Genomic DNA, 57,671 nt, shown 5'->3' on the forward strand with positions numbered 1-57,671 from the left:
TGCCAGCAGCTCTTCACGCGTGGTGTTTCCTGCCCAGTAGCTTTCTTGTGCTTTTTTTAGCTCGCGACGCAGGCCAACGCGAGGGAAACCGAGAGTGTGATTGCGGATTGTCATGTCATGCCCCTTGTGAAATTCGTTATTTAGACGTCCAGATGTTTACACATCTATAATTGGCAGGTACTGTATATTCCTCAAGCGCAAAATGTTCATGGCGAAGTGAAGGACTTTCATGATCGAGATAAAACACCTGAAAACGCTACAAGCGTTGCGAAACTGCGGTTCTCTCGCGGCGGCGGCGGCCTCACTGCACCAGACTCAGTCCGCCCTTTCTCACCAGTTCAGCGATCTGGAACAACGTCTCGGCTTTCGTCTTTTTGTGCGTAAGAGCCAGCCGCTGCGCTTTACCCCCCAGGGCGAGATCCTCCTGCAGCTGGCAAATCAGGTGCTGCCGCAAATTGCCAGCGCGCTTCAGTCCTGCAATGAGCCGCAGCAAACTAAATTGCGTATCGCCATTGAGTGCCACAGCTGTATTCAGTGGCTGACCCCCGCGCTTGAGAACTTCCGCCAGAAGTGGCCGCAGGTAGAAATGGACTTTACCTCCGGCGTGACGTTTGACCCGCAGCCGTCACTCCAGCAGGGCGAGCTGGATCTGGTGATGACGTCAGACATTCTGCCGCGTAGCGGCCTGCATTATTCGCCAATGTTCGATTATGAGGTGCGTCTGGTGCTGGCACCGGATCATCCGCTGGCCAGCAAGACGCGTATTACCCCGGAAGACCTGGCGACTGAAACGCTGCTGATATACCCGGTGCAGCGCAGTCGCCTGGATATCTGGCGCCATTTCCTGCAGCCGGCGGGCATCAGCCCACAGCTGAAAAGCGTGGATAATACGTTGCTGTTGATTCAGATGGTTGCCGCCAGAATGGGCATCGCGGCGCTGCCGCACTGGGTGGTAGAGAGTTTTGAACGCCAGGGCCTGGTGGTCACCAAAACCCTGGGAGAAGGACTGTGGAGCCGGCTGTACGCCGCCGTGCGCGATGGCGAGCAGCGTCAGCCGATCACGGAAGCGTTTATTCGCTCAACGCGGAACCACGCGTGCGACCATCTTCCGTTTGTGCGGAGCGCGGAGCGACCCAACGGCGATGTACCCACAGCGAAGCCAGGATCACCGCTCCCCCAATAAGGAAACTCGGCCAGTGGGGCTGTTGCTGCCAGATAGCAAGGTTTACCAGTAGCCCCGCGGGCACGTGCACGTTGTTCATGATACCCAGCGTACCGGCGTCTACCTGAGTTGCGCCGTAGTTCCACATGAAGTACCCCAGCCCCGAGGCCACCACGCCCAGCCAGACCAGAATGCCCCACTGCACGGTGGTGGTAGGTAATTTTTGCGGGTTACCCAGAATAAACCAGGCCGCGACCGCGACCACCGCCGCCCCCATATAGAACCAGGCAAACGCGTTGTGCTGCGGCATCGGGCGGGTTTCCATCAGGCGCTTGTAGCCCACCATACCAATAGCGAAGCTGATGTTTGCTAACTGCACGAACATCAGGCCGGTCCAGAAGTGATCGCTCACTTTATCGTAGCGAATAATCGCCGCGCCAATCACCGCCAGCGCTGCGCTCAACAGATAGCCCCAACGCAGACGACGCCTGCTGAGCAGGTCGTAAATCAGCGTGATATAGAGCGGCGTCAGCACCGTAAAGAGCAGGAACTCCGAGACGGACAAGTAGATATACGCCCGAAAGCTAAACAGATACATGATGCCGAGCTGCATCGCCCCCACCAGCATATACAGCAAAACGGTTTGCAGGGATTGTCCGCGCGTACGCAAAAAGGGCAGGAACACCAGTGCCGCCAGCCCCACGCGCATCAGCACCGAGAAATAGCTGTCGACCGATCCGGCAAGGTATTCGCCAATCAGACTAAAGGAGAAGGCCCACAGGATAGTGGTGATAATGAGTAGCGCCACAATGCTTGTCTCTCAGAAAGAAGGAGAGGCATTGTAGCGAACTCTTTAGTTGACAACTGAGCAATAAACAACCAAATGAAGATTATTCAAGGAACAGCTTGCGCAGATATTTTGGTACCGCATTGTCTGCGTTGGTGCCGATCACTTCCAGCTCCGGGTGCAGGTCTTTCAGGCGCTGGTGCGCGTTCTGCATGATGCAGCCTTTACCCGCCATCGAGAGCATCTCAGCATCGTTCATGCCATCACCAAAGGCGATACAGTCTTTCAGCTCAAAGCCCATGCGTTTGGCCACCGCTTCCAGAGCGTGCCCCTTGGAAACGCCACCCGCCATCACTTCCAGGCAGGTCAGCGTGGAGAAACTTACGTTGACGCGATCGCCCCAGCGGGCGTTGATCGCCTGCTCCAGCGGCAGCAGTTCTTCGTGACTTTCGCAGGTAAAGAAGACTTTGCTGATCCCTTCCGGCTCGAGCAGACCTGGCTCATACAGGGAGTAGTTAAACACCGCTTCTTTGAAGAAGCGCATCTCTTCCGGACGGTGGCGGTTCATGAACCAGTCATCGTCGCGGTAAACGTTCGTGACGATAGCCGGATTATTGTGCACCACACCGAACAGATCGGCGGCAATATCGCGATCCAGGTTGTGGGTAAAGATCAGATTGCCATCGGTGTCGTGAACGCGCGCACCGTTGGAGGTGATCATGTACGATTTAATCTCAAGATTATCGCGGATCTGCCCCACATCCACGTGGTGGCGCCCGGTGGCAAACACAAAGTGCACGCCACGGGCAGTCAGCAGCTTTAAGGTCTCTTTCGCGTACGGCGACAGGGTGTGGTCGGGGGAAAGCAGCGTGCCATCTAAATCAGATGCAACAACCTGGTACATAGGAAAATTTAACCTCAATAGAAAATCAGTTATGCCGGTCGAAAAACTCGACGATGGCGTTAAGCGCGACTGAGCGCATAGCGTCCTTTTCAAAAAGGATCTCATGGTACGCGCCGTTGATGACCAGCGGTTTACCCCCTTCACAAGGGTGACCGGCGGCAGCGCGCAGTTCACAAAAACGGTCATGCATGCGGTTATCCACCACACGCTCTTCTTCAGCCTGAATCAGGAGTGTCGGCGTGTCATCATCACTAACACCCGCCAGAACCTGCTCCCCTGCATGTATCCCCTCCCGCACCCAGTGCCAGGTGGGGCCGCCAACGCGCAAGCGAGGCTCATCGGCATAGAAGCGCAGGTTGCGGCGATAACGCTGACGGCTATGGGTTAAGACGTTGAGGGCAAACGGCAAAGCCCGCCAGCGCCCTGTTCCGATGGCGTAGCCTTCACGAATGCGCTGATGGCCCTCAGCCCAGTCGAGAAGATGGCGCACCATCCAGTCCGGAAAACGTATCACAATGCCATACATCGGCGCGGTCAGCGCAATGGCATCGCACTGGTGATCGTAGCGCTGCAAAAAGAGCGTAGAGATCGCGCCGCCCATGGAGTGCGCAAGAATATAGCGCTTACGCCACGGGCCGGGCTGCACTTCCTGCTGCCAGAAGGCGGCAAGATCGTCGACATAATCACTGAAGTTATCTACATGGCCGCGATGGGTATCTGGCAACATTCGACCAGAAAGCCCCTGCCCGCGATGGTCGATAATTAACACGTCAAAACCCAGATGGAACAGGTCGTACGCCAGCTCGGCATATTTTATGTAGCTTTCGATACGCCCGGGGCAGACCACAATCACCCGGTCATTTTTTTCATCACGGAAACGAACAAAGCGCACCGGGATATTCCCGACGCCCGTAAACTCATCTTCCTCACGCTGACGCCAGAAATCGGTCAGCGGCCCCATGGAGAAAGCAGCAAATGCGTTTTCTCGTGTTTCCCAGTCCTTTTTCTGCTGCAACATCGGGTTTCCACCCCCCGTCATTCAGGGAATATCGTTTTTTTCGTAACTGGTCACAAAATGACTCAACAATAGCGTATTGTGGCATAAAAACAGACGATTCGGGAGTTTCAAATGACCTTCGAGTGGTGGTTCGCTTACCTGCTGACATCCATCATCCTCAGCCTGTCACCGGGTTCGGGGGCAATTAATACCATGACAACCTCCATTAACCACGGTTATCGCGGGGCGGCAGCATCCATTGCCGGTTTGTAAACCGGACTGGGGATTCACATTGTGCTGGTGGGCGTGGGTTTAGGGACGCTCTTCTCCCGCTCGGTGCTGGCATTTGAAGTGCTGAAATGGGCCGGTGCGGCATATCTGATTTGGCTCGGCATTCAGCAATGGCGCGCAGCAGGCTCAATTGACCTCAACACTCTTGCCCGGACGCAAACGCGCGGTCGCCTGTTTAAGCGGGCGGTGTTTGTGAATCTGACCAACCCAAAAAGCATCGTTTTTCTGGCTGCCCTGTTCCCGCAGTTTATCGTCCCGCATCAGCCGCAGGTCATGCAGTACGTAGTCCTGGGCGTGACCACCATTGTTGTCGATATTATTGTGATGATTGGCTACGCGACGCTGGCGCAGCGGATTGCAGCATGGATTAAAGGGCCTAAGCAAATGAAGGCCCTGAACAAAGTGTTTGGTTCGCTGTTTATGCTGGTTGGCGCGCTGCTTGCGTCAGCGCGTCATGCTTAGCGAGAGATAATAAGATGGATACCAAAGCCGGCGAACAGCGCGCCGGCGAAGCCGTCAATCCATTTCGCGATGCGCTGATAGCCACGGCGCATCGCCGGTAAGGCAAACAGGCTGGCAACAACGGTGAACCACGCAAACGTCTCAACCACGATCAGCAGGAAGATACCCCAGCGTGCACCCGCCCCCACGCTGTCGCCCACGAACAGGGAGAAGACGGAACCGAAATAGATAATCGCTTTCGGGTTCGCCAGGTTGGTCAGCAGCCCTTTCACAAAGCTACGGCCGCCCGTTGCCAGCTCAACTTTTGGCTCTTGCGGTTTTTTCTCTTCTTTCTTCAGCGCCCCGCGCAGCATCTGGTAGCCCATCCAGCACAGGTACAGACCGCCACCAACCATGATGATGTTATGCAGCCACGCCATCTTCGCCAGGATCAGGTTCAGGCCAAGCAGCGCCACGGCCGCCCAGACCATAACCCCCATAGTAATACCCAACACCCCCATCATGGCTTCTTTGCGGGAGCGGCTGACGGCGGTTTGTGACACGAAGAAAAAGTCAGGGCCCGGGCTCATCAGCGCAACAATGTGCACCAACGCCACGGTAAGAAATAGCATTAACATAATTCGCTCGCGGGGAAATAATTCAGTGAGTCATCATCCTGGCACTTTTTTGCGCGGCTGACTACTCCTCATCATCACCATCGACATGTGAACGGATGAGCGCCATGAATTCTTTACCAAAGCGCTCCAGCTTGCGCGTGCCCACGCCGTTGACGCTGAGCATTTCGCTGGCGCTGAGCGGCATCTGCTCGGCCATCTCGATCAGCGTCGCGTCGTTGAAGACCACATATGGCGGAATGTTCTCTTCATCGGCAATCGCTTTACGCAGCTTGCGCAGTTTGGCAAACAGCTTGCGGTCGTAGTTGCCGCCGTAGGATTTCTGCATCACCCGCGGTTTCAGGGCAACTACGCGCGGCACGGCGAGCTTGAGTTCAACATCCCCACGCAGCACCGGGCGCGCGGCTTCGGTGAGCTGAAGCGCGGAGTGCTGGGCAATGTTCTGTGTGGCAAAACCGAGGTGAATCAACTGACGAATAATGCTGACCCAATGCTCGTGGCTCTGGTCTTTGCCAATACCGTAGACAGGCAGCTTATCGTGGCCCATGTCGCGGATACGCTGGTTATTGGCGCCGCGCAGCACTTCCACCACGTAGCCCATCCCGAAGCGCTGATTAACACGGTAAATGGTCGAAAGCGCCTTACGCGCGTCCATCAGGCCATCGTACTGCTTTGGCGGGTCGAGACAGATATCGCAGTTGCCGCACGGCTCCTGACGCCCTTCACCAAAGTAGTTGAGCAGCACCAGACGGCGGCAGGTCTGCGCTTCCGCAAACGCGCCCATGGCGTTGAGTTTGTGACGCTCGATATCCTGCAGCTGTCCCTGAGGTTTCTCTTCAAGGCAGCGGCGCAGCCACGCCATATCGGCCGGATCGTAAAACAGCATCGCTTCCGCAGGCAGACCATCACGGCCGGCGCGGCCGGTTTCCTGGTAGTAGGATTCGATATTTCGCGGAATGTCGAAGTGCACCACAAAGCGGACGTTGGGCTTGTTAATGCCCATGCCGAATGCCACCGTCGCCACCACAATCTGCAGGTCATCACGCTGGAATTTTTCCTGCACGTCGGCGCGGATGTGGTTTTCTAACCCGGCATGATAGGCCGCCGCGCTAAAGCCGCGGTTTTGCAGACGCGCAGCGGTGTCTTCCACCTTTGCGCGGCTGTTGCAGTAGATGATGCCTGACTTGCCGCGCTGCTCCTGCACATAGCGCAGAAGCTGATCCAGCGGCTTAAATTTTTCCATCAGCATATAGCGGATGTTCGGGCGGTCGAAGCTGCTGACCTGGATCAGCGGGTCGTTCAGCCCCAGCAGGCGGACGATATCCAGCCGCGTGGTGTCATCTGCCGTGGCGGTCAGCGCCATAAACGGCAGTTCCGGGAAGCGCTGACGCAGCTGACCAAGTGCCGCATATTCCGGGCGGAAATCGTGGCCCCACTGCGAGATACAGTGCGCTTCATCAACGGCCAGCAGAACGGGATTCCAGTGCGCCAGATGGTCGAGGAAGTTATCCAGCATCAGACGTTCTGGTGCGATATACAGCAAGCGAACCTGTCCGGTACGGCAACCGGCCATCACCTCTTGCTGCTGCTCGCGGGTTTGCGTGGAGTTAAGACAGGCCGCCGCCACGCCGTTGGCGAGCAGCTGGTCAACCTGGTCTTTCATCAGAGAAATCAGCGGCGATACCACGACCGTCAGGCCATTAAGTACCAGCGCGGGCACCTGATAGCAGAGCGATTTACCGCCACCGGTCGGCATTACCACCAGGCAATCACGGCCTTCCAGCACGGTTTCAATGATGGTTTCCTGGCCAGGACGGAATTGCTGGTAGCCAAAGGTTTCATGCAAAACCTGTTTAGCCAGCGACTCCTGATTCAATACTTCCGCCTGCGCCACGTTAACCCCATATGCCAGAAATGAAACAGGCGCTATTTTCAGCGCCTGAGAGAGAAACTTCAACGTTTAACGCAAAAACATTCGAGCGTCTTAGAAAATATCGTTCAGCATCACGCCGACACCCACGCGGGTCTGATTGAAGTTGTAATCGATGAGCGACTCGCCGTAACCGCTGTAGACCTGCGTATAGATACGCACGTGTTTGGTCATCGGGTAGCTTAAGCCCACTTCTGCGCCGCCGTAACCGGTGTTCCAGTTGTACTGGCCCCTGGCACTCAGCACCGCATCACCCAGCTGATAGCCAATCCTGAGCTGATAGTAGCCCATATATTTGGTGATATCCGGGTTGTCATCGGTGCTGCCCACCACGTACCACGGCTTCACTTCCACCATCATATTACCGTTTTGCGCCATCAGGCGCGTATAGGCGCGGTTCCAGCTACGTGAGGTTGGATCGGAACGGCCGTTGGAGTCATGGTTGAAGCCCACTTCAACGTCACGCAATGTCCAGCCTGCAAACTCATAATCCGTGGCGAACCCCAGGAACAGCTGGGGCTCATAGTTGGTTTCACGGAACGGTGAAGATTCACCGCTGTTGGAAAGCTGCCACCAGGATTTCTGGGTATAAGATGCACCGAGAACCGAATTCGGCCCCAGAATGCCGCGCCAGAACGGAAACGCGAGGCTGAGCTGATATTTCACCTCATCTTTGCGCGCATTCTCAGCCCAGTCATAAGAGCGAATCGCCTCTTTGTTGAGATCGCTGGTCCAGGTATAGAGCACATAGTTGGTGTCGTACGGGTAGAGCGTGAAGGGATTATCATGCTCCTGCAGCAGGTTAGCGATAATGCTACCGCGAACTGCTGGCGTATCATGCACCTCTTTGACTGTCGCTTCCTGCGCATAGGCTGTGAGGGGCAGCGCAACCGCTGCCAGTAACCCTGCCAGATACGTCCGCATCGGTGGTGTTCTCCTGCAAAATGTTAAATGATCTGAATCGTTATATGGCGCACATTCTACAGACTTCTGCAGCAACTGCTGCATCCTCGTTTCTGAAAGTGGCATTCTTGCCTGTCCGGGCATAAAATCAACATTTTATTAACATTAAGGATGTGATGTCTCATGTCAGCCATGCTAACCGCCGAAGAAGCGTTAAAACTCGTGGGCGAGATTTTTGTTTACCATATGCCGTTTAACCGTGCGCTGGGACTGGAGCTGGAGCGTTACGAAAAAGACTTTGCACAGCTCAGTTTTAACAACCAGCCGATGATGGTAGGCAACTGGGCACAGAGCATTTTACATGGCGGGGTGATTGCCTCCGCGCTGGACGTGGCTGCAGGGCTGGTATGTGTTGGCAGCACCCTGACCCGCCATGACACCATCAACGAAGACGAGCTGCGTCAGCGCTTATCCCGCATGGGTACCATCGATTTACGCGTCGATTATCTGCGTCCCGGGCGCGGAAACCGCTTCACCTGCAGCAGCAGCCTGCTCCGTGCGGGTAATAAGGTTGCCGTGGCGCGTGTTGAACTGCATAACGAAGAACAACTTTATATCGCCAGCGCAACCGCCACTTATATGGTGGGTTGAAGTTGAAAAATCGGGTAAAGTTAATTCACTTTTTTGTCACGGATTTTCCCGATGGATGCTAAACAGACGCGGCAGGGCGTGTTACTCGCCCTTGCCGCTTATTTTATTTGGGGTGTCGCACCCGCCTACTTTAAATTTATCGCTTACGTACCGGCTGATGAGATCCTCACTCACCGCGTCATCTGGTCCTTCTTCTTCATGATCGCGCTGATGAGCGTTAGTCGTCAGTGGTCTGGCGTCAAAACGCTGCTACAAACCCCGAAGAAGATCTTCCTGCTGGCACTCTCGGCAGTACTGATTGGCGGAAACTGGCTGCTGTTTATCTGGGCGGTGAATAACCATCACATGCTCGAAGCGAGTCTGGGCTACTTTATTAACCCGCTGGTGAATATTGTGCTGGGGATGATTTTCCTCGGCGAGCGCTTCCGCCGGATGCAGTGGCTGGCGGTGATCCTCGCCTTCTGCGGCGTGCTGGTTCAGCTGTGGACCTTCGGTTCACTGCCTGTTATTGCGCTGGGGCTGGCGTTCAGCTTTGCGTTCTACGGGCTGGTGCGTAAGAAGATTGCCGTGGAAGCGCAAACCGGCATGCTGTTTGAAACCCTGTGGCTGTTGCCGGTGGCCGCTATCTATCTGTTCGGCATTGCCGACAGCCCGACCAGCCACATGGGCAGCAACCCGTGGTCCCTGAATGTAATGCTGATGGCCGCAGGCGTGGTGACGACCATCCCACTGCTCTGCTTTACCGGTGCGGCAACGCGCCTGCGTCTGTCCACGCTGGGCTTTTTCCAGTACATCGGCCCGACGCTGATGTTCCTGCTGGCGGTGGTGTTCTACGGCGAAGTGCCGGGTGCGGATAAGATGGTGACGTTCGCGTTTATCTGGGTGGCACTGGCGATTTTTGTCGCTGACGCGATTTATACCCAGCGCCGGGTGCGTAAAGGGCTGTGATTTTCCCCTCTCCCGGTGGGAGAGGGAGTTCGATCGTAGGGCGGGTAAGCACAGCGCCACCCGCCAGATTTTTACAGCCAGTTGCGACGCTTGAAATAGAGATACGGCGCCAGCCCGGCGAGGATCATAAAGATAATCGCCCCCGGATAGCCGAAACTCCACTTCAGCTCTGGCATAAACTCAAAGTTCATCCCATAGCTGGATGCCACCAGCGTCGGCGGCAGGAACACCACGGATACCACCGAGAAGATCTTGATAATGCGGTTCTGCTCGATGTTGATAAAGCCCATCGCCGCCTGCATCAGGAAGTTGACCTTCTGGAACAGTGATTCGTTGTGCGGCAGCAGGGATTCGATATCGCGCAGGATCTCACGCGCCTGTTCCAGTTGGCCGCCCGGCAGACGCGCCTTGCGCACCAGGAAGTTCAGCGCGCGTTGGGTATCCATCAGACACAGACGCACCTTCCAGCCGATATCTTCCAGCTCCGCCAGCGTGGAGAGCGCTTCGTCGTATTCATCGCCCTGATGGCCTTCCATGATGACGCGGCTCAGTTTTTCCAGATCGCTGTAGATGTTTTCAATCTCATCCGCCAGTTGCTCAATTTTGGTTTCGAACAGATCGAGCAGCAATTCGTAAGCATTGCCGTCCACCATCGCCTGGCTGCGGGCGCGCATACGATAGAGACGAAACGCCGGCAGTTCGCGCTCGCGCAGGGTAAACAGGCGACCGTCGCGAATGGTAAATGCCACGGTGGAGTTTCCCGCGTGGTCTTCGGCATCTTCAAAGAAGAAGAAGGAGTGAATGTGCAGGCCGTCTTCGTCTTCAAAAAAACGTGCGGATGCTTCGATGTCTTCCAGTTCCGGGCGAGTTGCCAGACTCTGCCCCAGCTCAGATTGTACGCGCAGGCGTTCATCGTCGTCCGGCTCGACCAGATCCACCCATACGGCATCAATGAGGGGCTGTGACTCTTCGGCTTCAAGCCGAGTCAGTCGGTTATTTTCGAGTTGAAATGCGCTCAACATGACCGGGACTCCCAATGCAAAAAATATCGGACAGTTCGGTGGGCACACAGAAACAAATTGGGTTTCAGACCATTAAACAGCCTGACTCAGCGCGACGGGAATAATGCAGGTCGCTGACAACCACTAAGGCCATCAGCAAGAGGAGATAGCCTTAGGAGTTGTTCCTGGATGACAGGGAATTGAGCCAGTATCTACTGGGTGTGTCCAAGGCGAATGTCCTCTTAGCGTAATCGTGCGCGCATGTTACGCCAGCAGCAACTGTGGCGTCAACACGCAACGAAACGCTGAAGGGCATTAATTGACCTTCAACGTATAAGGCTAGCAGATTATTACAAAATAATGATATTTTTCTGAAAGTTACACTGCTTCCAGCTTGGCATACGCGGCCACCAGCCATTTGATCCCCTGCCCCTGGAACGCCACCTGCAGGCGGCTGTGCTCGCCGCTGCCTTCCAGATTGACGATGGTGCCTTCACCAAACTTCGAATGACGCACGCGCTGGCCCAGCTTATAGCCGGTGTCGGTTTCCGCAATCGGCGAGCCCATCCGCTGATGGCTGACCGGGCAGCTGATACTGGCACGCAGACGAACCTCTTCGACACACTCTTCCGGCAATTCGCCGATAAAGCGCGACGGACGGTGATAGACCTCTTTGCCGTACAAACGGCGGGTTTCAGCGTAGGTCAGCGTCAGCTTCTGCATCGCTCGCGTCACGCCTACGTAAGCCAGACGGCGTTCCTCTTCCAGACGCCCGCCTTCATCCAGCGACATCTGGCTCGGGAACATGCCCTCTTCCATGCCGACGATAAACACCTGCGGGAATTCGAGGCCTTTGGCAGAGTGCAGGGTCATCAGTTGAACCGCATCCTGCCAGGTATCCGCCTGCCCTTCGCCCGCTTCCAGCGCGGCGTGAGAAAGGAACGCCTGCAGCGGCATCAGGTCTTCGTCTTCTTCGTTGTAGCTGAACTGGCGCGTTGCCGTCACCAGTTCCTCTAAGTTCTCAATACGAGTCTGGCCCTTCTCGCCTTTCTCCTGCTCGTACATGGTGCGCAGGCCGGAGTCTTTGATCACCCGGTCAGTCTGCACGTGTAGCGGCATGTCGGCGGTTTCCTGCGCCAGCGCGTCAATTAATTCCAGGAAGCGCTGCAGCGCGCTGGCGGCGCGTCCGGCGAGGGCTTTTTCCTGCAACAGCTCGCGGCACGCCTGCCAGAGCGTAAGCTGACGATCGCGCGAGGCCTGACGCACCACGTCCAGCGTTCGGTCACCAATGCCGCGGGTTGGCGTATTCACCACACGTTCAAACGCCGCATCGTCGTTTCGGTTAGCGATCAGGCGCAGATAAGAGAGCGCGTCTTTGATCTCCTGACGTTCGAAGAAGCGCATGCCGCCGTAGATACGGTACGGCATGCTCACCTGCAGCAGCGCCTCTTCCAGCACGCGCGACTGGGCGTTGCTGCGGTAGAGAATGGCACACTGTTCCAGCGCGCCACCGTTGTCCTGCCAGGTTTTGATGCGGTTCACCACGAAACGTGCTTCGTCGAGCTCGTTGAAGGCGCAGTAAATGGAAATCGGCTCACCGTCGACCCCGTCGGTCCATAACTTTTTACCCAGGCGCCCGTTGTTGTTTTCAATCAGGGCGTTGGCCGCGCTGAGGATATTGCTGGTCGAGCGGTAGTTCTGCTCCAGACGGATGGTTTCGGCGCCGGGGAAGTCGTTGAGGAAGCGCTGAATGTTTTCCACCTGCGCGCCACGCCAGCCGTAGATGGACTGGTCGTCATCGCCTACGATCATCACCTTGCCGGTATCCCCGGCCAGCAGGCGGATCCAGGCGTACTGGATGTTGTTGGTATCCTGGAATTCGTCCACCAGGATATTGGTGAAGCGTTCACGGTAATGCTGCAGGATATGCGGTTTGTTCAGCCACAGCTCGTGGGCGCGCAGCAACAGTTCGGCAAAGTCCACCAGCCCGGCGCGGTCACACGCTTCCTGGTAGGCCTTGTAAACGTTCTGCCAGGTCTGCTCCACCGGGTTGCCAAAGCTCTGAATATGATGTGGGCGCAACCCTTCGTCTTTCTGGCCGTTGATGTACCACATCGCCTGACGCGGCGGCCACTGTTTCTCGTCGAGATTCATCGCTTTAATCAGGCGTTTCAGCAGACGGAGCTGGTCTTCACTGTCGAGGATCTGGAAATCCTGCGGCAGATTGGCGTCCATATGGTGCGCACGCAGCAGACGGTGCGCCAGACCGTGGAAGGTGCCGACCCACATGCCGCCCTGGCTGGTGCCCATCAGTTGGGCAATACGGTGGCGCATCTCCGCCGCCGCCTTGTTGGTGAACGTGACCGCCATGATGGAGTACGGAGAGCAGTTTTCCACGCTCTGCAGCCAGGCGATACGGTGAACCAGCACGCGCGTCTTACCACTGCCCGCCCCAGCCAGCACCAGCAGGTTGGTACGCGAGGCGGCAACCGCATCACGCTGTTTGTCATTAAGACTGTCGAGCAGGTAAGAAACGTCCATTGGCACCGTCACATAGTATTCAGGAACACAGCAAAGCGCCCGGTGGCGCTTTGCTTACCGGGCCTACAACTGCAAAAACCCTGGTAATTTATACAATATTACTGGTGATTATATCAGCGTCGTGAGGGATGCCAACCGTGAAATTTCCAGGTGCGGCAGAAGACGGCTGTCCGGGGCGATCATCAGGTCCGTCTTTTCTGGCTTGATCCAGCAGGCCTGCATACCGCAGCGGATGGCACCCGCTACGTCTGTGGTCAGGTCATCACCCACATGCAACATTTCGCCGAGCGGCAGGTTCAGCTTCTCCGCCGCCAGATGATACATATCGTTAAACGGCTTCGAGCGCCCGTGCGGACCCGCCCGCAGCACAAATTCGAAGTAATCCCCCAGACCAAACAGCTCCGGCTGCGCATTGCCATTGGTGATTGCGACCAGCGGCCATTTTTCTGCCAGTTTTGCCAGCGTGTCGTGCGTTTCCTGCGGCACGTCGATACGGCTGCGCCATTTGGCGAAGTTTTCCATTGCGGCTTCAGCCCCGACGGCCGCATCCTGTGCGCTCAGCCCAGCGTTGAGCATCGCCTGCTCCACCGCACGGCGACGCCATTCGGTTACATCGTGATAAATATCCGGCTCGGTCTCACGCAGGGACTGGCGCAGCAGCTGAAAGTCCTTGTTCTGCATCGTCTTCAGCGCCGGATGGTAGTTCTGAACAAACGCCAGTGACTCCTGCTCAGTTCGCAGGATCACTTCACGGTTGTCATAAAGGGTGTCATCAAGATCAAAAGTCAGGGCTGAGATGTGACCCAGTGGGCGGTAAAAACGCATTATTTCCCCCGTTTGGCGCGTGGATGCGCCGCGTCATACACCGACGCAAGGTGTTGAAAGTCTAAGTGGGTATAGATTTGGGTGGTGGAGAGATTCGCGTGGCCGAGCAGTTCCTGCACGCCACGCAGATCGCCACTCGATTCCAGCATATGGGTAGCAAAGGAGTGGCGCAGCTTATGTGGATGGACGTGGCTGTTGAGCCCCTGCTTAATGCCCCACTCTGCAAAGCGTTTCTGCACGTTACGCGCCGAGATCCGCTTGCCGAGTTTCGACAGGAACAGCGCATCCTCCTCGGCGCCAAACAGCCCGCGCAGATCCAGCCAGTGCTCAATCCACGAGACGGCATTACGGCCAATTGGCAGGCGGCGCTCTTTGCTGCCCTTACCCATCACCCACACTTCACCGGACTCCAGATCGAGATGTTTTAAATCGAGATTAACCAGTTCGGAAAGACGCAGACCCGCACCGTACATGACCTCCAGCATCGCGCGATCGCGCACGGCCAGCGGGTCGTTGAGGTCAATATCCAGCAGGCGGTTTACATCGTCGACGTCGATATTTTTCGGCAGGTGACGCGGGGCTTTCGGCGTGGCGATGCCTTTCGCCGGGTTGGCTTTTAAGCCGCCCTGGCTCACCAGCCAGTCGAAGAAACTGCGCAGCGCAGAAAGCCTGAGCGCCAGACTCGCCGGGCTTAGGTTTTTTTTACGGCTACGCACAACAAACCCACGGACGGTTGCAGCGTCACATTGTTGCCAGCTTTTCAGGCCGATCTCATCGGCAATCTGCATGATGGCATCAAGCTGACGCTGATAGTTCAGCAGCGTAATGGGGCTTAGCTGACGTTCAACGCCCAGGTAGCGCAGAAAGCGCGAGACGTCAGTCGCGAGCAGGGCGTCCGTCATACACGTTCAATCCAGCGCTCCAGCAGCTCAGGCAGCATCAGGGCGATCTCCTGCAGCAGCTGCGTGCCTTGTCCCTGCTCGTAATGATGCGCGTCGCGGCTGGTAAATAACATCACCCCCAGATCGCCATCACGCCCCATCATCGACATCGCCACCGAGCCTATCGCTTTCGCCTCCGGCAGTACCACCAGCAGTTCCGGCCCGTTAAGCGGCCCAAGATAGTGATGTTCGTGGCCCAGACGCTGAATACGCAGGGGTTCAAACGCCTGGCGACTCAACGCCAGATGGGTAAAACCGGACGGCGCGCCAATGCGCCAGCGGTCAGGGAAAAGACGAATCGTTGCCCCAGCCAGCCCCAGTTCACGCGCCCAGCGGTGGAAGCGGCTGAGAAATTCTTCAAGGCTGTGCGCCGAGGCCAGACGCGCCTGCAGATGCAGAAGACGATAGAACAGGCTTTCGTTCGTGTTGGCCTGCTCCATCAGCAGCGTCATGTTCTCTTCAAGCTGATTGATGTGGTTGCGCGAGCGTGCCATGTGCCATTCGACCAGCGACACGGTCCCGCGAACCGGATGCGGCACACGCATCGCTTCGACGACGCGTGCATTGCGAATAAAAAACTCAGGATTGCGCAGCAGATAATCAACAACAGCCCTGTCGTCCAGTTCCGTCACCGTTTCCTGCAGTTCTTCCCCTGGTTGTTTCATAGATGGATAAACCCGTCATAGACATGTGCCGCCGGGCCAGTCATATACAGTGGATGACCCGGTCCTTTCCAGGCGATATCAAGACGACCGCCTGGTAACTCCACGCGAACCTCTTCGGCCAGTAACCCTTGAGAGATGCCGACGGCCACCGCAGCACAGGCACCGCTTCCGCAAGCCTGCGTTTCGCCCGCGCCGCGCTCGTACACGCGCAGACGGATATGCTCACGCTTCACCACCTGCATAAAACCGATATTCGCCCGTTCCGGGAAACGTTCATGGCTTTCCAGCACCGGACCCAGGGTTTCAACCGCGGCCGTTTCCACGTTATCGACCTGAATCACACAGTGTGGGTTGCCCATCGAGACGACGCCGCACAATACTGTCTGCTCGGCCGCACGCATAATATAGGTCTTTTCCGCTTTGTTTGCGCGAAACGGCACCGCAGAAGGTTCGAAGTTTGGCTCGCCCATGTTCACGCGCACCAGCTCGTCATCGGTAACGCTGAGCACCATGCGGCCATTCGCCGTGCTGACACGGATATCGCGTTTGTTGGTCAACCCTTTCAGGCGGACAAAGCGGGCAAAACAGCGCGCGCCGTTGCCGCACTGATTCACCTCGCTGCCATCCGCATTGAAAATACGGTAGTGGAAATCGAGGTCGGGATCGTACGGCGGTTCAACCACCAGCAGCTGATCGAACCCCACGCCCAGGTGTCGATCCGCCAGGCGGCGGATCAGTTCCGGGGAGAAAAAGACATTCTGCGTTACCGCGTCGACGACCATAAAATCGTTACCAAGGCCATGCATTTTAGAGAACTGCATCATTTGCTCCATTGCGCGGGTACAGAACGTGATCGTCAGAGATTAACCTGAGTCGGGCCACCGTTGTTGCCACGATCGTTAGTGTCTGGCGTAGATGACTCAATGCCGCTGTTTACAGGTTTCGTCGGAGGCGGCGCGGTTTTATCCGCTGGCGGGAAGTACAGCGGCCCCTTCAGTCCACAGCCAGTCAGACTAAACAGCGTGATGAGAACGGCAAGCGTTCGGAAAGCGTTTTTCATTATAAAGTTGCCCGTAAGTTCAAATCTGTTTCTATCATCGCAGGAGAAGACACAAAAGCAAGAGTTTGCCGCTTTCCTGCAACGGGAATTATTTAGGGTTATACTGCCGGCATCACGAAAAACAGGAACAAAACCATGAACGACAGTGAATTCCATCGCCTTGCCGACACCCTGTGGATGACCATTGAAGAGCGCCTGGACGACTGGGAAGGCGACAGCGATATCGATTGTGAAATCAACGGCGGTATCCTGACCCTCAGTTTCGAAAACGGCAGCAAAATTATTATTAACCGCCAGGAGCCGCTTCACCAGGTATGGCTGGCGGCCAGACAGGGTGGCTACCATTTCGATCTGAAAGGGGATGAATGGGTTTGTGACCGTAGCGGCGAAACCTTCTGGGATCTGCTGGAGCAGGCTGCAACCGCGCAGGCGGGTGAAGATGTGAGTTTCAGGTAGTTTTGTTGCCCGGTGGCGGCTACGCCTTACCGGGCCTACAACGGCTCGGACCGTAGCCACCCGGCGAAAAGCATCACGAGAAATACTGCTGCAACAGCGGTGCGGTATCCTGATTCGCAGGCACGGCAGGCGTGACGGCCTGAGTACGGAACGGAATCACCTGCGCACGGCCATCGACATTCACAATCTGGTAGAACTGCGGCAGGTTGAAGTTGATGAAGCTGGAGCCGTAGGTGAAGCGGTCATGTGATGAGGAGTAGAAGCGGCTAACGTCACGCACCAGTTCCTCTTTACTACCTTCGCAGTGGTGATACACCTCTGCGCGGTTGGTCTCATCAAGAATATAGATGTTGAAACCGGCATCGTCTCCCGACTCTTCAAAGAAGAACTGGATAATCCCTTCACTGGCAAAGCCATCCACCACCTGCGGCAGCTTGACGTGGTTAGTCTCCACCTGAACCGACAGGCCATGCAGTTTGTTATGGGAAATCGCACCGTAAAACTCAATGGCGTTCTCCAGCTTCTGCACCGACACGTTCAGGCGTTCGAAAAACAGACCCCAGGTTTGCCCTGAAACACGCAGCGCTTTAAAGCGACCGGTTTCCTGACGGGTACTGGAAAGACGCAGCTCAATACACTCTGAAACTAACTGCTGCACGCGAGTACGAATCAAACCACGTAGGTGCTGGCTGTAGCAGAACACTTCCACGCTGTCCGGCGGCGCGGCATCCTGGTGCATCTTACCGAGAATGGTTTTCAACGCTTCGATCATCGCCTGCTCGCCGTTGAAGTGCAGCGTACGCACTTCGTTCCACGAGTTGCGGTACAGCAGATCCACGCTGCCGACCAGGCAATTTTGCTGCTCGCCAAAGCTGAAGACGTCCAGCTTGCGGAAGTCAAAATGCACGACCTGATTGCGGAAGGCCGCCGTCGGGTCATATTCCAGGTTGACGATAATCGCCAGATGACGAATTTCACACGGGCTGTAGAGCGCTTTTGGCGTGGGTGCTGGCAGACGCAGCGGGAAGTGATGGGAGACATCCGCCACCATCTCCTGCAGTTTGGCTAAATCGACCACCTCGTTGCCTTTGATAAACAGGCGGGTGCGCGAGGTCAGCAGGCCGTTAAACCAGGCCCAGGCCACCAGCTTGTTCAGGTAGCGGTTATACTCCAGCGGCTGATGGCTGATGATTGAATCCATGCTTGGGGCACGGTTATACAGATACCACCCGGTGCGGTTCGCGCGGCCCGGCGGCACATAGATAAAGGTCAGGTTTGGCTCTGACAGATCGGGCGAAATTTGCGGGTTAACCAGGGTGACTTTGCCCGGCAGCGCTTCAAACGCGGCATACAGTTTGCGGGTCAATACCCCGATGTCCTGCGGGCTGGCGGACACGCTGAGATTGTTACGGCGCGCAAAGCGGATCAGGTTACGGTAGCTTTGCATCATCGCATCAAGCAGTTCGTTGTGCGCTTCACGCACCTGATCGATTTTCCAGTTGGCGCGATTGTCGAGCATGGAGAGACGCTCTTCGCCCCATCCCCACTCTTTGACGAGCTGAGAAACCACTTCACGACGCCAGCCCACGCAGGCGCGTTCGCGGCTCAATTTCTCACAAACTTTGAGATAGAAACATCGACGCACCAGGTCGAGACGCGTGGTGTCATCAATGGCTTTCAGGTATTCGGTAACGCGTTCCAGCATCATGCAGTAGGCGTCAAGCCCAAAGGAGACAATCTCCCCGTCGTGCAGACGCTGCTTGATATCTTTCGCCAGCAGGCGTGGGGTTGGGTATTCCCAGGAATAGGCTTCGAGCAACAGCGTTTTCAGCACCGCTTTGTACGGTGAGTCGATGCTCTTATAAAGCTGCCAGAGGCTCGCGCCAAAGTACTCTTCGGCTGACAGGGAGCTCAGGCCGCCCAAATCCAGCCATTCGTTTGGCGTCAGTACGCCCTGCGCGTAAAGCGACATCACGTAATCATCGTAATGCTCTTCTTCTTCGCACGGGACCATATTCCACAGAATACGCTTCCCGGCCAGACGCACTGCCGTACGGTAAAATTCGTCCAGCAATAAAATGTGCTGTGTGGAGCCACAGTCCTCACCACCCAGACTGCCGCTTTCGTTATGGCGGAAACGGTTTTCATCAATCAGGAAGAAGCTCACTTCCACGCCAAGCGATGCCGCCCAGCTTTCCAGCAGGCTACATTTACGCTGCAGCAACTGACGCTCTTCGTTATCGAGCCAGGATTGATGACAGACCCAGATGTCCAGGTCAGACGAACAGCTTTGCCCTACCGAAGAGGTGCTCCCCATGGAGTAAACGCCGGTGATAGGCAGTTCACCTTTCGGGGATTCCTGCGGCGGCATGCCACGGTAGAGTTCAAGTTCGTTGAGATAATGCTGTTGGGTTTCATCAGGCGTGAAAAGGCAAATGCCCTTGGGAACGTTACCGTCAAGGTAACCCGGCATCAGCGGATGGTGATAGTGCAATAATGTCGGCAGCAGACTGTATACCTGCTGGAAAGCAGGGCCCATGGCAGCAAGCGCGCGATCCACACGCAGTTGATTGATGGCATCCAGTCTCTGTTTCAGAGTCTCAATATAGAGGTACAAGACGTATCGCCTGATGTTTCCGGGTGTCGCAAGCTATTCAAAAACCAAAATAACAGCGAGCCCGCAGTATTTCAAAAAGATAACCGTTACCCTTTTTCGCCCTTATCATTATGCTGGTACCGACGAAAAAATGGTCTAAAACGTGATCAATTTAACACCTTGCCGATTGACCGTAAAGAAAGTTGCGCTACATACAAAGTGTAGCACCGTTCTGTACGTGTAAATTCCTTAATACGGCTGTGGCTGACGAGAACTCCCGCCCTGTCCCTCTCTTCTTCATCACCGTAAAACTGCCATCCCAGAGTCAACAATGTTAGGATGGTTAGCGATTGATAATGACGGTAACAAGCATGTTAGACAATGTTTTGAGAATTGCCACACGCCAAAGCCCTCTTGCGCTCTGGCAGGCACATTATGTTAAGCAGCGCCTGGAAGCCTGCCACAGCGGCTTGCGCGTCGAGCTGGTGCCCATGGTCACGCGCGGCGATGTGATCCTTGATACGCCGCTGGCGAAAGTGGGCGGCAAAGGCTTGTTTGTCAAAGAACTGGAACTGGCATTGCTTGAGAACCGCGCCGATATCGCCGTGCATTCGATGAAAGACGTGCCCGTCGAGTTCCCGGAAGGGCTGGGGCTGGTGACCATTTGCGAGCGCGAGGATCCGCGCGATGCGTTTGTCTCTAACCAGTTTGACTCGCTAGATGCGTTGCCCAAAGGCAGCGTGGTTGGCACGTCCAGTTTACGCCGCCAGTGTCAGTTGGCTGAACGCCGTCCGGATCTGATCATACGCTCGCTGCGCGGTAACGTTGGCACGCGTCTGGGCAAGCTGGATAACGGCGATTACGATGCCATTATCCTCGCGGTAGCAGGACTTAAGCGTCTGGGGCTGGAGTCACGCATTCGCGTCGCGTTGCCACCGGAGCTCTCTTTGCCGGCCGTGGGACAGGGCGCTGTAGGTATTGAGTGCCGTCTGGATGACAGGCGTACCCGTGAACTGCTTGCGCCGCTGAATCATGACGAGACGGCCATTCGCGTCAAAGCCGAGCGTGCGATGAATACCCGCCTTGAAGGGGGGTGCCAGGTGCCGATTGGCAGCTATGCTGAATTAATTAACGGTGAACTGTGGCTGCGTGCGCTGGTTGGCGCGCCGGACGGTTCGCAGATGGTACGCGGTGAGCGCCGCGGTAAACCGCAAGATGCTGAGCAGCTTGGCGTTTCGCTGGCGGAAGAGTTACTGGATAACGGTGCCCGCGAGATTCTGGCTGACGTTTACGATGGAGAGCCCCCTGCATGAGTATTCTCGTCACCCGCCCTTCTCCCGCAGGAGAGCAGTTAGTGAGCCGTCTGCGCGCACTGGGGCAGGTGGCCTGGAGTTTTCCGCTTATTGAATTCTCCCCGGGTCGGGAGCTGTCCGCGCTCGCCGACCATATGAATACCCTTCAGGAAGGCGACCTGCTGTTTGCCTTGTCGCAACATGCCGTGGAATTTGCCCATGCGCAGCTACAACAGCAGGGACTGAACTGGCCTACCGCGCCACGCTATTTCGCGATTGGCCGTTCCACCGCCCTGGCGCTGCATACCGTAAGTGGAGCAGACGTACGTTACCCGTTAGATCGGGAAACCAGCGAAGTCTTGCTACAATTACCTGAATTACAAACCCTAATCGGAAAACGTGCGCTGATTTTACGCGGTAACGGCGGACGCGAACTGTTAGGCGAAACGCTGCGTGAACGCGGAGCTGACGTCACGTTTTGCGAATGTTATCAACGCTGTGCAAAACATTACGATGGTGCACAAGAGGCGATGCGCTGGCATACGCGCGGCATTACAACGCTGGTGGTGACCAGCGGCGAAATGCTGCAGCAACTCTGGTCGCTGGTGCCGCTTTGGTATCGTGAAAACTGGTTACTCCACTGTCGGCTTTTGGTCGTCAGTGAGCGTCTGGCGAACCTCGCCCGGGAACTGGGCTGGCAAGATATTCGGATCGCTGATAACGCCGACAACGATGCGCTGCTGCGCGCATTACAATAACTCTCATAATGGGATGCCATAATGACGGAACACGACAAATCCTCCGCCGTGGTTGAAGAGACCAGGGAGACTGTGGACATGACGCCACAGTCAGAAACGACTGAGAAAACCGTTGAGAAGAAAAACGGCAGCAACAAGACCAGCCTCGCGCTGAGCGCGATTGCCATCGCCATTGCGCTGGCAGCAGGCGTCAGCCTCTACGGCCTGGTGAAACAGCAAAGCACCAATCAGACGGCAACCAGCGACGCGCTGGTTAATCAGCTCGCCGCGCTGCAAAAAGCGCAGGAGACACAAAAAACCGAGCTGGAAGGCGTCATCAAACAGCAGGCTGCCGCGCTTGCCGATGCGAACAGCAAACAGGAAGAGCTAACCAAACAGCTGGACGAAGTACAGCAAAAAGTGGCCACCATTTCCGGTACCGATGCCAAAACCTGGCTGCTTTCTCAGGCTGATTTTCTGGTGAAACTGGCCGGGCGTAAGCTCTGGAGCGATCAGGATGTCACCACCGCCGCCGCTCTGCTGAAAAGCGCAGATGCGAGTCTGGCGGACATGAACGATCCAAGCCTCATCACCGCACGTCGCGCCATTACCGAAGACATCGCCAGCCTCTCCGCCGTTTCTCAGGTGGATTATGACGGCATCATCCTCAAGGTAAATCAGCTCTCGAACCAGATTGATAACCTGCAACTGGCAGATAACAACGACGACGATTCTCCCATGGATTCCGACGGCACCGAGCTGTCCAGCTCCCTGAGCGAGTGGCGTGTAAACCTGCAAAAAAGCTGGCAGAACTTTATGGACAGCTTCATCACCATTCGTCGCCGTGATGAAACCGCCGTGCCGCTGTTAGCGCCGAACCAGGATATCTACCTGCGTGAGAACATTCGTTCCCGTCTGCTGGTCGCGGCCCAGGCCGTGCCACGTCATCAGGAAGAGACCTACAAACAGGCGCTGGATAACGTCTCCACATGGGTACGTGCTTACTACGATACCGATGATGCCACCACCACGGCGTTCCTCGATGACATCGACAAACTGAGTCAGCAGAACATCACCATGAACGTGCCGGATAAACTGGCCAGCCAGCCGATTCTGGAAAAGCTGATGCAAACGCGCGTACGTAACCTGCTGGCACAGCCGGGCGTTCCGGCTGCGCAGACGGGTGAACCTGCACCAACCGCCGCGCCCGCGCCTGAAAGCGCCCCACAAGGAGAGTAACGATGCTTAAAGTACTCTTACTCTTTATCCTGCTGATCGCCGGGATCGTCCTTGGGCCGATGCTTGCCGGTCACCAGGGATACGTGTTGATCCAGACCGACAATTACAACATCGAAACCAGCGTAACGGGTCTGGTGATCATTCTGATCCTGGGCGTTGTGGTGCTGCTGGCGCTGGAGTGGATCCTGCGCCGTATTTTCCGCACCGGTGCCCATACCCGTGGCTGGTTCGTTGGCCGCAAGCGCCGTCGCGCCCGTAAGCAGACCGAGCAGGCGCTGATTAAGCTCGCCGAGGGCGACTATCAGCAGGTGGAAAAGCTGATGTCCAAAAACGCCGATCACGCCGAACAACCCGTCGTGAACTATCTGTTGGCTGCTGAAGCAGCTCAACAGCGTGGTGACGAGGCCCGTGCCAATCAGCATCTGGAGCGCGCGTCGGAGATGGCGTCCGACAACCAGATCCCGGTTGAGATCACTCGCGTTCGCCTGCAGCTGGCACGTAATGAAAACCATGCGGCGCGCCACGGCGTTGACCGTCTGCTGGAAATCACTCCTCGCCACCCTGAAGTGCTGCGCCTTGCCGAGCAAGCCTATATCCGTACCGGTGCATGGGGTTCACTGCTGGACATTATTCCTTCGATGGCGAAAGCCGACGTGGGTGATGATGAACATCGTGACGAACTCCAGCGCATGGCGTGGATTGGTTTGATGGATCAGGCGCGTGCCGATCTGGGTAGCGATGGTCTGAAAACCTGGTGGAAGAATCAGAGCCGCAAAACACGTCAGCAGGTTCCTCTGCAGGTGGCAATGGCGGAACACCTGATTGAATGTGACGATCATGACACGGCTCAGGAGATCCTCCTCGACGGTCTGAAACGCCAGTACGACGATCGTCTGGTCATGGTGATCCCGCGTCTGAAAACCAACAACCCTGAGCAAATCGAAAAAGTGCTGCGTCAACAGATCAAAACCGTTGGCGATCGTCCGCTGCTCTGGAGCACGCTGGGCCAGTCGCTGATGAAACACGGTGAATGGCAGGAGGCGAGCCTCGCCTTCCGTGCGGCGTTAAAACAGCGCCCGGATGCGTTTGACTACGCGTGGCTTGCCGATACGCTCGACAAACAGCATAAACCGGAAGAAGCTGCCGCCATGCGGCGCGACGGTCTGCTTTTGACATTGCAGAATAACGGAAATCAGCAATAATCGTTAAGGAGGCCGGACGGCCTCCTTTTTTACGCACCCTTTTTGCATATCCATCAGGAAACGTTCCGGCCAATGTAACGATCTCTTTTCATTAACCTTTTTACACACACGCGCATCAGCCGCGTGGACTAAATCGTTTTTGAAAGGAAATCGTCATGAACTCGCTTTTGTATGCGCTTGTTGAAGCGCTGCGCTGTCATCGCTGGCTGCGTTTGCTGGCCTGCGCCTTTATTTTTACGTCGTTGGGAAATGGGTTAACTCAGGTTGTTGTCTTCGGTTTACTTTTAGACTGGTCGGCACCAGCCACTCTGCTTACGCTCGCCTTTCTTTTTGCAACGGTGCCTGGTTTTATCGGCAGCATCATCAGCGAAAAACTGTGCGCACACTATTCTCCCGTCTCTTTGTTGATCCTGTCAGAGGGGTTGGGCTTACTCGCCCTGTTATTCCCACTGCTGGGTATTCATTATCACAGTATTTCAGCGCTGCTTGCTGTGCAATCCACCGAAGCCCTGTTGAATGGGATGAGCTGGCCGGCCCTAACGTTGCTCTTTAAACGCGGACTCAGTAAAGCAGAGCTTCCTGCAGCAACCTGTCTTGAAAACGTGATTTTTGCGGCTCAGGTACTGCTCGGTACCGGACTGGGCGTAGTACTTTTCCAGCGAATATCGGTGATGACATTGCTGGCAATCGATGCTGCCAGCTTTCTGGGGTCAATGTTTATGCTGTGGCTGGCTGGAAGGACATTTACTGCGCAAGCACGCTCTTTATCCCCAGACGAAGGCTCCCCGGTTATGCTGCGGTGGCATGCGCTGACCCTCCGGCAAAAACGCAGTTTACTCATTTTGCCCGTTCTGGCAGCCGTCGGTTCACCCGCCATGGCGCTTTTACCGGCGCTAGCGCAGCAGATCCAACCGGAGGATGCTGCGGCTCTCGCCTTACCGCTTCTCTTTGCCAGGAGTATGGGGCAGCTTTGCGGCCCTATACTCCTGAAGAGAGACAGCCTGCCGCGGCTCACTGCGCACACACCATTGTTAATGCTCTGCCTTAGCCTCTTTTTAGCGGCTTACGGTGTGATCCCGTTTTTATCTGGTTGGATGGTGTGTGCACTGGGGATGATTTTTATTGCGCATCTGGCATCAAACGTTGTTTTCGCGGTGGGAACATATGGTGTGCTCAGCAACTTTCACTCTACGCAGACTGCTTCAGCGAGTGGAAAAGTCTGGCGCTGGCAAACGCTCAGTGCCTCTTTGTTCACCGGTATTGCAGCGGCATTAACCGCCGCGTTAGAGGCACTACAGGCAATGTATATTGTCTCTGCGGGTGCGCTGCTTCTGGCAGCCCTGGTCATGTTTCGTTACCGTGAATAAGGCATAAAAAAACGCCTGCTTTAAAAGCAGGCGTTAAAACAGGTCTGTAAGACAACATATTTGGTGCTTCACTCAACGTTATGCCCATGGTGTCTGATGAGGCCGAAGCGACATCTGTCAGTGGACGATAAGCACCGTAAATGGCTCTGCATCATTCCTGAGTTTATGAGGCACGAAGGCGAACATAAGAGATGGAATGAGCATCTACACGTATATTATTGCACGTTACATGCCAACGTTACACGAACAAATTTTACATCGCGCAACATTTTAAGATAAAAGGAATTTCTGCTGCTAAGACCCGTCTGACGCACCATAAGATATCGGTAAAAGCGCAGAAGTGTCGTCAGAAAGAGACAGTTAAGACGCTGATGCAATATTATTTTAGTTTTCAATTAATTAAGTGTCGCTGGTTCGCGACAACAGGAAACGCGTATGTCGGGGAATGGATACAGAAGTGAAAAGCCGCAGAAAACAAAAAACCCCGCCGAAGCGGGGTTCAAAATTGGTCGGCGAGAGAGGATTCGAACCTCCGACCCACTGGTCCCAAACCAGTTGCGCTACCAAGCTGCGCTACTCGCCGATGTACTGCTTTTTGAATTTTTAGTTCAATTCATTAAAGTCGTGGTGCGAGGGGGGGGACTTGAACCCCCACGTCCGTAAGAACACTAACACCTGAAGCTAGCGCGTCTACCAATTCCGCCACCTTCGCAATTCACAACTCTTCAATAATGGGGTGGCTAATGGGATTCGAACCCACGACAACTGGAATCACAATCCAGGGCTCTACCAACTGAGCTATAGCCACCACTGTATTCTTTCACGCGGTACTGACTACTTCTCAGACCACCGCAGCTCTAGCGCCGGGACTAAAATGGCGCGCCCGACAGGATTCGAACCTGAGACCTCTGCCTCCGGAGGGCAGCGCTCTATCCAGCTGAGCTACGGGCGCTTAGCGCCGTTGCGGGGCTGGATATTACGTACCTCCGACCCCGCTGTCTAGTGCTTTTTTGAAAAAAATGCGCGTTTGGTTATGGTTTGCACATTTTGCCGCTTATTCCTCCACTTTCTGCGTGGTGGCGCGGCGCCCCAGCCCAAATAGCTTATAGGCTGCAGTGACTGCCGCCAGGAAGATCATCCCGACAAACAGCGACATGCGGGTATCATCATTAAAGTACATCCCGATTAATACGCAAATCAGGAACGCCATCGTCAAATAGTTCGCATACGGGAACAGAATCGAGCGGAACGGATGGCTGGCAATCGCCTGTTTATGCGCATGGCGGAAACGCAGCTGGCTAATCAGAATAACGAACCACGGCACCATCCCCGGCAGCACGCTGGCGCTGTAGACATAAACAAATACGCGCTGCGGGTTTGGAATAATGTAGTTCAGGCATGAGCCAATCAGCAGGATGGCAATCGACACCGCCACACCCGCAACAGGCACACCCGCGCGGGACACTTTACTCATTGCCGCAGGCAACTGGTTGTTCTTCGAAAGCGCATAGAGCATACGACCACAGCTGTACATTCCGCTGTTACAGCCAGACAACGCCGCGGTCAGGACGACAAAGTTGATGATACCTGCTGCCGCCGTAATACCTATCTTAGCGAATGTTAAGACAAACGGGCTGCCTGTCGTGCCGATCTCATTCCACGGGAAGATGGTCACGATAACGAAGATCGCCCCCACATAGAAAATCAGGATACGCCACAGCACCTTACCCACCGCACTACGCAGCGTGACCTGCGGGTTCTTCGCTTCACCGGCTGTAATACCGATAAGCTCAACGCCCTGATAGGACGCGACAACGATACACAGCGCCGTCAGGAAGCCTTTCCAGCCACCAGCGAAGAAGCCGCCGTGTTCGGTCAGGTTACCGAAGCCAATCGCGTGACCACCGTTGCCAAAGCCGAAGAAGATGACGCCGAGTCCAACCACAATCATCACGATGATGGTGGTGACTTTAATCATCGCAAACCAGAACTCGATTTCACCATAAAGGCGAACGGCTGCCAGGTTTGCCATTGCCACCAGCCCCACAGCAATCAGCGCCGGTATCCACTGGACCATATCCGGGAACCAGAACTGCACATACACCCCGATTGCGGTAATCTCCGAGATACCCACCGCCATCCACATAAACCAGTATGACCAGGCCGTCAGGTAGCCGAAGAACGGGCTCATGTAGCGGTGCGCATAGACGGCGAAAGAGCCGGTCACTGGCTCCAGGAAGAGCATTTCGCCCATCGAACGCATGATGAAGAAAACGAACAGGCCAGCAATAATATATGCCAGCAGAACGGATGGCCCGGCCCATTTGAGCGTGCTTGCAGAGCCCATAAACAGGCCCACACCAATAGTGCCGCCCAGCGCTATCAGTTCAATATGACGAGCTTCCAGCCCACGCTGTAGCTCCGGTTTTTTCTCTGCCATAGATCCTCGGTTGTGTTTGCTGTTTCCCGGCTTAATACCAGGTATTGTTTTTTAGGGGTACTAAAATACGGAGCGAATGGTTTCTTAAATTCTGCAAAATGGCAAACAATGCATTAAAAAAATAAATGCATTGCACAGTTTCGCAGCAGTTTTGCAGGGGAGTTGCAGCGCGAACAGCATATCGCGCTACATTTTGATTACATTTTCCCGGTGTAGTGCCAGGCGAGATAACGCAGCAGACGGAGCTGGCGTTTAATACGTGTTGGTTGCGACAGCAGGCGGTACAGCCACTCCAGTCCCAGGTTTTGCCATACCTTCGGCGCACGTTTTACATGGCCAGTGAAGACGTCATAGGTCCCGCCGACGCCCATATAGAGGGCATCCGGGCAAACCAGACGGCAATCACGCATCAAAATTTCCTGGCGCGGTGAGCCCATCGCCACGGTGACAATTTTCGCCCCGCTGTCGCGCACGCGGTCAAAAAGCGCCTGCCGATCCTCTGGTTTAAAATAGCCGTCCTGGCTACCCACAATATTAACATTCCACTGACGCCGCAGTTTCTGCTCGGTCTGCGCCAGGACCTCAGGCTTACCGCCAATAAGAAATACGGGCGTGCCTTCTGCCCCTGCACGTGCCATCAGCTGTTCCCAGAGATCGGCCCCCGCGACGCGTGAAACATTAGCACCAGGAAACTTTTTGCGGATCGAGCGTACCACGCTGATACCGTCCGCGTATTTAAACTCGGCGGCGTCTATCAAACTTCTGACTTCAGCGTTATCTTCTACCGCCAGCATCTTCTCCGCATTGATGGCGACCAGCGTACCGGATTTCATCTGGCCACCCGCAAAGAGAAAATCCAGCGCGTGTTGCATATCGCGCCAGCCAATAAGCTGCAGGCCACGCAGCGCGTAGCGCGGTGCAGAGGTTGTGTCGGTCATGACTATCCTTACTCAGACTTGCGACAGCGTTCTGCTGCCCTGTGGCTCGCGCTTATGCACAAGCCCTGCACTGTCAAACAACCAGTACAGCAGTTTGGCCAGCAGCAGGCAGACGCCGAAAACGACCATGAAGAAAACCACGCGCGAGACGAAGGAATCCAGCCCCTCGCGCGCCAGAACGATCATATTGAAAATGGCACCAAAGCAGAAACTGTGCAAAATGGCGGCCTTGTAGCGATTGGTCTCTTCGTTGCCGAGCACATAGAGCCAGTCAAACCATTTGATAATCAGCCCTACCACAACCGCGCCCGGCAGAATAAACCAGCTTCCGCCCATGACCACCAGCGAACCAATCAGCGTAGGGGAAATGGCCAGACCTGAATGGTTGTTCAGCACTTCCCAGGTGAAGTAGTTCGCTGTGTTGAGCACGGCACCCGGGCGGTCAGGCCACAGCCACGACGGGATAAACACATAGAAGTCACGCACAATGGGCGCCAGCCCCTGGAAATCGATTTTGTCGTAGTTTTGCAGCAGTAAAGCGAGGTTTTCCCACGGCGAGAAGGTGTCGCGCGTGAGATACAGGAAGGTGTAAAACGCTTCGTCACCGGCCACGTTCAGTCCATAGCGCTTAAGGGCCAGCCAGAACATCCCCACAATGCCAAACACGCCCGCTGCCGCCAGCATCCACAGGGAGATCCATCCGCGAATGATGCCGATAAACAGGAAAATCGCAAAGGCGATAATAATGTTGGCGCGCGTCCCACCCACAATCATGTAGGTCAGGAAACCAAAGGCGACCGTGCTCACCAGGAAGAAGAGCCAGGCCTTACTGTCCTGGCGCAGGAAAAAGATCACCAGCATTGCCGGGATGAAGAAATAGAAGAAGCGCTTAAGCGCCACGCCCGAAACTTCGGCAGAAAAAATCTGACTGTAGGAGTGCAGCTTAAACAGCAAAAAGCCGTTATGCATGAAGAAGATCCCCACGCTGACCAGCGCGATGGTCATCAGCATTACCCACGTCAGATGGGTCTCTACCCTGTTCATGGTGAACAGCGGACGACGCGGCGCACTCGCTTTCACCGCACGCAGACGCGTTTTATAGGTGACGTAGTACACCGCATAGAAGCAGGTCGCCGACAAGAGTGCCTGGAGCAGGATTTCCGGCGGCGCGACACTCACGTCAAAACGGAAAACCAGAATACTGGTCAGCGGAAAACCGAAGAAGAAGGTCAAAAGAAACAGTAACGAGAAGAAGACGTTAAAGTTAAAACGCACGCGGCGGAACTCAAACCAGGTCAGAGTGGCGATAAATAGCGTGCTCAGAAGCCATACCACTAACAAGCCGCTGAATTGCAACTGGCTCATGCGTTGTCTCCTGAAGCGATACGCAGCGCACGGTGCCACGGCGTAAGATAGTTCGGGCTAAAGAAATCGATGGTACTTTTATCCACCAGCGCCAGTTGACGCTGAGCTTCGCGTACCACCTCCACGTTCAGGGTATCCGTGGTGAACAGCACCGGAATGTGTTGTTCAGCCATATCCTGCCAGAACGGATTATCGCGATTAAGCACACAGGGAACGCCTGCCTGAATCAGCAGGCACAGCGTGCCAACTCCCTGCTGGCGGGCAAAGATGAAATAGCCGAGATCGCACTGGCGAAGCAGCGCCAGATATTCATCAAATTCCAGCTTATCGCGCAGGATGTTCACATTCTCCGGGCTAAACAATCCCAGGGCCTGCTGGCGAACGTCATTGATGTAAGCATCATTATTGGCCGGATAGCCCATCGGCACAACGACATTCACCGTGTCACCAAACTGCTGATGTACCGCCTTCAGCGCAGCAATATGCTCATTGCTGCGATCGCCAGAGTTACCCACCAGGATCATCAGCTTACCCTCACGCGGCGTATCGTTTGCCATGTTATTCAGCGCCGGGTTCATGCGTGTCGGGAAATAGAGCAACTCACCGCGAACGTTGGGGTGCTGTTTCGCGAAGTAATTGAGATCGCCACGGGTGGCGAAAACACAGCCAACCCGCCCCTGCGCCATACGCCGTAGCGGGTAGAAGAGTCGGAACTTCCAGCCGCGGGAGACTTCATAGAGATCGGCTCCCCAGATATGCCAGCTGCACTGGGAAGGTTTAATCCCGCCGCTCAGGAGAGCCAGCCACAGACCGGTATTAAATTGTCCATGGAAGAAGAAGCGCTGCTCACGATCCGCTTTCGCTTTCGCGACAACCGCCTTCGCCAGGGCGGCTTTATCCGGCCAGAAGGTAAGCGTCAGCGCCGGACACATCTCGCTCAGCCCCCTGTCCTGGCCTGCAACCATAAACTCGCGTGCATCGGGATTGCCCGGGGCCAGCTCATCGTTGAAGAACCGCAAAACGGTCTGGTTATGGTGTGGGATATCCGATCCCAGTATGTGAATCAGTGCAGTCATGCGCGTTTACGCCAAAGTAAAAATACGCCGCAACAGGCAGCGAAATAAACGATATAGGTTGCCATATAGGCCTGAGCCGCCCCCAGTGCACCGTGTGCCGGGATCAGCCAGTGTGAGAACGCCGTCAGGAGCGTAAACTGGCTTATCTCTGCCAGGATATACAAACGCAGCGAGGCTTTCGCAATCACCAGATACCCGAATACGTAAGCGCCTACTTTCAGTACATCCCCCACCAGCTGCCAGGCAAACAGATCGCGCATGGCGATGAATTTCGCCGAAAAGAGCAGCCAGATGGCGACATCGCGCAATAACCACACGGTAAAACTGGCCGCCGCCACGGCGGGAAGCACAAAACGCAGCGAGCGGGTAATCTCGCGGGTAATATCCTGTCGGGAGCTCAGACGCGATAAGGTTGGCAGCAACCAGACGCTAAAGGAAGCCGTTATAAATTGGAGGTAGGCGTCAGAAATGCTGCTTACGCCCTGCCAAATTCCCACCTCATCCCAGCTGTAATGCGCCGCCAGCAGGTTTCGCATCATCACGTAAGCCACTGGCAGCGTTACGGAGGTAATAAGCGCCATCAGGGTAAATTTACCCAGTTGACCCGCAAGCACCTTGTCCCACTGCGGTTTCAGGTAGCTTAAGGGGATAACGCCACGACGCATCAGCATAAACGCCGCCGGAACGACCACTAACGCAGGTACCAGCGCCAGACCCAGCAGCGCGCCTTCATACCCGCCCAGGCGGTAGCAGAAGTAATAGGCGATAACACCTATAACGCTGCCCAGGATCAGCGCAAGCGCGTTCCCGGCAGCATCACGAAACCCTTTCATCAGCGCCAGTAGCAGGTTAGCCCACGCGATCCCCATCTGAACCAGAGCGACCAGACGCACCAGCCCTTCATAATGCGTGTGTCCAAACAGCCCCTGACTAATGGGGGCCGCCGCCAGCAGAAACACCGCGGCCAGCAGAGTAGAGAAACCTAACACCATCGCCGACGATGTGCCGACGACTTTGCGCAGCTGCGCTGCGTCATCCTGATGCTGTGCAACGTATTTCGTAACGCCGTTGAAGATCCCGGCGCCGGCCAATACCCCAAGGACGGTGACAAGCTGGCGGAAATTGCCCGCCAGACCCACCCCAGAAGGGCCGAATGAGACGGCCAACAGCTTGACGACCAGCAGCCCGGCGCCAATTTTGACAAGCGTGGACGCGGCGGTCCACACCGATGCTTTTGCCAGAGACATATCAGCCGAAATAGCTCAGAAGGGTATTAATCACCGTACGCTGGTTAACCGGCGCGAGGTTGTAGAACAGTGGCAAGCGAAGCAAACGCTCACTTTCTTTCGTGGTATAGCGGTCTTCACCCGCGAATGTCCCGAACGCTTCACCGGCCGGGCTGGAGTGCAGCGGAATGTAGTGGAACACCGCCATAATCTCAGCCTCTTTCAGCCAGGCAATCAGCTTGCTGCGATCGTCGTTATCGCGCAGTTTGATGTAGAACATATGGGCATTGTGGACGCAGTCTGCCGGAATGGTCGGCAGCGCAATACGCCCGGCTTTTGCCAGCGGTGCCAGCGCGTCGTAATAGGTCTGCCACAGGGACAAACGCTGCAGGTTAATGCGCTCTGCCGCCTCCAGCTGTGCCCACAGATACGCCGCCTGCAGATCCGCCATCAGATAGCTTGAGCCAATATCGCGCCAGGTATACTTATCAACCTGGCCACGGAAGAACTGGCTGCGGTTGGTGCCTTTTTCGCGGATCACTTCCGCACGCTCAACCAGCGCGCGGTCGTTAATCAGCGTCGCGCCGCCTTCACCACCTGCGGTATAGTTTTTGGTTTCGTGGAAGCTAAAGCAGCCGATATGGCCGATGGTGCCGAGCGCGCGTCCTTTGTAGGTGGACATCACGCCCTGAGCGGCATCTTCCACCACAAACAGGTTATGCTTTTTCGCGATCGCCATAATGGTGTCCATTTCACAGGCCACGCCCGCGTAATGGACCGGAACAATCGCCCGCGTTTTATCAGTTATCGCCGCTTCAATCAGCGTTTCATCGATATTCATGGTGTCCGGACGAATATCCACAAAGACGATTTTCGCCCCGCGTAACACAAACGCGTTCGCCGTGGAGACGAAGGTGTAGCTCGGCATAATCACTTCATCACCGGGCTGAATATCAAGCAACAGCGCAGCCATTTCCAGCGACGCCGTACAGGAAGGGGTCAGCAGCACTTTAGCGCTGTGAAAACGCTGTTCCATCCACTGCTGGCAGCGACGGGTAAACCCACCATCACCGCAGAGTTTGCCGCTGCCCATAGCAGACTGCATATAGTCGAGTTCGGTTCCCACGACGGGTGGTGCGTTAAATGGAATCATCTTGTCACCTGTATAACCAGTAGGCGGTGGCGTCGATGTTGGCACCACTCGCAATATAACGTTTAAGCGCAGCGGTGTTGCCCATCTGGGTTGCCACCCGCAGCGTCGAGACCTGTTGCTGCTGCGCCCAGTGTAGCGCCGCCTGCATGAGTTTCTCGCCCATACCCCGGCCGGCTAATAAGCCGATACGCGCCTCGCGCTCGTTGAGCTTGCGAAGCGAAACAAAAGCCTGAATTTGGCCGTCCGCCGCGCGGAACACCAGACAAACATGATCGAACGTCCCTTTTACCGCATTCTCAATCCACTGGGCATAGAAACGTCCGCTGTCCTCAGGTGCATACCAGGGGGCACGAAAGCGGCTGCGGGCAAACGCCTGCGCCGCCATTTCGCGCAGCACCGGGATATCCTGCTTAGCGGCAACCTCCGCACCTGGCGCCTCATGCCGGGTTAGCGTAATGGCAAGATCCACTTCGCCTTCCACCAGCTGAAAACCGTGTTGCTGAAGCGCATCAAGCAGGTCGGTGCGGTCCGCCGGGATCTTCGCCTGTACCCGCTGCCAGACGCGAAAGTCGGCGTCAGTCAGTGCCGGTGCAGTTTCGCGCAGACGCAGAATGGCTGAAGGCAGGCCAAAAAAATGGCTCTCCCACTCAAGGGACTCAAGCATCCCGTTCAGGTTGCTCAACGCCAGACACCTTTGGTATCAACAATGTAACGCTGCTGTACGGCATCAGCGGGGGTCGCTTTAAACTCTTTATGATCCACCAGCAGCACCAGTACGTCCGCCGTGGCCAGCGCGTCATCCAGCGCGGTAAGCGTGCAGTGCCCCGCCAGTTTTGCCGGCAGTTCATGAATATTCGGCTCGACCACCAGCGTTTCGCCCGTGTGCCATTGGGCAATCATCTCAGCAATTTCCATCGCCGGGCTTTCGCGCAGATCGTCGATGTTAGGTTTGAATGCCAGGCCAAAACAGGCAATTTTCAGTTCGCTGGCCCGTTTGCCACTCTCAGCCAGACAATCTGCCACCGTGGTTTTAACCTGGTTGAGAACCCAGTGTGGCTTGCTGTCGTTAACTTCGCGCGCGGTGCGGATCAGGCGTGCCTGATCGGGGTTTTGCGCCACGATAAACCATGGATCGACGGCGATACAGTGACCGCCCACGCCCGGGCCTGGCTGCAGAATGTTAACGCGCGGATGACGATTCGCCAGGCTGATTAATTCCCAGACGTTAATCCCCTGATCGGCACAAATGAGCGACAGTTCGTTGGCAAAAGCGATGTTCACGTCGCGGAAGCTGTTTTCCGTCAGTTTGCACATTTCTGCGGTACGGGAGTTCGTCACCACGCATTCGCCTTCGAGGAAAATCTTGTACAGCACGCTGGCACGAGCGGAACAAACAGGCGTCATCCCGCCAATCACGCGGTCGTTTTTAATCAGTTCGACCATCACCTGCCCCGGCAGCACGCGCTCCGGACAGTAGGCGATATTGATATCGGCCTGCTCTCCCGCCTGCTGCGGGAAGCTTAAATCCGGCCGGGCTTCTGCCAGCCACTGTGCCATCTGCTCGGTTGCGCCAACCGGAGAAGTGGACTCCAGGATCACCAGCGCCCCTTTCTTGAGCACAGGTGCAATAGATTTCGCAGCAGCCTCGACGTAGACCATGTCGGGTTCATGGTCGCCTTTGAATGGCGTCGGCACAGCAATGAGATAAGCATCGGCTTCAACCGGCGTGGTACTGGCGCGCAGGTATCCCCCATCAACGGCCTCTTTGACCACGCGGTCGAGATCGGGCTCCACAATATGGATTTCGCCACGGTTAATGGTTTCCACCGCGCGCGCATTGATATCCACGCCTACAACCTGTTTTTGACGAGAGGCAAATGCTGCCGCAGTAGGCAAGCCAATGTAGCCAAGACCAATGACAGAGATGGTAGTAAAACTCATAGCGATACCCGATTGTGTTTAAGTGCATGCAAAATACGGCCACAAGCCAGCCCATCACCGTACGGGTTATGGGCCCGGCTCATCGCCTGATACGCTTCTTCGTCGTGCAGCAGGTGTGTCACTTCATCGACGATACGCTGCTTATCCGTGCCGACCAGACGCACCGTGCCCGCTTTTACCGCCTCCGGGCGCTCGGTGGTTTCACGCATTACCAGCACCGGCTTGCCGAGTGAAGGTGCTTCTTCCTGAATACCGCCTGAATCAGTGAGGATCAGCCAGGCATGATTCATAAGCCAGACAAACGGCATGTAGTCCTGCGGCTCAATCAGAAGGACATTTTCAACATGCCCCAGAATGCGGTTGACCGGTTCGCTGACGTTAGGGTTGAGATGCACCGGATAGACAATCTGCACATCTTCGTTTTGCGCGGCGATTTCAGCCAGCGCATGACAGATTTGCTCGAAACCCCGGCCAAAGCTTTCACGACGGTGGCCGGTGACCAGAATGGTTTTTTTGCCGTTGTTCAGGAACGGGTAGCGCGCAGCGAGTTCTGCCTGAAGTTCGTTGTTAGCAAGCACACGGTCACGCACCCAAATCAGGGCATCAATAACCGTATTGCCGGTCACAAAGATTTTATTGTCGGCGATATTTTCACACAGCAAGTTCTGGCGCGAATTTTCGGTGGGTGCAAAGTGGTACATCGCCAGATGTCCGGTAAGCGTGCGGTTGGCTTCTTCCGGCCACGGCGAATAAAGGTTGCCGGTGCGCAGGCCCGCTTCAACGTGGCCGACAGGAATACGTTGATAAAACGCAGCCATGCTGGCCGCCACAGTAGTGGTGGTGTCGCCATGCACCAGCACAACATCAGGCTTAAAGGATTCCAGAATGGGCTTAAGCTCTTGCAAGATACGGCAGGTAATCTCCGTTAATCCCTGCCCCGGCTTCATAATATTCAGATCGTAGTCCGGGACGATGGAAAAGAGCGTTAAAACCTGATCGAGCATCTCCCGGTGTTGCGCCGTAACGCACACTTTCGCTTCAATATCAGGATCGCTGGCCAGCGCATGCACCAGAGGCGCCATCTTGATGGCCTCCGGCCTGGTACCAAATACGGTAAGTACTTTCACATCGATTCTCTTCGATTAGGCGATGAAGGCCGTGGCCTTCATCGTCAATGGCGTTCTTAATTTGTGCGACGACGTGTTAACGCCACGCCAGCGCCCGTCAGTGCGCCTACAATCCCCCACATGATCATCAGGAATGCACGACGTGGGCTATCGCGTTTTACAGGTTCTTCAGGCGTTCGCAAATAACGATAGGTCTGAAAACGCGGGTCCAGCGTTGGACCTACATTCAGGGTGTTAAGCATGGCGCGGTTTTGATCGTAGTCGAGGTCAAAATCAGGGCCAACGGCCTGCAGGTTTTCCAGACGAGCCTGCAGCATTGGACGACCAAGCAGGAACATTTCAGAATCAGGCAGTTCATCCGCCGGAACGTCCGTTTCGCTGCGAGAAATATTGTGCTGTTCCGCAATTTTGAGTGCCTGTTCAATGTTATGAACACGGCGGGAGAATATGGCTTTAGCCACCTCTTCCTGACGTTTTACCTGCGCTTTCATCTGGATGGTACGGGCCGCCCAGGCGCCTTTGAGTTCTTCATTAAGATGACTTGCGGCGCGCTGGCTGGCAAAAGCGACATACTGGCGCAACAGGTTATTGGCATCCGGCGCCGTCTCTGCAATCAGTTTGACGCTGTCATTAACATTACGCAGCGCATCGCCCGGCATAAACTGAATGTTGTTAATCAGGTCATCCAGCAGCGCGGCATCGGCTTTGCTGTTGCCCACCATGCGTTGCTTGTAATAATCCGTCTGGCTCCAGAAATCACGACGCGTGTCCCAGGAGGCCAGTTGCATGACAAACTCTTTATACGCCTCATCCATGACGGAAGCCTGATCGGGCGTCGCCAGATTTGCCTTGATATCCAGGTTGCGCAGGAACTGCTGCTGGGAATAGTATCCCCCCAACATGTTAACAGTGGGTTTGTCAGTTATCGCCGTTGCACTCCATTCCTGTTTTGCAAAAAAGGTATACGCGAGTGCAATTAACGCGAAGCCCAGTGCAATGCCTGCAATCCACAGTTTCCCAGCCCATAAAGTGCGAAACAAGCCACGTATATCCAGCTCATTCTCGGTCATCTCTGATTTTGCTCCCACCAACGGTTGAGTCATCACAATCCCAGTTTATTTAGTTAAAGTTGGATTATTACCACTATTTCGACGCATCCTGCGTTTTACACGCTTAATGAAACGAGCGACTTTCCATGCGCGTTTAATGCAATAGCCATACAGAGAAAACGCTAGCAAGAACAGTACCAACATAACCCACTCAGGTACAAACTGTACGTATTCTGCTGCCACACCAATTCCCGCCAGAATAGCAGCAGCCAGTGTAATAAGCACAAATGCCTGACGGGAAGTGAACCCGGCTCGCATGATTAAATGATGAATATGCTGGCGGTCAGCGGAGAACGGGCTCATCCCTTTACGCAATCGGCGATACATAATCGCAACCATATCCATCAATGGGATGGCAATGATCCATAACGCGGTTACCGGGCTAATGGGATGGACTTTACCTTGTGTGGTTTCCAGCAAGATCCAGATGATTGTAAAGCCGATCAGAGTGCTACCGGCATCACCCATAAACACTTTGTATCGGCGGCCTAACGCTCCCAGATTTAATAAGATATAAGGAAGGATGGCCGCGATCATGGCAAAACACCACATGGCCAGGCTGTATTGACCGTCAAACCATAAAATGAAACCGATAGCAGCAAATGAGACGCAGGACAATCCACCGAGCAAGCCATCTATGCCGTCCACCATGTTGAATGCGTTTATTGCAACCCATACAGCAAATAGTGTCAGGAAATAGCCAAACGGGCCCAGTAACATCTCCCACGACCCAAAAATATAGCCGAGGCTGCTTAGATGAAGCTTTGCGAACACCATCATAGCAATACCGACCGCGGCCTGAACGATAGCGCGAATTTTGACACTGATGTCGTAACGATCGTCGAGCGCCCCAACCAAAACCAACACCGTCGCACACATCAGGTACAACTTAACATGCGGAACATAGTAGTCAGCAATGGTGAAGGTGAAGCAAAGGCCAGCAAAAACAGAGATTCCCCCTACAAGAGGGATCATCCCCTGATGGCGCTTCCGGAAGTTGGGTTTATCCACTAACCCCAGATATTTCGCCACCTTACGTGCAAAAAACAGAAAGCAGGTGGTGAATAAAAAAATACTGGTAAGTTCAGTAAACGTATCAAGTAGGTCCACAATGGATGTTCTCAACAAATGTTAGTCGCGGAAGTATAACCATGAAGGCGCAAAGCCTGAAGGCATAAAGCAAACCTCTAACAACCCCATTTGTTTATTATTCAGACAATTAATGTTTTTACTGTGCCAATAGTCTTAATTGTCGCACCGACCGGTCAAAATTGGGAGTGTGTGGTAATAGCGTATAGTCCATAAAAGAAAAACGCCACGTAAAAACGTGGCGTTCACTGGCTTTATTTGCGTTACGAGCGCTTCATCATGTCGAAGAAATCGTCGTTGGTTTTGGTCATCGCCAGTTTGTTAATGAGGAATTCCATTGCGTCGATTTCACCCATTGGGTGGATAATTTTGCGCAGGATCCACATTTTCTGCAGCTCTTCCTGAGTGGTGAGCAGCTCTTCCTTACGGGTACCGGAACGGTTGTAGTCGATAGCCGGGAAGACACGTTTTTCTGCAATCTTACGAGAGAGGTGCAGTTCCATGTTACCTGTCCCTTTAAACTCTTCGTAGATCACTTCGTCCATTTTGGAGCCGGTATCGATAAGAGCCGTCGCGATGATGGTCAGGCTACCGCCCTCTTCCACATTACGTGCAGCACCGAAGAAGCGCTTCGGACGATGCAGGGCGTTGGCATCCACACCACCAGTCAGTACTTTACCGGAAGCCGGAACCACGGTGTTGTAGGCACGCGCCAGACGGGTAATGGAGTCGAGCAGAATGATAACGTCTTTCTTGTGCTCAACCAGGCGTTTCGCCTTCTCAATAACCATTTCCGCAACCTGAACGTGACGGGATGCCGGTTCGTCAAAGGTCGACGCCACAACTTCACCTTTCACCAGACGCTGCATCTCGGTCACTTCTTCCGGACGTTCGTCAATCAGCAGTACCATCAGCACACAGTCAGGGTGGTTGTAGGCAATGCTCTGCGCGATGTTCTGCAGCAGCATGGTTTTACCCGCTTTTGGCGGTGCCACAATCAGACCACGTTGACCACGACCAATTGGCGAAGCCAGATCCAGCACGCGCGCGGTTAAGTCTTCGGTAGAACCGTTACCACGCTCCATACGCAGACGAGAGTTCGCATGCAGCGGCGTTAAGTTCTCGAAGAGGATCTTATTACGCGAGTTTTCCGGTTTGTCGTAGTTAACTTCGTTAACTTTCAACAGCGCAAAGTAGCGTTCACCCTCTTTTGGAGGACGAATCTTACCTGAAATGGTGTCACCAGTGCGGAGGTTGAAACGGCGGATTTGGCTGGGGGATACGTAGATGTCGTCAGGGCCGGCGAGGTAGGAGCTGTCTGCAGAGCGGAGGAAACCAAATCCGTCTTGCAATATCTCCAGCACACCGTCGCCAAAGATATCTTCGCCACTCTTAGCGTGCTGCTTCAGGATGGCGAAAATGATGTCCTGCTTGCGCATACGAGCCTGGTTTTCCAGTCCCATATTTTCGCCGAGAGTGATCAGCTCAGAAACCGGCGTATTCTTTAATTCGGTAAGATTCATAATGGTGTGGGTTCTTAAACTCGGGGTGATTCTCGAACTTAATGTTGTGAATGGTATGGCAGGGTCATCCATGCCTGTTTAGCGGCCATCAACTCATGTCTGTTCGCTGTCTGGTCACAGGGAAAGAACGCAGATCTGAAACGACAAGACGGATTGAGTGACAAGCCCGGAATTTAGCCACTTCACGCACTGTTTATGTTAACAACGGGAAGTTTCGGGTAAAACAAGATTCAAACAACAAGATATGTTTAAAACGAAGTCATAGCTAACTTAGCACGACTTAAGCCGGGCGTCCAGAGTTGCACATCATTTTGGCCTCTGGACGCGCAGCGGAGAAACCTTACGCCAGGTTAGCGTCGAGGAACTCTTTCAGTTGACCTTTGGACAGTGCGCCCACTTTGGTCGCCGCCACTTCGCCGTTTTTAAACAGCAGCAGGGTCGGGATGCCACGGATGCCGTATTTTGGCGCGGTACCCGGGTTCTGGTCGATGTTCAGCTTGGCAACGGTCAGTTTGCCCTGATATTCGTCAGCGATCTCATCCAGAATCGGGGCGATCATTTTGCAAGGACCACACCATTCAGCCCAGAAATCGACGAGGGTCAGCCCGTCAGCCTTAAGTACGTCCGTGTCAAAACTGTCGTCAGTCAGGTGAATAATTTTATCGCTCATATATAACTCCACAGGAATAAGCCTGGTGCGTTGGTTTCGTCTTCATCAACGACGTGTTGATGTCGCATTAACCAACTAAAGGTTGACTTTATTTCACCGGATACGCTTTCGTAAAGCAATAGTAAGCTGATATTCTACCACACTATGAGCAAAACACATTTAACAGAACAGAAGTTTTCCGACTTCGCCCTGCACCCAAAAGTGATTGAAGCCCTTGAAAATAAAGGGTTTCATAACTGCACGCCCATTCAGGCTCTCGCCCTGCCGCTGACGCTGGCCGGTCGTGACGTAGCAGGGCAGGCGCAAACCGGTACTGGCAAAACGATGGCGTTTTTAACGTCAACGTTTCATTATTTACTTTCTCATCCAGCGATTGCAGACCGCAAAGTTAACCAGCCGCGCGCGCTTATCATGGCTCCGACGCGAGAACTGGCGGTACAGATCCACGCAGACGCTGAACCTCTGACGCAGGCGACCGGCCTGAAGATTGGCCTGGCTTACGGCGGCGATGGCTACGATAAGCAGCTGAAAGTGCTGGAAAGCGGCGTGGATATCCTGATCGGTACCACTGGCCGTCTTATCGATTATGCAAAACAGAATCACATTAACCTCGGCGCAATCCAGGTTGTGGTGCTGGATGAAGCCGACCGCATGTACGATCTGGGCTTCATCAAAGACATCCGCTGGCTGTTCCGTCGCATGCCTCCAGCGAACCAGCGTCTGAACATGCTGTTCTCCGCTACCCTTTCTTATCGCGTACGCGAGCTGGCGTTCGAGCAGATGAACAACGCCGAATATGTGGAAGTGGAGCCGGAGCAGAAAACAGGTCACCGCATTAAAGAAGAGCTCTTCTATCCTTCCAATGAAGAGAAAATGCGCCTGCTGCAAACGCTGATCGAAGAAGAGTGGCCAGATCGCGCCATTATCTTCGCGAACACGAAACACCGCTGTGAAGATATCTGGGGCCATCTGGCTGCGGATGGTCACCGTGTGGGTCTGCTGACCGGCGATGTGGCACAGAAAAAACGCCTGCGTATTCTCGACGAATTTACCCGTGGCGATCTCGATATTCTGGTCGCAACCGACGTGGCCGCGCGTGGTCTGCACATTCCCGCCGTCACGCACGTTTTCAACTATGACCTGCCGGATGACTGCGAAGACTACGTACACCGCATTGGTCGTACCGGTCGTGCAGGCGCAAGCGGTCACTCCATTAGCCTTGCGTGTGAAGAATATGCGCTGAATCTCCCGGCGATTGAGGCCTACATTGGTCACTCTATTCCACAGAGTAAATACAATCCGGATGCGCTGTTAAGCGAACTGCCGCCGCCTAAGCGCCTTACCCGCGCCCGCTCCGGCAATGGCCCGCGTCGTTCTGGCGCACCGCGTAATCGTCGTCGTTCAGGTTAAGAAAATATGCTCAGCTCCACCTCGCTTTATGCGGCAATTGATCTCGGTTCGAATAGTTTTCATATGCTGGTTGTGCGCGAGGTGGCGGGAAGCATACAAACGCTGACGCGCATTAAGCGCAAGGTCCGCCTCGCGGCGGGCCTGAGCAGCGATAATTATCTCTCTCCCGAAGCCATGGAACGTGGCTGGCAGTGTCTGCGTCTCTTTGCCGAACCCCTGCAGGATATCCCCCATTCGCAAATTACCGTTGTCGCCACCGCGACGCTACGCCTGGCAGTAAACGCCGTGGATTTTATTGCCAAAGCGCAGGAAATTCTCGGGTGCCCGGTTCAGGTTATCAGCGGTGAAGAAGAAGCACGTCTGATCTATCAGGGTGTTGCGCACACGACGGGCGGCGACGATCGCCGTCTGGTCGTCGATATCGGGGGTGCCAGCACCGAGCTCGTCACCGGCACGGGCGCGCAGGCGACCTCGCTGTTCAGCCTGTCGATGGGCTGTGTGACCTGGCTTGAGCGCTACTTTGCCGATCGAAATCTGGGTAAAGAGAACTTCGACGAAGCGGAAAATGCTGCCCGCGAGGTGTTACGTCCGGTAATGGACGAACTGCGCTATCACGGCTGGAAAGTTTGCGTGGGTGCGTCAGGTACCGTGCAGGCGTTGCAGGAAATCATGATGGCCCAGGGGATGGACGAGCGGATCACGCTTACCAAGCTCCAGCAGTTAAAACAGCGCGCGATTCAATGTGGTCGCCTGGAAGAGCTGGAAATAGAAGGCCTGACGCTGGAACGCGCGCTGGTCTTCCCGAGCGGCCTGGCCATTTTGATCGCCATTTTTACCGAGCTGAACATCCAGTGTATGACGCTGGCCGGTGGTGCGCTGCGTGAAGGTCTGGTCTACGGAATGCTGCATCTTTCGGTTGATCAGGACATCCGCACCCGAACCCTGCGTAACGTACAGCGTCGCTTTATTGTCGATACCGATCAAGCGCAACGGGTAGCTCAGCTGGCATCATTGTTTGCCGATCAGGTAAAAAACAGCTGGGATATTGATCCGTTAAGCCGCGATCTGCTGCTAAGTGCCTGCGCGCTGCATGAAATTGGGCTGAGCGTCGAGTATAAGCAGGCGCCGCTGCACGCAGCCTGGCTGGTGCGTAATCTCGATCTGCCGGGCTACACGCCGGCACAAAAGAAACTGCTGGCAACGTTACTGTTGAACCAGACCAACGCCGTTGACCTCTCCTCGTTACATCAGCAAAACGCCGTGCCGCCGCGCGTGGCCGAGCATCTGTGCCGCCTGCTGCGTCTGGCAATTCTGTTTGCCAGCCGACGTCGCGATGATTTGCTGCCCAATATTCATCTGGTGGCGGATGACGAAAGGCTGTCTCTGACGCTGCCGGAAAACTGGATTGATAATCACCCGCTTGGGGCAGAGATGATTGAGCAAGAGTGCCAGTGGCAGAGCTATGTCCACTGGGCGCTTGAAGTGAAGTAATACGCTGTGCATTGCCGGGCGGCGGCTTCGCCTGACCCGGCCTGCAAGTTTTTATCCCTTCTCTTTGGCTTTTGCCAGCATGGCGCGAATGTTCGCGACGTTAGCCTGACCTTTGTGCATCCGTTCTTCAGCGGTAATCACCTTGCGCTCCTGCTCCCAGATCAGGTCATCCTGCGGCAACTCCAGCAGGAAACGGCTCGGCTCAGGGCGAACCAGCTCGCCATACTGACGGCGCTCTTTACACAGCGTGAAAGTTAATTCTTTCTGTGCGCGGGTAATGCCCACGTAGGCCAGACGACGCTCTTCATCGACGTTATCTTCATCAATGCTGCTCTGGTGCGGCAGTAAGCCCTCTTCCATGCCGACCAGGTAGACATACGGAAACTCCAGCCCTTTAGACGCATGCAGCGTCATCAGTTGAACCTGATCGGCTTCCTCTTCGCTCTCACCGCGCTCCATCATGTCGCGCAGCGTAAAGCGGGTAACGACCTGGGTCAGGGTCATCGGCTCGTCGATTTCTGAGCCTTCCAGCATTTCCGTCATCCAGCTGAACAGCTGGTTAACGTTTTTCATGCGCATCTCTGCCGCCTTCGGGCTGGCAGAGGTTTCATACAGCCAGGACTCATAGTCGATGCCGTGGATCAGATCGCGAACGGCAGCAACCGGTTCGCGCTCCGCCAGACGCTGGACTTCGCCAAGCCAGTGGGTAAAGCGGGTTAAGGAATCATAACCGCGCCCGGTTAACGTCTGGCTCAGCCCCATATCGAAGCTGGCGGTAAACAGGCTTTTGTTGCGCGTCATCGCCCATTCACCGAGCTTTTGCAGCGTCGCCGGGCCGATTTCACGTTTCGGCGTGTTCACGATACGCAGAAAGGCGCTGTCGTCATCCGGGTTGGTGAGCACACGCAGATAGGCCAGCAGATCTTTTATTTCAGGGCGCGAGAAGAAGGAGGTTCCGCCGGAAATTTTGTAGGGGATGCGGTTCTGCATCAGCATCTTTTCAAAGACGCGCGACTGGTGGTTGCCGCGATACAGGATCGCGTAATCTTTATATTCCGTTTTATTGACGAAGTGGTGCGCAATCAGCTCGCCCGTCACGCGCTCCGCTTCATGCTCTTCATTATTGGCACTGAGTACTTTGAGCTCCGTGCCATAGCCAAGTTCCGAGAAAAGGCGTTTTTCGAAGACGTGCGGGTTATTGGCAATCAGGATATTTGCCGCTTTCAGGATGCGCCCGGATGAGCGGTAGTTCTGTTCCAGCTTGATCACCTGCAGCGCCGGAAAATCTTTGCTCAGCAGCACCAGGTTTTGTGGGCGCGCGCCGCGCCAGGAGTAGATTGACTGGTCATCATCGCCTACCACGGTGAAACGCGCACGCTGTCCCACCAGCAGCTTCACCAGCTCATACTGGCTGGTGTTGGTGTCCTGGTATTCATCCACCAGCAGATAGCGGATTTTGTTCTGCCAGCGTTCACGCACCTCTTCATTACGCTGCAACAGCAGCGTGGGCAGCAGGATCAGATCGTCAAAATCCAGCACGTTACATGCTTTCATATGTGCATCGTACAGACCGTAGCAGTGAGCGAAGATGCGATCCCGCTCACCTTTGGCGCTTGCCGCCGCCTGAGCGGGGGTCATCAGATCGTTTTTCCAGTTGGAGATCGTCGAGATCAGCTGCTGCAACAGCACTTTGTCATCTTCGATCAGCCCCTCGGTAAGCTCTTTAAGCAATGCCACCTGATCGGTGTCGTCGAAGAGCGAGAAGTTAGACTTCATCCCCAGCGCCGCGTATTCGCGTTTGATGATATCCAGCCCCAGCGTGTGGAACGTGGAGATCATCAGGCCTCGCGCCTCTTTACGCCCCAGCGTCTGGCCGACACGCTCTTTCATTTCGCGCGCCGCTTTGTTGGTAAAGGTCACCGCAGCGATATGCCGGGCCTGATAGCCGCAGCCGCGGATCAGGTGGGCGATTTTGTTCGTGATCACACGCGTTTTGCCGGAGCCAGCCCCCGCCAGCACCAGACACGGTCCGGTGACAAATTCGACAGCTTGTTGTTGTCCGGGGTTTAAACGCATAAATGATCACTCAATGAAAGTCAGGAGGGGAGAATAACAGCGTGGTAGTATAGCGAGCCTAATCCATACCACTCAAGGCACGATCATGGCAAAAACAGCAGCAGCACTGCATATCCTTGTTAAAGAAGAGAAACTGGCTCTGGATCTTCTGGAACAGCTCAAAAACGGCGCCGACTTCGGCAAGCTGGCGAAGAAGCACTCCATTTGCCCATCAGGCAAACGCGGCGGTGACTTAGGGGAATTCCGTCAGGGTCAGATGGTTCCGGCGTTCGACAAAGTGGTCTTCTCCTGCCCGGTACTGGAGCCGACTGGCCCACTGCATACGCAGTTCGGCTATCACGTGATCAAGGTCCTCTATCGCAAATAAAAAGCCGGGTGGCGGCTGCGCCTTACCCGGCCTACGTCTTAGCGTTTTGTAGGTCGGGTAAGCGAAGCGTCACCCGACAAGGTTGTTAACCCGCTACCGCGATACGTTTCATATCGGTCATGTAGCCACGCAGTTTGTGACCTACTTTCTCGATCTGGTGGCTGCGAATCGCTTCGTTCACATCGCGCAGTTGCGCGTTGTCTACCGCACCTTCCGCAATGGCTTTGCCCAGATCGCCCGGTTGCAGGGTGGTCATGAACTCTTTCAGCAGCGGTACGCATGCATAAGAGAACAGGTAGTTGCCGTACTCAGCGGTATCGGAGATAACCACGTTCATTTCGTACAGACGCTTACGGGCAATGGTGTTCGCGATCAGCGGCAGCTCGTGCAGTGATTCGTAGTACGCAGACTCTTCGATGATGCCGGAATCCACCATGGTTTCGAACGCCAGCTCAACACCTGCTTTCACCATCGCGATCATCAGTACGCCTTTGTCGAAGTACTCTTGCTCGCCGATTTTACCTTCATACTGTGGCGCAGTTTCGAACGCGGTCTTACCGGTCTCTTCACGCCAGGTCAGCAGTTTCTTATCATCATTCGCCCAGTCAGCCATCATGCCGGAAGAGAACTCGCCGGAGATGATGTCGTCCATATGTTTCTGGAACAACGGCGCCATAATGGTTTTTAGTTGTTCGGATAGCGCGAAAGCACGCAGTTTCGCCGGGTTGGACAGACGGTCCATCATCAGCGTGATACCGCCCTGCTTCAGCGCTTCGGTGATGGTTTCCCAGCCGAACTGAATCAGTTTTTCTGCGTATGCCGGGTCGGTACCCTCTTCCACCAGCTTATCGAAGCACAGCAGTGAACCGGCCTGCAGCATGCCGCACAGAATGGTCTGCTCGCCCATCAGGTCAGATTTCACTTCAGCCACGAAGGAAGATTCCAGAACGCCCGCACGGTGGCCACCGGTAGCCGCTGCCCATGCTTTGGCGATCGCCATCCCTTCGCCTTTCGGATCGTTTTCCGGGTGAACCGCGATCAGCGTCGGCACGCCGAAGCCACGCTTGTACTCTTCACGCACTTCTGTACCCGGACACTTCGGTGCCACCATCACTACGGTGATGTCTTTACGGATCTGCTCGCCCACTTCAACGATATTGAAGCCGTGAGAGTAACCCAGCGCCGCGCCGTCTTTCATCAGCGGCTGAACGGAGCGCACAACATCAGAGTGCTGTTTGTCTGGCGTCAGGTTAACAACCAGATCCGCCTGCGGGATCAACTCTTCGTAGGTACCCACTTTGAAGCCGTTTTCGGTCGCTTTACGCCAGGAAGCGCGTTTTTCAGCAATTGCTTCTTTGCGCAGGGCGTAAGAGATATCCAGCCCGGAGTCACGCATGTTCAGGCCCTGGTTCAGACCCTGCGCGCCACAGCCGACGATGACCACTTTTTTACCCTGAAGGTAGCTCGCGCCATCAGCAAATTCATCGCGCGCCATGAAGCGGCATTTGCCCAGCTGCGCCAGCTGCTGGCGCAAGTTCAGTGTATTAAAGTAGTTAGCCATGGGTGATACCTCGTGATGTTGTGTGTCTTATTGTTCGGTTCGCGTTTCAGCGAGAATGTACCCACATTACAACAGGAAATTTATTGCGGAAATTGATATATTCACAACGTCACGTTGCAATATCTGCAATGTAAAAAGGGGGAGTGGAATCCGTGGATTTACGCGATCTGAAAATGTTCCTGCATCTGGCGGAAAGCCGCCATTTTGGCCGTAGCGCCCGGGCCATGCACGTCAGCCCGTCCACGCTTTCGCGCCAGATCCAGCGCCTTGAAGAGGACCTCGGCCAGCCGCTGTTTGTGCGGGATAATCGCACCGTTACCCTCACGGAAGCGGGCGAAGAGCTGCGGGTCTTTGCTCAGCAGACGTTGCTGCAGTATCAGCAGCTACGACACGCCATCGATCAGAAAGGGCCGTCTTTATCCGGCGAGCTGCATATTTTCTGTTCCGTAACGGCCGCCTATAGCCATCTTCCCCCTATCCTTGACCGTTTCCGCGCGGAGCATCCCTCGGTTGAAATTAAGCTCACCACCGGCGATGCCGCCGATGCCATGGAAAAAGTCGTCACAGGCGAAGCCGATCTGGCCATTGCCGGGAAGCCCGAAACCCTGCCGGGCGCGGTGGCGTTCTCCATGCTGGAGAATCTGGCGGTGGTGCTGATCGCCCCGGCGCTACCCTGCCCGGTGCGTAATCAGGTGTCGGTGGAAAAGCCGGACTGGTCATCGGTGCCGTTTATCATGGCCGATCAGGGTCCGGTGCGACGCCGTATCGAACTCTGGTTCCGTCGTCAGAAAATCAGTAATCCGTCGATTTACGCGACGGTGGGTGGACACGAGGCGATGGTCTCGATGGTGGCGCTTGGCTGCGGCGTGGCGCTGCTGCCGGAAGTGGTGCTGGAAAACAGCCCGGAACCGGTGCGCAATCGTGTGATGATTCTGGAGCGCAGCGACGAAAAGACACCGTTCGAGCTTGGCGTGTGTGCACAAAAAAAGCGGCTGCATGAGCCGCTTATTGATGCGTTCTGGAAGATATTGCCGAACCACTAGCCCGCCAGAAAGAACCTGAACGCCGGGTTATGGGTTTCGTCGTGGCACTCATAGCCCAGCTCGTTCAGCCGCGTTTCGAAATCCGGCTCGTGCTCGGCCAGTTCAAACGCGGCCAGCACGCGGCCATAGTCGGTGCCGTGGCTGCGGTAGTGGAACAGGGAGATGTTCCAGTGCGTGCCCAGCGTATGCAGGAACTTCAGCAACGCGCCCGGGGATTCCGGGAACTCAAAGCTGTAGAGACGTTCCTTAAGCGGCTTCGACGGACGACCGCCGACCATATAACGTACGTGCAGCTTCGCCATCTCATCGTCAGAGAGATCGACCACGCTGTAGCCGCCTTCGTGCAGCAGGTTGAGGATCTCTTTGCGCTCTTCCAGACCGCGGCTTAAACGCACGCCGACAAAAATACAGGCGTCTTTCGCATCGGCAAAACGGTAGTTGAACTCCGTTACCGAACGGCCGCCAAGCAGCTGACAGAACTTCAGGAAGCTGCCCTTCTCTTCCGGAATGGTCACCGCCAGCAGGGCCTCACGCTGCTCGCCCAGCTCGCAGCGTTCAGAAACGTAACGCAGACCGTGGAAGTTGACGTTAGCACCTGAGAGCACGTGCGCCAGGCGCTCGCCGCGAATGTTGTGCTGGGCAATGTATTTTTTCATTCCAGCCAATGCCAGCGCGCCGGACGGTTCCGCCACCGCACGCACATCCTCGAAGAGATCTTTCATCGCCGCACAGATCGCATCGCTGTCGACGGTGACGATGTCGTCAAGATACTCCTGGCACAGACGGAAGGTTTCGTCGCCAATACGTTTCACGGCCACGCCTTCGGCAAACAGCCCAACGCGCGGAAGATCGACCGGATGACCCGCATCCAGCGCGGCCTTCAGGCAGGCTGAATCTTCCGCTTCCACGGCAATCACTTTGATCTGCGGCATCAGCTGTTTGATCAGCACCGCCACGCCTGCAGCTAAGCCACCGCCGCCCACCGGAACGAAAACACGGTCAAGATGGGCATCCTGCTGCAGCAGTTCCAGCGCCAGGGTACCTTGTCCTGCAATCACCATCGGATGGTCGAACGGCGGTACCCAGGTAAAGCCCTGCTGCTGCGCCAGCTCGATCGCTTTGGCTTTTGCTTCGTCAAAGTTAGCGCCGTGGAGCAGCACTTCACCGCCGAAGCCACGCACCGCATCCACTTTGATATCCGCCGTGGCAACCGGCATCACGATCAGCGCTTTCAACCCCAAACGGGCAGACGAGAACGCCACACCCTGCGCGTGGTTGCCCGCCGACGCGGTAATCACGCCGCGTGCTTTTTGCTCGTCGGTCAACCCGGCCATCATCGCGTAGGCCCCGCGCAGCTTGAAGCTGTGCACCGGCTGACGGTCTTCGCGCTTCACCAGAATCACGTTGTCGAGGCGCGAAGAGAGTTTTTCCATTTTCTGCAGCGGGGTGACCTGCACCGCTTCATAGACCGGCGCGCGTAGCACTGCCCGGAGATATTCCGCCCCCTCAGGGGCGGCGGATAAGGGTTGTGACTCGGCCATCATTAGCCCCCAAGTTTCGATTTATCGCGTACCGCGCCTTTGTCTGCACTGGTCGCAAGGCTCGCGTAAGCGCGCAGGGCGAAGGAGACTTCACGCTGGCGGTCCTTCGGCGTCCAGGCTTTATCGCCGCGCGCTTCCTGTGCTTCACGACGAGCCGCGATCTCCTGATCGCTCAGCTTGAGCTGGATCCCGCGATTCGGAATGTCGATTTCAATCAGGTCACCGTCTTCGATGATCGCAATGTTGCCGCCACTCGCTGCTTCCGGTGATACGTGGCCAATGGAGAGGCCGGACGTACCGCCCGAGAAACGTCCGTCGGTGATCAACGCACAGGCTTTACCAAGGCCCATCGATTTCAGGAAGGTGGTTGGGTAGAGCATCTCCTGCATGCCTGGACCGCCTTTCGGCCCTTCGTAACGGATGACCACCACGTCGCCTTCCACAACTTTGCCGCCCAGGATGGCGTCTACCGCCTCGTCCTGGCTTTCGTACACTTTGGCCGGGCCGGTGAATTTCAGGATGCTGTCATCCACGCCCGCGGTTTTTACGATGCAGCCGTTTTCCGCAAAGTTGCCGTACAGCACGGCCAGACCGCCGTCTTTGCTGTAGGCGTGCTCCAGCGAACGAATGCAGCCTTCGGCGCGGTCATCATCCAGGGTGTCCCAGCGACAATCCTGGGAGAAGGCCTGCGTGGTACGAATACCGGCCGGACCCGCGCGGAACATGTTTTTCACCGCCTCATCCTGAGTCAGCATCACGTCATATTTATCCAGCGTCTGCGGCAACGTCAGACCGAGAACGTTCTTCACATCGCGGTTCAGCAGCCCGGCGCGATCCAGCTCGCCAAGAATACCGATGACGCCACCCGCACGGTGTACGTCTTCCATGTGGTATTTCTGGGTGCTTGGCGCGACTTTACACAGTTGCGGCACTTTGCGGGACAGCTTATCGATATCGCTCATGGTGAAGTCGATTTCCGCTTCCTGCGCCGCAGCCAGCAGGTGCAAAACGGTGTTAGTAGAACCGCCCATGGCGATATCCAGCGTCATGGCATTTTCGAACGCCGCCTTGCTGGCGATGTTACGCGGCAGCGCGCTGGCATCGTCCTGCTCGTAGTAACGTTTGGTCAGTTCAACAATGCGCTTACCGGCGTTGAGGAACAGCGCTTTACGGTCAGCGTGCGTCGCCAGCAGCGAACCGTTGCCCGGCTGAGAGAGGCCCAGTGCTTCGGTCAGACAGTTCATGGAGTTGGCGGTGAACATCCCGGAACAGGAGCCGCAGGTTGGGCACGCGGAGCGTTCCACCTGGTTGCTCTGCTCGTCAGACACTTTTGGATCCGCGCCCTGGATCATCGCATCGACCAGGTCGAGCTTGATGATTTTGTCAGAAAGCTTGGTCTTGCCCGCTTCCATAGGACCACCGGAGACGAAAATTACCGGAATGTTCAGACGCAGGGAAGCCATCAGCATCCCCGGGGTGATTTTGTCGCAGTTGGAGATACAGACCATGGCGTCCGCACAGTGAGCGTTAACCATGTATTCCACCGAGTCGGCAATCAGCTCGCGCGACGGCAGTGAATAGAGCATGCCCCCGTGCCCCATCGCGATACCGTCATCCACCGCAATGGTGTTGAATTCTTTCGCCACACCGCCCGCAGCTTCAATTTGCTCAGCAACCAGTTTGCCGAGATCGCGCAGGTGCACATGGCCCGGCACAAACTGGGTGAAGGAGTTCACCACGGCGATGATAGGTTTACCGAAATCTGCGTCGGTCATCCCGGTGGCGCGCCACAGTGCGCGGGCACCCGCCATGTTACGGCCGTGGGTGGTGGTGGCGGAACGATACTTAGGCATGCTTTATTTACTCCCGTCTGACTATTAAATGGGACGGTGCGTGCCGCCCCATATTTATGCTTATTGATTAACCTGATCCAACCAGCCGTATTTATCTTCTGTTTCGCCGGTGAAGAGGCCGAAGAAGGCTTGCTGAATACGTTTGGTAACCGGGCCACAGCGGCCTGCGCCCACCTGAATACCGTCTACACTGCGAACCGGCGTGATCTCAGCCGCCGTACCGGACATAAAGACTTCATCGGCCAGATACAGGGATTCGCGGGACAGAACCTGTTCACGCACTTCGATACCCAGATCTTTCGCCAGCTTAATGATGGCGTCACGGGTAATACCCGGCAGGGCTGAAGAGGTAAACGGCGGGGTGAACAGGATACCGTCTTTCACTTCAAACAGGTTTTCACCTGCGCCTTCAGAGATATAACCGTTCACATCCAGCGCGATGCCTTCCTGATAGCCGTGGCGGCGCGCTTCACTGCCGACCAGCAGTGAGGAGAGGTAGTTACCGCCCGCCTTGGCCGCAGTTGGGATGGTATTAGGCGCCACGCGGTTCCAGGACGAGACCATTGCGTCGATCCCTTGCTCCAGCGCTTCTGCACCCAGGTACGCCCCCCACGGGAACGCAGCAATGATCACGTCTGTGGTGTAACCGGCTGGCGGGTTTACGCCCATGCCCACGTCACCCACGAAGACCAGCGGACGAATATAGGCGCTGGTCAGGTTGTTCTTACGAATCACCTCGCGGCAGGCTTCCATCAGCTCATCAACGCTCTGAGAAACCGGGAAACGATAAATTTTGGCTGAGTCATGCAGACGCTGCATATGTTCACGATGACGGAACACCACTGGCCCTTTGTGAGAATCGTAGCAACGGATGCCTTCAAACACAGACGTACCGTAGTGCAGCGCATGGGACATCACGTGGACCTTCGCGTCCTCCCAACGAACCATCTCACCATTGAACCAAATGTAATCAGCTTTTTTTGTCGTCATTTTCTCTTCCTGTCACGCTCAGGCGCGGATTTGTTGTGATGTGGTTGTGCTCTGGCAGATGGCAACATGGGCAACATCCACCAGCTTTGATAATTGACTAAACAGTAAGTCGACCGGGCGCGGGCTGGCAACGGTTAATTCGATACTGATATTTTGGGCGTCAGTGGCCGTCTCCATATTCATAGAGCAAATCTGAAAGCCACGATGACGGACCACGCGCAAAACGCGTTCTAATGTCTCTGGATTGAAGCGAGCCTGAACGGCGACCTGATGTTGCATCATGATAATTTCTCCAGCATTTGTGAGTTACTGGCACCTGGCGGTACCAACGGCCAGACGTTCTCAAGCTCGTCGATTGAGACATGAAGCAGGTAAGGCCCTTCGCTTGACAGCATGGTGTCGAGTGCCGCTTCAACCTGGTCTTTACGGGTGATGTGCTGTCCAGGAATGCCAAAGGCGCTGGCCAGAGTGAGGAAATCGGGGTTATCAGTCAGGGTGGTTTCGCTGTAGCGCTCCTCGAAGAACAGCTGCTGCCACTGGCGAACCATCCCTAAACGCTGGTTATCGAGCAACACGATCTTCAGCGGCAATTGTTTACGCTTAACGGTGCCCAACTCCTGAACGTTCATCATGAAGGAGCCGTCACCGGAGATACAGATGACCGTATCGTTTGGACGGGCAACCTGAGCACCCACCGCGGCAGGCAGGCCGAAGCCCATCGTGCCTAATCCGCTGGAGGTGATGAAGTTTTCCGGGCGGGTGTAGGTCATGTGCTGTGCAGACCACATCTGGTGCTGGCCGACATCGGTCGTCACTACGCTGTCTGCCGGTTTACGGTCAGACAACTGCTTCAACAGCAGCGGCGCATAGATGGCCTCACCCGGATGGTCGTAACGCCAGGCGTGCTTGGCACGCATTTCAGCCGTGTGCTGGCGCCACTCACCGATATTCAAAGGCTGCTGTAACGCCGGCAGCAGCGTGTTGAGATCGCCCTGCAGCGCAACATGCGCCTGACGCAGTTTGTTCATTTCCGCCGGGTCGATATCCATATGGATAACTTTGGCGTTTGGCGCGAAGGTATTCAGCTTGCCGGTCACGCGATCGTCAAAACGGGCACCGACGGCAATCAGCAAATCACACTCCTGCACCGCCAGGTTTGCCGCTTTGGTGCCGTGCATCCCCAGCATGCCAAGGTAGTATGGGTAGTCAGCATCCACTGCGCCCAACCCTTTCAGCGTGCAGGTGGCAGGCATTTGCGTTACCGCGATAAATTCGCGCAGGGCCGGAACTGCCTGTGCCATGCCAACGCCGCCGCCGACGTACAACATCGGCTGGGCTGCCTGCGCCAGCATCCGACGCGCCTCTTCGACTGCCGCATGCGGGAACGCATCGTCACTCTCAACGGTGGAGAAGTGCGGTTCCAGCTCGCCGAGTGCGACCTGAATATCTTTCGGGATATCCACCAGAACCGGGCCAGGACGGCCAGAGCTGGCAATACGGAACGCTTCCGCCATCACGCCTGGCAGTTCTTCGAGGGACTGCACGAGGAAGCTGTGTTTGGTGCAGGCCAGCGACAAGCCGAGCACATCGACTTCCTGGAAGGCATCGGTACCGATGAAGGGTGAGGCCACCTGGCCGGTGATCGCCACCACGGGAACGGAATCGAGCAGCGCGTCAGCCAGACCGGTGATCAGGTTTGTGGCGCCCGGTCCAGACGTTGCCATGCAGACGCCCGTTTTACCGGTGGCACGTGCATAGCCAATGGCCGCCATGGCTGCGCCCTGCTCGTGTCGGCACAAGAGGTGTTCCACGCCGCCGTCATACAGTGCATCGTAAATCGGCATAATTGCGCCTCCCGGATAACCAAAGACGGTTTCGACTCCCTGTGCGCGCAACGCATGTACTACCCACTGTGCCCCATTCATAGTTAGTTCCCCGTCATAAATCGGGAGAAACAGAATTTTGTGCTATTTGTCATTCTCTGCTCCTCGTTTAAGTTTTTTAGTCATAAAAAAACCCCCGGACCTTTCGGTGCGGGGGTCTTAGTTCGTTAAGGCTTGATTTCTAAGCCTTTCCTTGTCCAAGTGCAGCCCCGCACGGTGGGATAATAATCACCACCACGCTAATCACGACCAGGCTAATCACTAGTAGAAGGGCTGTCATTTTCGGTTCTTTGTGCATCTTGTTCGAAGGAATGCCTAAAGAGTTATCACAGTTATCAAACCAAACACAAGATTTATTTATGACGGATTTGATTAGCAGGCAAATCATATTCCTGAAAAGCTTTGTTTTATATAAGGAAATTAGATAGTGAATATTTTTCATTTTTTTGGCGTGTTTTAGCGCTCTGCCGCGTTCCGTCCTTCTCTTTGCGAGAGGGCTTCCGAATGAGTGAAATAGTTACACTATGTCGCTAAAAAGCAGGAATGAGCGTCGTAAATCAGCTAACTGATGCTCAACAGGCAGAATCAATACTGACATAGTGACTCACTGAGGAGGTGCTTATGTCACTGTCAGTTGTTTACACGCGTGCGGCTATCGGAGTAAAGGCACCGCTTATTTCTGTGGAGGTTCATCTGAGTAATGGGCTCCCTGGGCTAACACTTGTCGGCTTGCCAGAAACCACGGTCAAAGAAGCCAGAGATCGGGTTCGCAGCGCAATTATCAATAGCGGTTATACCTTTCCCGCAAAGAAGATCACGATCAACCTTGCTCCCGCAGATCTGCCCAAGGAGGGAGGACGATACGATTTACCTATCGCTATTGCGCTTCTCGCAGCCTCTGAGCAGCTCAACACTGCGAGGCTAGGCTCGTACGAGTTCATTGGCGAACTGGCGCTTACAGGCGCGTTAAGAGGCGTTCCTGGTGCCATCTCTGGTGCGCTGGAAGCCATTCATGCCGGTCGACAAATTATTGTAGCCAATGAAAATGCCTCAGAAGTGAGCCTGATTGCCGAGAAAGGGTGCCTGGTCGCGGGGCATTTACAGGAAGTCTGCGCGCACCTTGAAGGCCGACATCCGCTCTCCGAGCCAGAGGAAACCGGAGATATCCTGCCTGAAAGCCCGGACGACCTCAGCGATATTATCGGGCAGGAGCAGGGGAAGCGGGCACTGGAGATCACCGCAGCCGGAGGACATAACCTGTTGCTGATTGGCCCGCCGGGAACAGGGAAAACCATGCTGGCGAGCAGGCTGAATGGGTTATTGCCACCACTCAATAATCATGAGGCACTTGAAAGCGCAGCGATATTTAGCCTGGTGAGCTCTGCATCATTGCAAAAACAGTGGCGACGACGCCCTTTTCGCTCTCCCCATCACAGTGCCTCCCTGACGGCCATGGTCGGAGGGGGCTCCATTCCGGGGCCGGGAGAGATCTCGCTGGCACACAATGGCATCCTGTTCCTTGATGAACTGCCTGAGTTTGAACGCCGCGTACTGGATGCCCTGCGGGAACCTATCGAATCTGGCGAGATCCATATCTCCCGCACGCGCGCCAAAATAAGCTACCCGGCACAGTTCCAGCTGGTTGCTGCCATGAACCCCAGCCCATCAGGCCATTATCAGGGGAATCATAATCGCTGCACACCTGAGCAGACGCTGCGCTATCTGGGTAAGCTGTCAGGCCCTTTCCTCGATCGTTTTGATTTATCCCTGGAGATCCCATTACCGCCCCCAGGTTTGCTCAGCCAAACAACGATACGCGGTGAGAGCACAGCGAAGGTTCGCGAACGGGTTATCGCCTCACAGGCCCGACAGTACGCTCGTCAACATAAGCTGAATGCGCGTCTGGATAATGCTGAGATTCGGCAGTTTTGCCATCTTAAGGCTGAGGATGCCTGCTGGCTTGAAGAGACATTGACGCGATTTGGGCTCTCGATCCGTGCATGGCAGCGCCTGCTGAAAGTGGCTCGCACTATTGCCGATGTGAAAGGAGACCCAGAGATTGAAAGACACCATCTGCAGGAAGCGCTGAGCTATCGCGCCATAGATCGGTTGTTGCTGCACATGCAAAAATTACTGGCATAAAAAAAGGAGCCGAAGCTCCTTTTCTCATCAACTTAGTCGTCAGACTCGGTGTAGTCTTCAGCACCTTCCATCTGCGGCTTACCGCC

General features: G+C 55.4%; 53 protein-coding genes, 4 tRNA genes and 1 pseudogene (1 of these 58 only partly in view). 15 read left to right on the forward strand and 43 right to left on the reverse strand.

Annotation, left to right across the window (positions count from 1 at the left end; translation table 11 throughout):
• Positions 1-114, reverse strand: a 114-nt coding sequence (locus tag AX755_RS25755) for a hypothetical protein (protein WP_231883355.1), incomplete at its 3' end; no start/stop codon positions are given.
• A 115-nt stretch (positions 115-229) separates the two neighbouring features.
• Between AX755_RS25755 and metR the strand changes: the two genes are divergently transcribed.
• The gene (gene metR, locus AX755_RS09240; protein WP_013099245.1) at positions 230-1,183 is read left to right on the forward strand and encodes an HTH-type transcriptional regulator MetR; all 954 of its coding nucleotides are present in this window, start codon (positions 230-232) and stop codon (positions 1,181-1,183) included.
• Here metR and AX755_RS09245 read toward each other — a convergent pair.
• The 3 genes from AX755_RS09245 to pldB all read right to left on the reverse strand — a co-directional run bounded on the left by AX755_RS09245 (position 1,071) and on the right by pldB (position 3,871).
• Positions 1,071-1,970 carry a carboxylate/amino acid/amine transporter gene (locus tag AX755_RS09245; protein WP_062856636.1) on the reverse strand — a complete coding sequence of 300 codons (900 nt, stop codon included), beginning with the start codon at positions 1,968-1,970 and terminating at the stop codon, positions 1,071-1,073. The two genes, metR and AX755_RS09245, sit on opposite strands and share 113 nt — an antisense overlap.
• A gap of 82 nt (positions 1,971-2,052) precedes the next feature.
• Positions 2,053-2,853 carry a sugar/pyridoxal phosphate phosphatase YigL gene (yigL, locus tag AX755_RS09250; RefSeq protein WP_013099247.1) on the reverse strand — a complete coding sequence of 267 codons (801 nt, stop codon included), beginning with the start codon at positions 2,851-2,853 and terminating at the stop codon, positions 2,053-2,055.
• A 25-nt stretch (positions 2,854-2,878) separates the two neighbouring features.
• Positions 2,879-3,871, reverse strand: coding sequence for a lysophospholipase L2 (pldB, locus tag AX755_RS09255; protein WP_062856637.1), 993 nt, complete (start codon positions 3,869-3,871; stop codon positions 2,879-2,881).
• Between the two features lie 111 nt (positions 3,872-3,982).
• Between pldB and rhtB the strand changes: the two are divergent.
• Positions 3,983-4,603, forward strand: a pseudogene (rhtB, locus tag AX755_RS09260) (homoserine/homoserine lactone efflux protein).
• Here rhtB and rhtC read toward each other — a convergent pair.
• The 3 genes from rhtC to pldA form a co-directional block, all read right to left on the reverse strand.
• Positions 4,600-5,220 carry a threonine export protein RhtC gene (gene rhtC, locus AX755_RS09265; RefSeq protein ID WP_014833703.1) on the reverse strand — a complete coding sequence of 207 codons (621 nt, stop codon included), beginning with the start codon at positions 5,218-5,220 and terminating at the stop codon, positions 4,600-4,602. The pseudogene rhtB and the gene rhtC sit on opposite strands and share 4 nt — an antisense overlap.
• 61 nt (positions 5,221-5,281) lie before the next feature.
• Positions 5,282-7,111: an ATP-dependent DNA helicase RecQ gene (gene recQ, locus AX755_RS09270; RefSeq protein WP_029883130.1), complete on the reverse strand. Its 1,830-nt coding sequence runs from the start codon at positions 7,109-7,111 to the stop codon at positions 5,282-5,284.
• 90 nt (positions 7,112-7,201) lie between these two features.
• On the reverse strand, positions 7,202-8,071 hold the full coding sequence (gene pldA, locus AX755_RS09275) for a phospholipase A (protein ID WP_013099252.1): 870 nt from the start codon (positions 8,069-8,071) through the stop codon (positions 7,202-7,204).
• 162 nt (positions 8,072-8,233) lie between these two features.
• On the opposite strand from pldA, the gene yigI reads away from it, so the two are divergent.
• Both yigI and rarD read left to right on the forward strand, forming a co-directional pair.
• A complete protein-coding gene (yigI, locus tag AX755_RS09280) occupies positions 8,234-8,701 on the forward strand; it encodes an acyl-CoA thioesterase YigI (RefSeq protein ID WP_013099253.1) in 468 nt (155 codons plus the stop codon).
• 51 nt (positions 8,702-8,752) lie between these two features.
• Complete coding sequence (gene rarD, locus AX755_RS09285; protein ID WP_029883129.1) at positions 8,753-9,649, forward strand: EamA family transporter RarD; 897 nt, start codon at positions 8,753-8,755, stop codon at positions 9,647-9,649.
• A 71-nt stretch (positions 9,650-9,720) separates the two neighbouring features.
• On the opposite strand, the gene corA is transcribed toward rarD, so the two are convergent.
• The 8 genes from corA to lptM form a co-directional block, all read right to left on the reverse strand.
• A complete protein-coding gene (corA, locus tag AX755_RS09290) occupies positions 9,721-10,671 on the reverse strand; it encodes a magnesium/cobalt transporter CorA (RefSeq protein ID WP_008501540.1) in 951 nt (316 codons plus the stop codon).
• Positions 10,672-10,822: 151 nt separating this feature from the next.
• Entirely contained in the window at positions 10,823-10,879 is a 57-nt protein-coding gene (gene ysgD / locus AX755_RS25760) for a YsgD/CorL family protein (RefSeq protein WP_212743980.1), read from the reverse strand.
• A 149-nt stretch (positions 10,880-11,028) separates the two neighbouring features.
• Positions 11,029-13,191 carry a DNA helicase II gene (uvrD, locus tag AX755_RS09295; RefSeq protein ID WP_062856638.1) on the reverse strand — a complete coding sequence of 721 codons (2,163 nt, stop codon included), beginning with the start codon at positions 13,189-13,191 and terminating at the stop codon, positions 11,029-11,031.
• 108 nt (positions 13,192-13,299) lie between these two features.
• Positions 13,300-14,016, reverse strand: a complete 717-nt coding sequence (gene yigB, locus AX755_RS09300) for a 5-amino-6-(5-phospho-D-ribitylamino)uracil phosphatase YigB (RefSeq protein ID WP_013099256.1) — start codon at positions 14,014-14,016, stop codon at positions 13,300-13,302.
• Positions 14,016-14,918: a tyrosine recombinase XerC gene (gene xerC, locus AX755_RS09305; protein ID WP_013099257.1), complete on the reverse strand. Its 903-nt coding sequence runs from the start codon at positions 14,916-14,918 to the stop codon at positions 14,016-14,018. Before xerC ends, yigB begins: the two co-directional genes overlap by 1 nt.
• A complete protein-coding gene (locus AX755_RS09310) occupies positions 14,915-15,622 on the reverse strand; it encodes a DUF484 domain-containing protein (protein ID WP_013099258.1) in 708 nt (235 codons plus the stop codon). Before AX755_RS09310 ends, xerC begins: the two co-directional genes overlap by 4 nt.
• Positions 15,619-16,443, reverse strand: coding sequence for a diaminopimelate epimerase (gene dapF, locus AX755_RS09315; protein WP_013099259.1), 825 nt, complete (start codon positions 16,441-16,443; stop codon positions 15,619-15,621). Before dapF ends, AX755_RS09310 begins: the two co-directional genes overlap by 4 nt.
• Before the next feature lie 35 nt (positions 16,444-16,478).
• Complete coding sequence (gene lptM / locus AX755_RS09320; RefSeq protein ID WP_013099260.1) at positions 16,479-16,682, reverse strand: LPS translocon maturation chaperone LptM; 204 nt, start codon at positions 16,680-16,682, stop codon at positions 16,479-16,481.
• Between the two features lie 135 nt (positions 16,683-16,817).
• On the opposite strand from lptM, the gene cyaY reads away from it, so the two are divergent.
• A complete protein-coding gene (gene cyaY, locus AX755_RS09325) occupies positions 16,818-17,138 on the forward strand; it encodes an iron donor protein CyaY (RefSeq protein ID WP_013099261.1) in 321 nt (106 codons plus the stop codon).
• Between the two features lie 73 nt (positions 17,139-17,211).
• On the opposite strand, the gene cyaA is transcribed toward cyaY, so the two are convergent.
• Positions 17,212-19,755 carry a class I adenylate cyclase gene (gene cyaA / locus AX755_RS09330; RefSeq protein WP_013099262.1) on the reverse strand — a complete coding sequence of 848 codons (2,544 nt, stop codon included), beginning with the start codon at positions 19,753-19,755 and terminating at the stop codon, positions 17,212-17,214.
• Between the two features lie 350 nt (positions 19,756-20,105).
• On the opposite strand from cyaA, the gene hemC reads away from it, so the two are divergent.
• The 5 genes from hemC to AX755_RS09355 all read left to right on the forward strand — a co-directional run bounded on the left by hemC (position 20,106) and on the right by AX755_RS09355 (position 25,571).
• On the forward strand, positions 20,106-21,047 hold the full coding sequence (gene hemC / locus AX755_RS09335; protein ID WP_032618596.1) for a hydroxymethylbilane synthase: 942 nt from the start codon (positions 20,106-20,108) through the stop codon (positions 21,045-21,047).
• Positions 21,044-21,784: a uroporphyrinogen-III synthase gene (hemD, locus tag AX755_RS09340; RefSeq protein ID WP_029883127.1), complete on the forward strand. Its 741-nt coding sequence runs from the start codon at positions 21,044-21,046 to the stop codon at positions 21,782-21,784. Before hemC ends, hemD begins: the two co-directional genes overlap by 4 nt.
• 21 nt (positions 21,785-21,805) lie before the next feature.
• Positions 21,806-23,002: a uroporphyrinogen-III C-methyltransferase gene (gene hemX, locus AX755_RS09345; RefSeq protein ID WP_062856639.1), complete on the forward strand. Its 1,197-nt coding sequence runs from the start codon at positions 21,806-21,808 to the stop codon at positions 23,000-23,002.
• 2 nt (positions 23,003-23,004) lie between these two features.
• Positions 23,005-24,204: a protoheme IX biogenesis protein HemY gene (gene hemY, locus AX755_RS09350; protein WP_014833715.1), complete on the forward strand. Its 1,200-nt coding sequence runs from the start codon at positions 23,005-23,007 to the stop codon at positions 24,202-24,204.
• A gap of 155 nt (positions 24,205-24,359) precedes the next feature.
• Positions 24,360-25,571, forward strand: coding sequence for a hypothetical protein (locus AX755_RS09355; RefSeq protein ID WP_058680743.1), 1,212 nt, complete (start codon positions 24,360-24,362; stop codon positions 25,569-25,571).
• A gap of 506 nt (positions 25,572-26,077) precedes the next feature.
• Here AX755_RS09355 and AX755_RS09360 read toward each other — a convergent pair.
• The 17 genes from AX755_RS09360 to trxA form a co-directional block, all read right to left on the reverse strand.
• Positions 26,078-26,154, reverse strand: a tRNA-Pro gene (locus tag AX755_RS09360).
• Positions 26,155-26,196: 42 nt separating this feature from the next.
• Positions 26,197-26,283 (reverse strand) — tRNA-Leu (locus AX755_RS09365).
• Between the two features lie 20 nt (positions 26,284-26,303).
• Positions 26,304-26,379: transfer RNA gene (locus tag AX755_RS09370), tRNA-His, on the reverse strand.
• A 67-nt stretch (positions 26,380-26,446) separates the two neighbouring features.
• Positions 26,447-26,523, reverse strand: a tRNA-Arg gene (locus tag AX755_RS09375).
• Between the two features lie 102 nt (positions 26,524-26,625).
• Complete coding sequence (gene thrP / locus AX755_RS09380) at positions 26,626-28,011, reverse strand: bifunctional threonine/serine APC transporter ThrP (RefSeq protein WP_023619875.1); 1,386 nt, start codon at positions 28,009-28,011, stop codon at positions 26,626-26,628.
• A gap of 197 nt (positions 28,012-28,208) precedes the next feature.
• On the reverse strand, positions 28,209-28,949 hold the full coding sequence (wecG, locus tag AX755_RS09385; protein WP_023619874.1) for a lipopolysaccharide N-acetylmannosaminouronosyltransferase: 741 nt from the start codon (positions 28,947-28,949) through the stop codon (positions 28,209-28,211).
• Between the two features lie 12 nt (positions 28,950-28,961).
• Positions 28,962-30,314 (reverse strand): ECA oligosaccharide polymerase, encoded by a 1,353-nt coding sequence (wzyE, locus tag AX755_RS09390; RefSeq protein WP_014833719.1) that lies wholly within the window; start codon positions 30,312-30,314, stop codon positions 28,962-28,964.
• Entirely contained in the window at positions 30,311-31,390 is a 1,080-nt protein-coding gene (locus tag AX755_RS09395) for a TDP-N-acetylfucosamine:lipid II N-acetylfucosaminyltransferase (protein ID WP_062856640.1), read from the reverse strand. The genes wzyE and AX755_RS09395 overlap by 4 nt, the downstream gene beginning before the upstream one ends.
• Positions 31,387-32,637, reverse strand: a complete 1,251-nt coding sequence (wzxE, locus tag AX755_RS09400; protein WP_013099272.1) for a lipid III flippase WzxE — start codon at positions 32,635-32,637, stop codon at positions 31,387-31,389. Before wzxE ends, AX755_RS09395 begins: the two co-directional genes overlap by 4 nt.
• 1 nt (position 32,638) lies before the next feature.
• The gene (gene rffA, locus AX755_RS09405; RefSeq protein ID WP_014833721.1) at positions 32,639-33,769 is read right to left on the reverse strand and encodes a dTDP-4-amino-4,6-dideoxygalactose transaminase; all 1,131 of its coding nucleotides are present in this window, start codon (positions 33,767-33,769) and stop codon (positions 32,639-32,641) included.
• A gap of 4 nt (positions 33,770-33,773) precedes the next feature.
• Positions 33,774-34,451, reverse strand: a complete 678-nt coding sequence (gene rffC / locus AX755_RS09410; protein ID WP_062856641.1) for a dTDP-4-amino-4,6-dideoxy-D-galactose acyltransferase — start codon at positions 34,449-34,451, stop codon at positions 33,774-33,776.
• Positions 34,448-35,710 (reverse strand): UDP-N-acetyl-D-mannosamine dehydrogenase, encoded by a 1,263-nt coding sequence (wecC, locus tag AX755_RS09415; protein ID WP_062856642.1) that lies wholly within the window; start codon positions 35,708-35,710, stop codon positions 34,448-34,450. Before wecC ends, rffC begins: the two co-directional genes overlap by 4 nt.
• Positions 35,707-36,837, reverse strand: a complete 1,131-nt coding sequence (gene wecB, locus AX755_RS09420) for a non-hydrolyzing UDP-N-acetylglucosamine 2-epimerase (protein WP_038985275.1) — start codon at positions 36,835-36,837, stop codon at positions 35,707-35,709. The genes wecC and wecB overlap by 4 nt, the downstream gene beginning before the upstream one ends.
• A gap of 56 nt (positions 36,838-36,893) precedes the next feature.
• Positions 36,894-37,940: an ECA polysaccharide chain length modulation protein gene (gene wzzE, locus AX755_RS09425; RefSeq protein WP_062856643.1), complete on the reverse strand. Its 1,047-nt coding sequence runs from the start codon at positions 37,938-37,940 to the stop codon at positions 36,894-36,896.
• 12 nt (positions 37,941-37,952) lie between these two features.
• On the reverse strand, positions 37,953-39,056 hold the full coding sequence (gene wecA / locus AX755_RS09430) for a UDP-N-acetylglucosamine--undecaprenyl-phosphate N-acetylglucosaminephosphotransferase (protein ID WP_058678773.1): 1,104 nt from the start codon (positions 39,054-39,056) through the stop codon (positions 37,953-37,955).
• A gap of 242 nt (positions 39,057-39,298) precedes the next feature.
• Positions 39,299-40,558 (reverse strand): transcription termination factor Rho, encoded by a 1,260-nt coding sequence (gene rho, locus AX755_RS09435; protein WP_001054528.1) that lies wholly within the window; start codon positions 40,556-40,558, stop codon positions 39,299-39,301.
• A gap of 340 nt (positions 40,559-40,898) precedes the next feature.
• Entirely contained in the window at positions 40,899-41,228 is a 330-nt protein-coding gene (gene trxA, locus AX755_RS09440; protein ID WP_004386384.1) for a thioredoxin TrxA, read from the reverse strand.
• Positions 41,229-41,372: 144 nt separating this feature from the next.
• Between trxA and rhlB the strand changes: the two genes are divergently transcribed.
• Positions 41,373-42,638: an ATP-dependent RNA helicase RhlB gene (gene rhlB / locus AX755_RS09445; protein WP_013099279.1), complete on the forward strand. Its 1,266-nt coding sequence runs from the start codon at positions 41,373-41,375 to the stop codon at positions 42,636-42,638.
• 6 nt (positions 42,639-42,644) lie between these two features.
• Positions 42,645-44,129, forward strand: coding sequence for a guanosine-5'-triphosphate,3'-diphosphate diphosphatase (gene gppA / locus AX755_RS09450; RefSeq protein ID WP_062856644.1), 1,485 nt, complete (start codon positions 42,645-42,647; stop codon positions 44,127-44,129).
• Positions 44,130-44,180: 51 nt separating this feature from the next.
• On the opposite strand, the gene rep is transcribed toward gppA, so the two are convergent.
• On the reverse strand, positions 44,181-46,205 hold the full coding sequence (rep, locus tag AX755_RS09455; RefSeq protein WP_013099281.1) for a DNA helicase Rep: 2,025 nt from the start codon (positions 46,203-46,205) through the stop codon (positions 44,181-44,183).
• Positions 46,206-46,290: 85 nt separating this feature from the next.
• Here rep and ppiC point away from each other — a divergent pair, with 85 nt between their 5' ends.
• Positions 46,291-46,572 (forward strand): peptidylprolyl isomerase PpiC, encoded by a 282-nt coding sequence (gene ppiC, locus AX755_RS09460; protein WP_013099282.1) that lies wholly within the window; start codon positions 46,291-46,293, stop codon positions 46,570-46,572.
• Positions 46,573-46,657: 85 nt separating this feature from the next.
• Here ppiC and ilvC read toward each other — a convergent pair whose 3' ends face one another.
• The gene (ilvC, locus tag AX755_RS09465) at positions 46,658-48,133 is read right to left on the reverse strand and encodes a ketol-acid reductoisomerase (RefSeq protein ID WP_013099283.1); all 1,476 of its coding nucleotides are present in this window, start codon (positions 48,131-48,133) and stop codon (positions 46,658-46,660) included.
• 152 nt (positions 48,134-48,285) lie between these two features.
• Here ilvC and ilvY point away from each other — a divergent pair, with 152 nt between their 5' ends.
• Positions 48,286-49,176: an HTH-type transcriptional activator IlvY gene (gene ilvY / locus AX755_RS09470; RefSeq protein ID WP_013099284.1), complete on the forward strand. Its 891-nt coding sequence runs from the start codon at positions 48,286-48,288 to the stop codon at positions 49,174-49,176.
• Here ilvY and ilvA read toward each other — a convergent pair.
• The 7 genes from ilvA to ilvL form a co-directional block, all read right to left on the reverse strand.
• Complete coding sequence (gene ilvA / locus AX755_RS09475; protein ID WP_014833732.1) at positions 49,173-50,717, reverse strand: threonine ammonia-lyase, biosynthetic; 1,545 nt, start codon at positions 50,715-50,717, stop codon at positions 49,173-49,175. The two genes, ilvY and ilvA, sit on opposite strands and share 4 nt — an antisense overlap.
• A gap of 2 nt (positions 50,718-50,719) precedes the next feature.
• Complete coding sequence (ilvD, locus tag AX755_RS09480) at positions 50,720-52,570, reverse strand: dihydroxy-acid dehydratase (protein ID WP_013099286.1); 1,851 nt, start codon at positions 52,568-52,570, stop codon at positions 50,720-50,722.
• Between the two features lie 60 nt (positions 52,571-52,630).
• Positions 52,631-53,560 carry a branched-chain-amino-acid transaminase gene (ilvE, locus tag AX755_RS09485; protein ID WP_013099287.1) on the reverse strand — a complete coding sequence of 310 codons (930 nt, stop codon included), beginning with the start codon at positions 53,558-53,560 and terminating at the stop codon, positions 52,631-52,633.
• Positions 53,561-53,578: 18 nt separating this feature from the next.
• Entirely contained in the window at positions 53,579-53,842 is a 264-nt protein-coding gene (gene ilvM, locus AX755_RS09490; protein WP_003860184.1) for an acetolactate synthase 2 small subunit, read from the reverse strand.
• Positions 53,839-55,485: an acetolactate synthase 2 catalytic subunit gene (gene ilvG, locus AX755_RS09495; RefSeq protein WP_045295014.1), complete on the reverse strand. Its 1,647-nt coding sequence runs from the start codon at positions 55,483-55,485 to the stop codon at positions 53,839-53,841. The genes ilvM and ilvG overlap by 4 nt, the downstream gene beginning before the upstream one ends.
• Positions 55,486-55,487: 2 nt before the next feature.
• On the reverse strand, positions 55,488-55,538 hold the full coding sequence (ilvX, locus tag AX755_RS25330) for a peptide IlvX (RefSeq protein ID WP_102046757.1): 51 nt from the start codon (positions 55,536-55,538) through the stop codon (positions 55,488-55,490).
• A gap of 86 nt (positions 55,539-55,624) precedes the next feature.
• A complete protein-coding gene (gene ilvL, locus AX755_RS09500) occupies positions 55,625-55,723 on the reverse strand; it encodes an ilv operon leader peptide (RefSeq protein WP_045295018.1) in 99 nt (32 codons plus the stop codon).
• Positions 55,724-56,064: 341 nt separating this feature from the next.
• Here ilvL and AX755_RS09505 point away from each other — a divergent pair, with 341 nt between their 5' ends.
• On the forward strand, positions 56,065-57,585 hold the full coding sequence (locus AX755_RS09505) for a YifB family Mg chelatase-like AAA ATPase (protein ID WP_045295016.1): 1,521 nt from the start codon (positions 56,065-56,067) through the stop codon (positions 57,583-57,585).
• 32 nt (positions 57,586-57,617) lie between these two features.
• Here the strand turns inward: AX755_RS09505 and AX755_RS09510 are convergent, their stop codons facing one another.
• A protein-coding gene (locus AX755_RS09510; protein ID WP_013099290.1) for a DUF413 domain-containing protein crosses the window boundary here: on the reverse strand, positions 57,618-57,671 show its final stretch. Its footprint extends 285 nt past the window's final position; the window shows 54 of its 339 coding nt (coding positions 286-339); its start codon lies off the right edge, out of view — the gene reads right to left on this strand; its stop codon occupies positions 57,618-57,620.

It is taken from the genome of Enterobacter sp. SENG-6 (assembly GCF_001605945.1).
GTDB lineage: Bacteria > Pseudomonadota > Gammaproteobacteria > Enterobacterales > Enterobacteriaceae > Enterobacter > Enterobacter cloacae.

Bases quoted from the DNA above. Each gene is read 5' to 3' on its own strand.
- metR (WP_013099245.1), top strand. From the start codon at position 230: ATGATCGAGATAAAACACCTGAAAACGCTACAAGCGTTGCGAAACTGC.
- yigL (WP_013099247.1), bottom strand. From the start codon at position 2,853: ATGTACCAGGTTGTTGCATCTGATTTAGATGGCACGCTGCTTTCCCCC.
- pldB (WP_062856637.1), bottom strand. From the start codon at position 3,871: ATGTTGCAGCAGAAAAAGGACTGGGAAACACGAGAAAACGCATTTGCT.
- rhtC (WP_014833703.1), bottom strand. From the start codon at position 5,220: ATGTTAATGCTATTTCTTACCGTGGCGTTGGTGCACATTGTTGCGCTG.
- pldA (WP_013099252.1), bottom strand. From the start codon at position 8,071: ATGCGGACGTATCTGGCAGGGTTACTGGCAGCGGTTGCGCTGCCCCTC.
- yigI (WP_013099253.1), top strand. From the start codon at position 8,234: ATGTCAGCCATGCTAACCGCCGAAGAAGCGTTAAAACTCGTGGGCGAG.
- rarD (WP_029883129.1), top strand. From the start codon at position 8,753: ATGGATGCTAAACAGACGCGGCAGGGCGTGTTACTCGCCCTTGCCGCT.
- corA (WP_008501540.1), bottom strand. From the start codon at position 10,671: ATGTTGAGCGCATTTCAACTCGAAAATAACCGACTGACTCGGCTTGAA.
- uvrD (WP_062856638.1), bottom strand. From the start codon at position 13,191: ATGGACGTTTCTTACCTGCTCGACAGTCTTAATGACAAACAGCGTGAT.
- yigB (WP_013099256.1), bottom strand. From the start codon at position 14,016: ATGCGTTTTTACCGCCCACTGGGTCACATCTCAGCCCTGACTTTTGAT.
- xerC (WP_013099257.1), bottom strand. From the start codon at position 14,918: ATGACGGACGCCCTGCTCGCGACTGACGTCTCGCGCTTTCTGCGCTAC.
- AX755_RS09310 (WP_013099258.1), bottom strand. From the start codon at position 15,622: ATGAAACAACCAGGGGAAGAACTGCAGGAAACGGTGACGGAACTGGAC.
- dapF (WP_013099259.1), bottom strand. From the start codon at position 16,443: ATGCAGTTCTCTAAAATGCATGGCCTTGGTAACGATTTTATGGTCGTC.
- lptM (WP_013099260.1), bottom strand. From the start codon at position 16,682: ATGAAAAACGCTTTCCGAACGCTTGCCGTTCTCATCACGCTGTTTAGT.
- cyaY (WP_013099261.1), top strand. From the start codon at position 16,818: ATGAACGACAGTGAATTCCATCGCCTTGCCGACACCCTGTGGATGACC.
- hemC (WP_032618596.1), top strand. From the start codon at position 20,106: ATGTTAGACAATGTTTTGAGAATTGCCACACGCCAAAGCCCTCTTGCG.
- hemD (WP_029883127.1), top strand. From the start codon at position 21,044: ATGAGTATTCTCGTCACCCGCCCTTCTCCCGCAGGAGAGCAGTTAGTG.
- hemX (WP_062856639.1), top strand. From the start codon at position 21,806: ATGACGGAACACGACAAATCCTCCGCCGTGGTTGAAGAGACCAGGGAG.
- hemY (WP_014833715.1), top strand. From the start codon at position 23,005: ATGCTTAAAGTACTCTTACTCTTTATCCTGCTGATCGCCGGGATCGTC.
- AX755_RS09355 (WP_058680743.1), top strand. From the start codon at position 24,360: ATGAACTCGCTTTTGTATGCGCTTGTTGAAGCGCTGCGCTGTCATCGC.
- thrP (WP_023619875.1), bottom strand. From the start codon at position 28,011: ATGGCAGAGAAAAAACCGGAGCTACAGCGTGGGCTGGAAGCTCGTCAT.
- wecG (WP_023619874.1), bottom strand. From the start codon at position 28,949: ATGACCGACACAACCTCTGCACCGCGCTACGCGCTGCGTGGCCTGCAG.
- wzyE (WP_014833719.1), bottom strand. From the start codon at position 30,314: ATGAGCCAGTTGCAATTCAGCGGCTTGTTAGTGGTATGGCTTCTGAGC.
- AX755_RS09395 (WP_062856640.1), bottom strand. From the start codon at position 31,390: ATGACTGCACTGATTCACATACTGGGATCGGATATCCCACACCATAAC.
- wzxE (WP_013099272.1), bottom strand. From the start codon at position 32,637: ATGTCTCTGGCAAAAGCATCGGTGTGGACCGCCGCGTCCACGCTTGTC.
- rffA (WP_014833721.1), bottom strand. From the start codon at position 33,769: ATGATTCCATTTAACGCACCACCCGTCGTGGGAACCGAACTCGACTAT.
- wecC (WP_062856642.1), bottom strand. From the start codon at position 35,710: ATGAGTTTTACTACCATCTCTGTCATTGGTCTTGGCTACATTGGCTTG.
- wzzE (WP_062856643.1), bottom strand. From the start codon at position 37,940: ATGACTCAACCGTTGGTGGGAGCAAAATCAGAGATGACCGAGAATGAG.
- rho (WP_001054528.1), bottom strand. From the start codon at position 40,558: ATGAATCTTACCGAATTAAAGAATACGCCGGTTTCTGAGCTGATCACT.
- trxA (WP_004386384.1), bottom strand. From the start codon at position 41,228: ATGAGCGATAAAATTATTCACCTGACTGACGACAGTTTTGACACGGAC.
- rhlB (WP_013099279.1), top strand. From the start codon at position 41,373: ATGAGCAAAACACATTTAACAGAACAGAAGTTTTCCGACTTCGCCCTG.
- gppA (WP_062856644.1), top strand. From the start codon at position 42,645: ATGCTCAGCTCCACCTCGCTTTATGCGGCAATTGATCTCGGTTCGAAT.
- rep (WP_013099281.1), bottom strand. From the start codon at position 46,205: ATGCGTTTAAACCCCGGACAACAACAAGCTGTCGAATTTGTCACCGGA.
- ppiC (WP_013099282.1), top strand. From the start codon at position 46,291: ATGGCAAAAACAGCAGCAGCACTGCATATCCTTGTTAAAGAAGAGAAA.
- ilvC (WP_013099283.1), bottom strand. From the start codon at position 48,133: ATGGCTAACTACTTTAATACACTGAACTTGCGCCAGCAGCTGGCGCAG.
- ilvA (WP_014833732.1), bottom strand. From the start codon at position 50,717: ATGGCCGAGTCACAACCCTTATCCGCCGCCCCTGAGGGGGCGGAATAT.
- ilvD (WP_013099286.1), bottom strand. From the start codon at position 52,570: ATGCCTAAGTATCGTTCCGCCACCACCACCCACGGCCGTAACATGGCG.
- ilvE (WP_013099287.1), bottom strand. From the start codon at position 53,560: ATGACGACAAAAAAAGCTGATTACATTTGGTTCAATGGTGAGATGGTT.
- ilvM (WP_003860184.1), bottom strand. From the start codon at position 53,842: ATGATGCAACATCAGGTCGCCGTTCAGGCTCGCTTCAATCCAGAGACA.
- ilvG (WP_045295014.1), bottom strand. From the start codon at position 55,485: ATGAATGGGGCACAGTGGGTAGTACATGCGTTGCGCGCACAGGGAGTC.
- ilvL (WP_045295018.1), bottom strand. From the start codon at position 55,723: ATGACAGCCCTTCTACTAGTGATTAGCCTGGTCGTGATTAGCGTGGTG.
- AX755_RS09505 (WP_045295016.1), top strand. From the start codon at position 56,065: ATGTCACTGTCAGTTGTTTACACGCGTGCGGCTATCGGAGTAAAGGCA.